The organism is Streptomyces armeniacus, assembly GCF_003355155.1.
In the GTDB taxonomy this organism is placed as follows: Bacteria; Actinomycetota; Actinomycetes; order Streptomycetales; family Streptomycetaceae; genus Streptomyces; species Streptomyces armeniacus.
The window spans coordinates 4,291,139-4,347,444 of record NZ_CP031320.1 but is presented as its reverse complement, the minus strand read 5'-3'; the positions used below and the strand labels follow the sequence as shown (position 1 = coordinate 4,347,444).

The 56,306-nt window shown below is 69.8% G+C and carries 57 protein-coding genes and 3 pseudogenes (2 of these 60 running past the window's edge); 29 read left to right on the top strand and 31 right to left on the bottom strand.

The window, feature by feature from the left end; genetic code table 11:
• A protein-coding gene (locus tag DVA86_RS18770) for a VOC family protein (protein WP_208879829.1) crosses the window boundary here: on the top strand, positions 1-61 show its final stretch. The gene continues 317 nt to the left of window position 1, outside the view; only the last 61 of its 378 coding nucleotides appear in the window; its start codon lies beyond the left edge, outside the window; the stop codon is at positions 59-61.
• Positions 62-188: 127 nt separating this feature from the next.
• On the opposite strand, the gene DVA86_RS18765 is transcribed toward DVA86_RS18770, so the two are convergent.
• Positions 189-797, bottom strand: coding sequence for a TetR/AcrR family transcriptional regulator (locus DVA86_RS18765; RefSeq protein ID WP_208879827.1), 609 nt, complete (start codon positions 795-797; stop codon positions 189-191).
• Positions 798-903: 106 nt separating this feature from the next.
• Between DVA86_RS18765 and DVA86_RS18760 the strand changes: the two genes are divergently transcribed.
• Positions 904-2,301 carry an MFS transporter gene (locus DVA86_RS18760; protein WP_208879825.1) on the top strand — a complete coding sequence of 466 codons (1,398 nt, stop codon included), beginning with the start codon at positions 904-906 and terminating at the stop codon, positions 2,299-2,301.
• A 121-nt stretch (positions 2,302-2,422) separates the two neighbouring features.
• Here the strand turns inward: DVA86_RS18760 and DVA86_RS18755 are convergent, their stop codons facing one another.
• On the bottom strand, positions 2,423-3,241 hold the full coding sequence (locus DVA86_RS18755) for an AraC family transcriptional regulator (RefSeq protein ID WP_208879823.1): 819 nt from the start codon (positions 3,239-3,241) through the stop codon (positions 2,423-2,425).
• Positions 3,242-3,325: 84 nt separating this feature from the next.
• Here DVA86_RS18755 and DVA86_RS18750 point away from each other — a divergent pair, with 84 nt between their 5' ends.
• Positions 3,326-4,759, top strand: a complete 1,434-nt coding sequence (locus tag DVA86_RS18750) for an MFS transporter (protein ID WP_208879821.1) — start codon at positions 3,326-3,328, stop codon at positions 4,757-4,759.
• 96 nt (positions 4,760-4,855) lie between these two features.
• Here the strand turns inward: DVA86_RS18750 and DVA86_RS18745 are convergent, their stop codons facing one another.
• Entirely contained in the window at positions 4,856-5,767 is a 912-nt protein-coding gene (locus DVA86_RS18745; RefSeq protein WP_342776363.1) for a F510_1955 family glycosylhydrolase, read from the bottom strand.
• A gap of 119 nt (positions 5,768-5,886) precedes the next feature.
• On the opposite strand from DVA86_RS18745, the gene DVA86_RS18740 reads away from it, so the two are divergent.
• The 3 genes from DVA86_RS18740 (at position 5,887) to DVA86_RS18730 (ending at position 9,365) form a co-directional block, all read left to right on the top strand.
• On the top strand, positions 5,887-6,357 hold the full coding sequence (locus tag DVA86_RS18740; protein ID WP_208879819.1) for a hypothetical protein: 471 nt from the start codon (positions 5,887-5,889) through the stop codon (positions 6,355-6,357).
• A gap of 618 nt (positions 6,358-6,975) precedes the next feature.
• Entirely contained in the window at positions 6,976-8,070 is a 1,095-nt protein-coding gene (locus DVA86_RS18735) for a PLP-dependent cysteine synthase family protein (RefSeq protein ID WP_208879817.1), read from the top strand.
• Complete coding sequence (locus DVA86_RS18730) at positions 8,070-9,365, top strand: MFS transporter (RefSeq protein WP_425470866.1); 1,296 nt, start codon at positions 8,070-8,072, stop codon at positions 9,363-9,365. The genes DVA86_RS18735 and DVA86_RS18730 overlap by 1 nt, the downstream gene beginning before the upstream one ends.
• 105 nt (positions 9,366-9,470) lie before the next feature.
• Here DVA86_RS18730 and DVA86_RS18725 read toward each other — a convergent pair whose 3' ends face one another.
• On the bottom strand, positions 9,471-10,511 hold the full coding sequence (locus DVA86_RS18725; protein ID WP_208879813.1) for a C40 family peptidase: 1,041 nt from the start codon (positions 10,509-10,511) through the stop codon (positions 9,471-9,473).
• A 389-nt stretch (positions 10,512-10,900) separates the two neighbouring features.
• On the opposite strand from DVA86_RS18725, the gene DVA86_RS18720 reads away from it, so the two are divergent.
• From DVA86_RS18720 to DVA86_RS18660, 13 genes are all read left to right on the top strand, one after another.
• Positions 10,901-11,269, top strand: coding sequence for a BlaI/MecI/CopY family transcriptional regulator (locus DVA86_RS18720; RefSeq protein WP_208884880.1), 369 nt, complete (start codon positions 10,901-10,903; stop codon positions 11,267-11,269).
• Entirely contained in the window at positions 11,266-12,171 is a 906-nt protein-coding gene (locus tag DVA86_RS18715) for a M56 family metallopeptidase (RefSeq protein ID WP_208879811.1), read from the top strand. Before DVA86_RS18720 ends, DVA86_RS18715 begins: the two co-directional genes overlap by 4 nt.
• 88 nt (positions 12,172-12,259) lie before the next feature.
• Entirely contained in the window at positions 12,260-12,628 is a 369-nt protein-coding gene (locus DVA86_RS18710; protein ID WP_208879809.1) for a BlaI/MecI/CopY family transcriptional regulator, read from the top strand.
• A complete protein-coding gene (locus DVA86_RS18705) occupies positions 12,625-13,614 on the top strand; it encodes a M56 family metallopeptidase (protein WP_208879808.1) in 990 nt (329 codons plus the stop codon). The genes DVA86_RS18710 and DVA86_RS18705 overlap by 4 nt, the downstream gene beginning before the upstream one ends.
• 137 nt (positions 13,615-13,751) lie before the next feature.
• Entirely contained in the window at positions 13,752-14,204 is a 453-nt protein-coding gene (locus DVA86_RS18700) for a hypothetical protein (RefSeq protein ID WP_222623332.1), read from the top strand.
• Positions 14,205-14,340: 136 nt separating this feature from the next.
• Positions 14,341-14,973, top strand: coding sequence for a thioredoxin-like domain-containing protein (locus DVA86_RS18695; RefSeq protein ID WP_208879806.1), 633 nt, complete (start codon positions 14,341-14,343; stop codon positions 14,971-14,973).
• Between the two features lie 71 nt (positions 14,974-15,044).
• Positions 15,045-15,599 carry a DUF305 domain-containing protein gene (locus DVA86_RS18690; RefSeq protein WP_245997666.1) on the top strand — a complete coding sequence of 185 codons (555 nt, stop codon included), beginning with the start codon at positions 15,045-15,047 and terminating at the stop codon, positions 15,597-15,599.
• Between the two features lie 35 nt (positions 15,600-15,634).
• Positions 15,635-16,309 (top strand): SCO family protein, encoded by a 675-nt coding sequence (locus DVA86_RS18685; protein WP_425470865.1) that lies wholly within the window; start codon positions 15,635-15,637, stop codon positions 16,307-16,309.
• A 146-nt stretch (positions 16,310-16,455) separates the two neighbouring features.
• Entirely contained in the window at positions 16,456-17,229 is a 774-nt protein-coding gene (locus DVA86_RS18680) for a cytochrome c biogenesis CcdA family protein (RefSeq protein WP_208879804.1), read from the top strand.
• The gene (locus tag DVA86_RS36290) at positions 17,207-17,770 is read left to right on the top strand and encodes a DUF6153 family protein (RefSeq protein WP_425470864.1); all 564 of its coding nucleotides are present in this window, start codon (positions 17,207-17,209) and stop codon (positions 17,768-17,770) included. Before DVA86_RS18680 ends, DVA86_RS36290 begins: the two co-directional genes overlap by 23 nt.
• An 87-nt stretch (positions 17,771-17,857) precedes the next feature.
• Entirely contained in the window at positions 17,858-18,502 is a 645-nt protein-coding gene (locus DVA86_RS18670; RefSeq protein WP_208879802.1) for a DUF305 domain-containing protein, read from the top strand.
• A gap of 142 nt (positions 18,503-18,644) precedes the next feature.
• Entirely contained in the window at positions 18,645-18,992 is a 348-nt protein-coding gene (locus DVA86_RS18665; RefSeq protein WP_245996771.1) for a BlaI/MecI/CopY family transcriptional regulator, read from the top strand.
• On the top strand, positions 18,989-19,891 hold the full coding sequence (locus DVA86_RS18660) for a M56 family metallopeptidase (RefSeq protein WP_208879798.1): 903 nt from the start codon (positions 18,989-18,991) through the stop codon (positions 19,889-19,891). The genes DVA86_RS18665 and DVA86_RS18660 overlap by 4 nt, the downstream gene beginning before the upstream one ends.
• A gap of 136 nt (positions 19,892-20,027) precedes the next feature.
• Here the strand turns inward: DVA86_RS18660 and DVA86_RS18655 are convergent, their stop codons facing one another.
• Positions 20,028-20,678: a class I SAM-dependent methyltransferase gene (locus tag DVA86_RS18655; RefSeq protein WP_208879796.1), complete on the bottom strand. Its 651-nt coding sequence runs from the start codon at positions 20,676-20,678 to the stop codon at positions 20,028-20,030.
• Between the two features lie 109 nt (positions 20,679-20,787).
• Entirely contained in the window at positions 20,788-21,762 is a 975-nt protein-coding gene (locus tag DVA86_RS18650; RefSeq protein WP_208879794.1) for a hypothetical protein, read from the bottom strand.
• A gap of 189 nt (positions 21,763-21,951) precedes the next feature.
• Here DVA86_RS18650 and DVA86_RS18645 point away from each other — a divergent pair, with 189 nt between their 5' ends.
• On the top strand, positions 21,952-22,254 hold the full coding sequence (locus tag DVA86_RS18645; RefSeq protein ID WP_208879792.1) for a heavy-metal-associated domain-containing protein: 303 nt from the start codon (positions 21,952-21,954) through the stop codon (positions 22,252-22,254).
• 70 nt (positions 22,255-22,324) lie between these two features.
• Complete coding sequence (locus tag DVA86_RS18640) at positions 22,325-24,595, top strand: heavy metal translocating P-type ATPase (RefSeq protein ID WP_208879790.1); 2,271 nt, start codon at positions 22,325-22,327, stop codon at positions 24,593-24,595.
• 1,007 nt (positions 24,596-25,602) lie between these two features.
• Here the strand turns inward: DVA86_RS18640 and DVA86_RS18635 are convergent.
• Positions 25,603-27,054: an MFS transporter gene (locus DVA86_RS18635; RefSeq protein ID WP_245997665.1), complete on the bottom strand. Its 1,452-nt coding sequence runs from the start codon at positions 27,052-27,054 to the stop codon at positions 25,603-25,605.
• A gap of 367 nt (positions 27,055-27,421) precedes the next feature.
• Between DVA86_RS18635 and DVA86_RS18630 the strand changes: the two genes are divergently transcribed.
• Positions 27,422-28,516, top strand: coding sequence for a serine hydrolase domain-containing protein (locus tag DVA86_RS18630; protein ID WP_208879787.1), 1,095 nt, complete (start codon positions 27,422-27,424; stop codon positions 28,514-28,516).
• A 357-nt stretch (positions 28,517-28,873) separates the two neighbouring features.
• On the opposite strand, the gene DVA86_RS18625 is transcribed toward DVA86_RS18630, so the two are convergent.
• From DVA86_RS18625 to DVA86_RS18585, 9 genes are all read right to left on the bottom strand, one after another.
• Positions 28,874-29,530: a class I SAM-dependent methyltransferase gene (locus DVA86_RS18625; RefSeq protein WP_208879786.1), complete on the bottom strand. Its 657-nt coding sequence runs from the start codon at positions 29,528-29,530 to the stop codon at positions 28,874-28,876.
• A 73-nt stretch (positions 29,531-29,603) separates the two neighbouring features.
• Entirely contained in the window at positions 29,604-30,035 is a 432-nt protein-coding gene (locus DVA86_RS18620; protein ID WP_208879784.1) for a hypothetical protein, read from the bottom strand.
• 167 nt (positions 30,036-30,202) lie between these two features.
• Positions 30,203-30,439, bottom strand: coding sequence for a hypothetical protein (locus DVA86_RS18615; RefSeq protein WP_208879783.1), 237 nt, complete (start codon positions 30,437-30,439; stop codon positions 30,203-30,205).
• Between the two features lie 23 nt (positions 30,440-30,462).
• Positions 30,463-30,684 carry a hypothetical protein gene (locus DVA86_RS18610; RefSeq protein WP_208879781.1) on the bottom strand — a complete coding sequence of 74 codons (222 nt, stop codon included), beginning with the start codon at positions 30,682-30,684 and terminating at the stop codon, positions 30,463-30,465.
• 2 nt (positions 30,685-30,686) lie between these two features.
• Positions 30,687-30,908, bottom strand: coding sequence for a hypothetical protein (locus DVA86_RS18605; protein ID WP_208879779.1), 222 nt, complete (start codon positions 30,906-30,908; stop codon positions 30,687-30,689).
• A gap of 94 nt (positions 30,909-31,002) precedes the next feature.
• Positions 31,003-32,235, bottom strand: a complete 1,233-nt coding sequence (locus DVA86_RS18600) for a helix-turn-helix domain-containing protein (protein WP_208884877.1) — start codon at positions 32,233-32,235, stop codon at positions 31,003-31,005.
• 497 nt (positions 32,236-32,732) lie between these two features.
• On the bottom strand, positions 32,733-34,007 hold the full coding sequence (locus DVA86_RS18595) for an MFS transporter (RefSeq protein WP_208879777.1): 1,275 nt from the start codon (positions 34,005-34,007) through the stop codon (positions 32,733-32,735).
• 81 nt (positions 34,008-34,088) lie between these two features.
• Positions 34,089-34,619 carry a carboxymuconolactone decarboxylase family protein gene (locus tag DVA86_RS18590; protein ID WP_208879776.1) on the bottom strand — a complete coding sequence of 177 codons (531 nt, stop codon included), beginning with the start codon at positions 34,617-34,619 and terminating at the stop codon, positions 34,089-34,091.
• Positions 34,620-34,682: 63 nt separating this feature from the next.
• Positions 34,683-35,534 carry a hypothetical protein gene (locus tag DVA86_RS18585; RefSeq protein ID WP_208879775.1) on the bottom strand — a complete coding sequence of 284 codons (852 nt, stop codon included), beginning with the start codon at positions 35,532-35,534 and terminating at the stop codon, positions 34,683-34,685.
• A 226-nt stretch (positions 35,535-35,760) separates the two neighbouring features.
• On the opposite strand from DVA86_RS18585, the gene DVA86_RS18580 reads away from it, so the two are divergent.
• On the top strand, positions 35,761-36,057 hold the full coding sequence (locus DVA86_RS18580) for a helix-turn-helix domain-containing protein (RefSeq protein ID WP_208879774.1): 297 nt from the start codon (positions 35,761-35,763) through the stop codon (positions 36,055-36,057).
• 492 nt (positions 36,058-36,549) lie between these two features.
• Here the strand turns inward: DVA86_RS18580 and DVA86_RS18575 are convergent, their stop codons facing one another.
• Positions 36,550-36,933 (bottom strand): ArsR/SmtB family transcription factor, encoded by a 384-nt coding sequence (locus DVA86_RS18575; RefSeq protein ID WP_208879773.1) that lies wholly within the window; start codon positions 36,931-36,933, stop codon positions 36,550-36,552.
• 121 nt (positions 36,934-37,054) lie between these two features.
• Here DVA86_RS18575 and merA point away from each other — a divergent pair, with 121 nt between their 5' ends.
• From merA to merB, 3 genes are all read left to right on the top strand, one after another.
• Positions 37,055-38,494, top strand: a complete 1,440-nt coding sequence (gene merA, locus DVA86_RS18570; protein WP_208879772.1) for a mercury(II) reductase — start codon at positions 37,055-37,057, stop codon at positions 38,492-38,494.
• Between the two features lie 28 nt (positions 38,495-38,522).
• Positions 38,523-38,960 (top strand): MerR family transcriptional regulator, encoded by a 438-nt coding sequence (locus DVA86_RS18565; RefSeq protein ID WP_245996769.1) that lies wholly within the window; start codon positions 38,523-38,525, stop codon positions 38,958-38,960.
• 79 nt (positions 38,961-39,039) lie between these two features.
• Positions 39,040-39,681, top strand: coding sequence for an organomercurial lyase MerB (gene merB / locus DVA86_RS18560; protein WP_208879771.1), 642 nt, complete (start codon positions 39,040-39,042; stop codon positions 39,679-39,681).
• A gap of 186 nt (positions 39,682-39,867) precedes the next feature.
• Here the strand turns inward: merB and DVA86_RS18555 are convergent, their stop codons facing one another.
• Positions 39,868-40,428 carry a CGNR zinc finger domain-containing protein gene (locus DVA86_RS18555; RefSeq protein ID WP_245996767.1) on the bottom strand — a complete coding sequence of 187 codons (561 nt, stop codon included), beginning with the start codon at positions 40,426-40,428 and terminating at the stop codon, positions 39,868-39,870.
• 92 nt (positions 40,429-40,520) lie between these two features.
• Between DVA86_RS18555 and DVA86_RS18550 the strand changes: the two genes are divergently transcribed.
• A complete protein-coding gene (locus DVA86_RS18550; RefSeq protein ID WP_245996766.1) occupies positions 40,521-41,768 on the top strand; it encodes an MFS transporter in 1,248 nt (415 codons plus the stop codon).
• Between the two features lie 81 nt (positions 41,769-41,849).
• Here the strand turns inward: DVA86_RS18550 and DVA86_RS35365 are convergent.
• From DVA86_RS35365 to DVA86_RS18540, 3 genes and pseudogenes are all read right to left on the bottom strand, one after another.
• Positions 41,850-42,108, bottom strand: a pseudogene (locus DVA86_RS35365) (restriction endonuclease); the annotation flags it as partial.
• A gap of 233 nt (positions 42,109-42,341) precedes the next feature.
• The gene (locus DVA86_RS18545) at positions 42,342-42,962 is read right to left on the bottom strand and encodes a restriction endonuclease (protein ID WP_208884873.1); all 621 of its coding nucleotides are present in this window, start codon (positions 42,960-42,962) and stop codon (positions 42,342-42,344) included.
• A gap of 512 nt (positions 42,963-43,474) precedes the next feature.
• Positions 43,475-43,723, bottom strand: a pseudogene (locus DVA86_RS18540) (transposase); the annotation flags it as partial.
• A 299-nt stretch (positions 43,724-44,022) separates the two neighbouring features.
• Between DVA86_RS18540 and cutA the strand changes: the two are divergent.
• Positions 44,023-44,346 carry a divalent-cation tolerance protein CutA gene (cutA, locus tag DVA86_RS18535; RefSeq protein WP_208879769.1) on the top strand — a complete coding sequence of 108 codons (324 nt, stop codon included), beginning with the start codon at positions 44,023-44,025 and terminating at the stop codon, positions 44,344-44,346.
• A gap of 99 nt (positions 44,347-44,445) precedes the next feature.
• A pseudogene (locus DVA86_RS18530) lies at positions 44,446-45,132 on the top strand (PucR family transcriptional regulator); the annotation flags it as partial.
• 54 nt (positions 45,133-45,186) lie between these two features.
• On the opposite strand, the gene adfB reads toward DVA86_RS18530, so the two are convergent.
• The 10 genes from adfB to DVA86_RS18480 form a co-directional block, all read right to left on the bottom strand.
• Positions 45,187-45,471, bottom strand: coding sequence for an actinodefensin-associated protein B (gene adfB / locus DVA86_RS18525; RefSeq protein WP_208879768.1), 285 nt, complete (start codon positions 45,469-45,471; stop codon positions 45,187-45,189).
• Positions 45,468-47,354, bottom strand: a complete 1,887-nt coding sequence (locus DVA86_RS18520) for an asparagine synthase-related protein (RefSeq protein ID WP_208879766.1) — start codon at positions 47,352-47,354, stop codon at positions 45,468-45,470. Before DVA86_RS18520 ends, adfB begins: the two co-directional genes overlap by 4 nt.
• Positions 47,345-47,917 (bottom strand): lasso peptide biosynthesis protein, encoded by a 573-nt coding sequence (locus DVA86_RS18515; RefSeq protein ID WP_208879765.1) that lies wholly within the window; start codon positions 47,915-47,917, stop codon positions 47,345-47,347. Before DVA86_RS18515 ends, DVA86_RS18520 begins: the two co-directional genes overlap by 10 nt.
• Positions 47,918-48,096: 179 nt before the next feature.
• The gene (locus tag DVA86_RS18510; protein WP_208879763.1) at positions 48,097-48,237 is read right to left on the bottom strand and encodes a hypothetical protein; all 141 of its coding nucleotides are present in this window, start codon (positions 48,235-48,237) and stop codon (positions 48,097-48,099) included.
• 195 nt (positions 48,238-48,432) lie between these two features.
• Positions 48,433-49,932 carry a DHA2 family efflux MFS transporter permease subunit gene (locus tag DVA86_RS18505; protein WP_208879761.1) on the bottom strand — a complete coding sequence of 500 codons (1,500 nt, stop codon included), beginning with the start codon at positions 49,930-49,932 and terminating at the stop codon, positions 48,433-48,435.
• Positions 49,933-50,088: 156 nt separating this feature from the next.
• Positions 50,089-50,760, bottom strand: a complete 672-nt coding sequence (locus tag DVA86_RS18500) for a TetR/AcrR family transcriptional regulator (protein WP_208879759.1) — start codon at positions 50,758-50,760, stop codon at positions 50,089-50,091.
• Between the two features lie 224 nt (positions 50,761-50,984).
• Complete coding sequence (serA, locus tag DVA86_RS18495; protein WP_208879758.1) at positions 50,985-52,574, bottom strand: phosphoglycerate dehydrogenase; 1,590 nt, start codon at positions 52,572-52,574, stop codon at positions 50,985-50,987.
• Positions 52,575-52,857: 283 nt separating this feature from the next.
• The gene (gene ilvC / locus DVA86_RS18490) at positions 52,858-53,856 is read right to left on the bottom strand and encodes a ketol-acid reductoisomerase (RefSeq protein ID WP_208879756.1); all 999 of its coding nucleotides are present in this window, start codon (positions 53,854-53,856) and stop codon (positions 52,858-52,860) included.
• Between the two features lie 74 nt (positions 53,857-53,930).
• A complete protein-coding gene (ilvN, locus tag DVA86_RS18485; protein ID WP_208879754.1) occupies positions 53,931-54,455 on the bottom strand; it encodes an acetolactate synthase small subunit in 525 nt (174 codons plus the stop codon).
• A gap of 19 nt (positions 54,456-54,474) precedes the next feature.
• Positions 54,475-56,306 carry the 3' portion of an acetolactate synthase large subunit gene (locus DVA86_RS18480; RefSeq protein WP_208879752.1) on the bottom strand. 37 nt of this gene lie beyond the right edge of the window, so the window shows 1,832 of its 1,869 coding nt (coding positions 38-1,869); its start codon lies beyond the right edge, outside the window; its stop codon occupies positions 54,475-54,477.

Here is a 56,306-nt window from a genome sequence, read left to right as displayed (position 1 = left end):
TCAGATCCTGCTCACAGACCCCGCCGGCAACCTCATCGAACTGTTCCAGCCCACCCGCTGAGCAAAGTGCATCCACCGGCTCACCGCGCCGGTGATCACGCCCGGCACGGTGCGTCAACTGACTGAGCAGTGAGCCGCTTCGAGGGAGAGGCCCGGTCGCCCAGGCACGCCGCGCCCTCGTAGTCGGCTCACACTCCCGCGTCAGGTTCCGGCACCGGGCTTCCCGGCGGGGTGAAGGAAGCCAGCACCGTGGCGGTGATGTGGCCGGCGGCGCGGTCGGAGGTGAGACGACCGGCGCGGATCTCGTCGGCGGCGCTGTGCATGATCGAGTGCAGGACATTGACCAGCCATGCGATCGGCAGGTCGGTGCGGAAGATCCCCTCGGCGCGGCCGCGGGCGACAAGCGTCTCCACCCGGGCGGCGGGGCCGCTGTGCAGCTCACGGATACGGCCCGGGGGCAGTTCCCTCTGGGCGGCGACGAGCAGAGCCCGCGCCTGGTCCACCAGATGCCAGCTGGCCTCGACATAACGTGCCAGCGCGAGGAGCGGATCACCGGTCAGGTCGACCGCGTCCAGCGCGTCGTTGCTCCGGTCGACGGCGCGGCTCATCGCCGCGTCGACGACCTCCGCCCGGGAGGCGAAGTGCGCATACAGCGTCACCCGGCCCACACCCGCGGCACGCGCGATCTCACTGAGACTCGCCTCCGGGTTTTCCCCCATGCACTCGGCCGCGGCCTTGACGATCGCGTCGATGCTCCGTAGGGCGTCGGCGCGCTTGACGGTGCTTCTACTGCCCATGCCCCACACCCTACCCACATTAGTCGAACAGTGCTGTTTGGTTTGAGCTCCGACTAGGGCTAACCTGAACAACACTGTACGGGTTATCGGATCGAGGGGTGACGTCATGAGCGACACGGAAACCACCAGCGCACACGCGCCGGGAGCAGCCCATCCGCTGCGCTGGCCGATTCTTGGTCTGTTGGGGCTGGCGCAGCTGATGTTGATCCTCGACATCACCGTGGTCGCCATCGCCCTGCCTCACATGGGTGCCGAGCTGGACCTTGACCGCGCCGCCCTGACCTGGGTGGTCAGCGGCTACGCCCTCACCTTCGGCAGCCTGATGCTGCTCGGCGGCCGAGTAGCCGACGTGTTCGGCGCCAAGCGGGTCGTCCTCACGGGCCTCGCCGTGTTCACCGCCGCCTCTCTGGTCGCCGGGCTCGCCACGGGCGCCCCCCTTCTGCTGGCGGCACGGATCGCGCAGGGTGCGGGAGCCGCGATGCTCTCGCCCGCCGCCCTCTCCGTGGTGGTGCGGCTCTTTGACGGCGAAGAACGCAATCGGGCGCTGGGCATCTGGTCGGCGCTCGGCGGTGGCGGCGCCGCCCTGGGTGTACTGCTAGGCGGACTGATCACGGCCGGGCCGGGTTGGGCCTGGGTCTTCTTCATCAACGTCCCCGTCGGCCTGATCGTCCTCGTCGCGCTCACCCGGATACTGCCGGACCTGCCTCGGGCGGGTTCTGGATCCCTCGACGTACCCGGTGCAGCCCTTGTCGCCGCGGCCACCGGCTCCCTGATCTACGCCCTGATCCGTGCCGGTGACCACGGCTGGTTCGACGCCGTCACCGTCCTCCTGTTCGCCACCGCGGCTGCCGCCTACACCGGCTTCGCCGCCTGGCAGCACCGGGCATCGGTGCCCTTGATGGACCTCCGCCTGCTCAGCCGGCGCCCCGTGGTGGCAGGCATCTTCGTGATCGCGGTGGCCACCGCTTTGATGGTGGGTGTCTTCTTCCTCGGCTCGTTCTACTTCCAGAACCACCGGCACCACGGCGCCCTGACGACCGGGCTGCTGTTCCTGCCGGTGGCACTGGTGACCATGGCCGCTGCCACCGCCTCCGGCCGCGTGATCGGCCGCCTCGGCGCCCGAGTCCTGGCCGCAGTGGCCCTGGTGGTCGCCGCCGCTGGATTCCTCGTCCCCGTGCTCTGGTCGGGCACCGCCGCGATGGTCGTAGGCGTGAGCATCGCCGCGGCCGGTCTGGGGGCTCTGTTCGTCGTCGCTTCGGCCACCGCACTCGGCGACGTCGCCCCCCACGAGGCGGGTGTGACCTCGGGAATCGTCAGCACGTTCCACGAGTTCGGCGCCTCGGCAGGCGCCGCGGCCGTCTCCAGTGCAGCTGCCGCCAGCATCACTGCCCGTACCGGTACAAGCGCTGGCTCCGGGTTCGACGACGCGTTCCTCGTCGCCACGGGCGTGGCCGCCGTCGCCGCTGGCATCGCCCTGTGGCTGATCCCGGCCAGGGGTGATTAGCCCGACTCATACGAGCCATCAAGCGGGAGATCGACGGGTTGAACAGCCTTCGCAGTGTACTTATCGAGCGGGTCGCTCGAATCTTTGCGCCACGGGGTGAAGATCCATCTCGCAAAGAAGGCTATCGATCTTCGTCCCGCCGAGGCATCCCGTTGGTGCTGCTGTCGGAGCTCGTGTTGGTATCGCCATTGAGATAGCGCTTCGGCGAGGTGCCGACAGTTCGGCGGAACGCCGCGAGGAACGCGCTGGGCGTTGCGTAGCCGATGGTGTGAGCGACCCGGGACACGGGCTGGCCTTCGGCGAGAAGGGGCAAGGCCGCCCGCAGTCGCACATGGGTGCGCCAGCGATCGAAGTTCATGCCGGTGTCGTGGACGAACAGCCGTGTCAGGGTGCGGCGGCTCACTCCGACGGCCCGGGCGTGCGCCTCAAGGCTCCGCGGGTCGGCGGGGTTGGCGAGCAGCGCGTCGGCCACGGCGGTGACGCGTTCGTCGACGGGTTGCGGCACGTCGATCGGCGTTGTGGGCAGCGGACGCAGCAGATCCAGGACGACCGCCTCGGCCCGCAGCCGTACGCCGTCGGAAAGGTCTTCGCGATGGAGGTAAGCGATCAGGTGCGCCAGGAGTCCGTCGACGGCGACCGGGGTGGGCTCGGTCCAGTCAAGGCCGCACCGGTCCGGTTCGAGGTAGAGACTGCACAGCACCGCGTCGCGGGTCGCGCCGGTCCGGTGGACGACACCTGCGGGCAGCCACAGGGCGCGCGTGGGCGGCAGCACCCAGTACGCGTCATCGACGGCGACGCCCAGGACACCGCTTCGCGTCCAGGCCAGTTGGTGCTGCGGGTGGCTGTGCGCGGAGAACCACTGCCCCGATGACAGCGGAAACCGCGCAACGACGATCGCCCCCACCCCGGCGGGGACGGCACCCACGACAGCCTCGGCCATGCGTCCCAGCGTATGTCCTCATCGCGTTATGGCGTGGCCTGGTAGCGCATCGCGGCCAACGCCACCAGTGCATAGCGTCGTTCCATGCCGACTGATCGCTCGCGCGGACTGGCCCTGGTGGTGCTGTGCTTCGTGCAGTTCATGCTCGTACTGGACGACACCGTGGTGAACGTCGCCCTTCCCCACATCCGGGATGACCTCGGCTTCAGCGCCGCCGGTCTGGCGTGGGTCGTCAACGCGTACTTCCTCGCCTTCGGCGGCCTGCTGCTGCTGTCCGGCCGTGCGGCTGACCTGCTGGGGCGTCGGCGAGTCTTCCTGTGCGGCGTAGCACTGTTCGGTGTGGCGAGCCTCGCCTGCGGGCTCGCGCAGGAACCCTGGCAGCTGGTAGCGGGACGGTTCGCCCAGGGCGCGGGCGCGGCCATGGCCAGCCCGGCCGCGCTGTCACTGATCACCCTGCTGTTCCCCGGAGCCGAGGAGCGTGCCAAGGCGCTCGGTATCTGGGGCGGCATCGCGGGGCTGGGCGGCACGATGGGCCTGGTGATATCCGGTGCACTCACCGGGCTCGCGTCCTGGCGCTGGATCTTCCTCATCAACCTGCCGGTGGCGCTCGCGGCCCTCACACTGCTCCCGCGTCTGGTCGCCGAGAGCCGGGGAAGCCGCCCGGCACGCCTGGACGTAGCCGGGGCGGTGCTGGGTACCGGCGCCCTGGTATCGCTGGTCTACGGTCTGCTGCAGAGCGCCGAGGCGGGTTGGGGCCGAGCCGGTTCGGCCGGGCCGTTGTCCCTGGCCGCTGTGCTGGCGGTCGCGTTCCTCGTGGTCGAGTCACGTACGGCCGAGCCGCTGGTGCCGCTGTCGTTCCTGTCCTTCCGGATCCGCGCCGTCGCCAACGGTGCGACTCTGCTGTTCTCCGCGGCGTTCTTCTCGATGGCCTATCTGCTGATGCTGCATCTGCAGACCGTGCTGGGCTACCCCCCGCTCACGGCAGGCGTTGCCTACCTGCCGTACGGAGGCGGCATCCTGGCGGGCATGTGGCTCTCCTCCCGTGCGGTGATCCGGCTCGGAGAGCGTCGGACTCTGGTCGCCTCCTTCCTGATCAGCGCGGCCGGACTGCTGTTGCTGTCCGGTGTGGCGCCTGGCGACGCATACGGGTCCGGGGTGCTGCCCGGCATGCTCGTGACGAGCCTGGGCTGCGGGCTGTCGCTGCCGGCCCTGACGATCGCCGCGGTAACCGGGACCACTGAGGAGAACGCCGGTCTGGGCTCGGCCGTTCTGAGTTCCGTTCAACAAGTCGGCGGCGCCGTGGGGTTGGCGGTACTGGTCTCCCTGGCCGCGCATCGCACCGATACGCTGACCGGCTCGGCCACTCCGCAGCGCGCGGCGACGGAGGGCTTCTCGTTCGCGCTCACCATCGCCGCGGCTCTCCTCGCGCTGGGCGCCGTCCTCATCGCCACGCTGCTGGAGAGCCGTCGTGCCGGACCCGTGGCTGGCGTCCGCGAAGCCCCGGCAGCGCAGAGGTAGCCGTACCGGAATGGCTGACGGGTGTATGGGTACCCGCCACGGTGGTTTTCGCCCCGGCGATGCTCGTGAGCCGCACGTGTACGAGGGGCCGCGCGCTCAGTGGCCGCCGCCACCAGCGACCGGCAGTCGCTCGGTGAACGTCTTGCCGCCGTCCCGCGACTCGTACACGCCGCTCTGCGTGGCGGCCAGCACGCGGTCCGCGTCGACCGCGGTGAGCGCCTGGGGCTGTCCGCCGGGAACGGTACCGACGCGCTTCCAGCTGCTTCCTGCGTCGGTGCTGCGCTGCAGCTCACCAGTGGGGGAGATGCCATAGAGCGCCTTGGGCTCCGGCCAGGAGAGGAACGCCAACGCGGGCTCGGCTCCCTTGTCGAAGGTCCGTCCGCCGTCGGCACTCCCCGCGATACCGCTCTGCGTGGTGGCGAGCACCACCTGCGGCTTCTCGGGGCTGACGGCCAGGTCGAGTGCGCCGAGTTCGGCACGCGTGTCCCAATCGGTGCCGTTCTCGCTGACGCGCAGCACGCCGTTGGTGCTGTCGTAGCCGTAGATGGTGTCGTGCGCGAACTCCAGGGAATGGAAGTCCACTTCACCGCCGAGCGAGAGGGTCTTCCAGCTCTTCCCGGAGTCGGTGCTGCGCAGCAGCCCACGGTTGGCGGGCTCGTCGCTGCCCTCAGGCGGGTGACCGCTGCCGAGGAACGTCTTCGCCTTGGCCACGGTGAAGCCCATGTAGTCGGCTTTGTCGCTGACCCGCGCCGCAGCGCCGTCCTTCGCCACGGAGATCACGCCTTCGTGTGTGGCGACATAGAGACGGCCATCGGCCGGATCGATGCCGAGTCCGTGGATATGGCTGACCGTCACAGCCGAGGAGGAGGACGGTTCCTGCGCGCTGTCCGAGGCGGAATCGTTGGAGCACGCGGTCAGCACGGCCGACAGCAGCAGCGCGGAAGCGGCGGAGACAACACGGAGGCGGAGATGCATCGGGACGTCCTCGGGGATCGGGAGTGCCTCCACCTTATCTCCTAAGGAAAATGGGTTTTGGTGGTGGGTGGGTACGCCGCCCGCATTCCGCAGCAACCTGCTGTTACGGCGGTTGTCGCTTCGGTAGCCGATCAAGGGGTTAGTATCACGGCATGATCACGGCCCGATCGCGTTCTCGCGTACGGCGGTCCCGTGGAGCTGCGGCTCCGCTGCGGCTGCTCGGGCTCGTCGTGCTCGTGCTGGGGCTGATGTACGCGCACGGTGTGAGCGCGGAGAGCACGGCAGGGCATCTCACCGGTGGCGCGAGTGCGGCGCCGTCCGTACACATGACCTTCGGCGAGGGTGGCTGCGCGGAGGACTCCGCAGCGTCGCTTCCCATGACTGCGCCATCGGCGCCCGGCCACGGCGGACACGAGCACAACGGTCACGAATCCGGCCACGCCGTTCCGGACTGTGTTTCCGCGCAGCCGCACGACGACGTGGAACTCGAGGTTCCCAGCACGCCGTTGCGCTGGGAGCAAACCCGCCACGATCAGCCGCCCTTGAACGCGGCCAGCGATGTGGCCGCGGAGTCCGGTGTCCTGCAGACGCTGCTCAACCGTTCCACCATCCTGCGCGTTTAGAGCCCAGCTCGCTCCTCCACTCGTTCTCTCCCCGCTGACCAACTTCCCCCGCTGCCTGCCGCTTTACTGGCGGTAGCCGGCGCGGGCACGGAGGATCTGTGCTGTCTCGCGCCCTGTCCGGGGCGGGCTGGCTCGTCGCGCTCTTGCTGGGGCTCTCGGCCCTGACCACGGTTCTCTGCCTGCCGGCCGAGCACCACGACGGCAACGTTCACGGCCCTGCCCCTGCCCCTGCGCTCACCACCGCTCTCACGCAGCCTGCTGAACCAGCCGGTCCGGATACCCCCGAACTCTCGCGCCCCGCCTCCTGCGGGCCCACCGAGCACCTGCCGGCTGGATCGTCGGAGTCGCGCCAGACGCCCCGGCAGTCTCCCGACCTGCTGGCCGTCCGCGCCCCTGCTCTCACTTCCGCCCGGCACCCGGAAGCGCCGCTCCACATCACCTTCGGAGAGCAGAGACCGCGGACCGGACGCACCACACTCACCAGCATCTGCCGGTGGCGCATATAGACCGCGGCGCACCGCGCCCGACGCCACGAGCGGGAGCCGTCAAGGAGCCCGCTTCCGCCCGAGGGCCGCGAGCCGACCATCCATCGCGCCGCCATCGAACGAGAGCAGATACATGCGAGCCCCACTCACCGATACCTTCACCGACCGCACCGCCTTGTCCGGGCTGGTCGGCAACACCCCCGTCCTGCGTGTGACGCAGCCCTTCGCTCCCGCCGGACGAGGCTTCTGGGCGAAGCTCGAAGGCTTCAACCCCGGTGGCATCAAGGACCGTCCCGGGCTGCACATGGTGGAACGCGCCCGCGCCCGCGGCGAGTTGCGGTCCGGCAGCCCGATCATCGAATCCACCAGCGGCACCCTGGGACTGGGCCTGGCGCTCGCCGGGCTCGTCTACGGCCATCCGGTCACTCTGGTCACCGACCCCGGCCTGGAACCGTCCATGGCCCGGCTGCTGTCCGTCTACGGCGCGGACGTGGAACTCGTCACTCAACCGCACCAGGACGGCGGCTGGCAGCAAGCACGCCGGGACCGCGTCGCCCAACTGCTCGCGGAGCACCCTGGTTCCTGGTGCCCGGACCAGTACAGCAACCCCGACAACGTCGCCGCGTACACCCCGCTCGCCCTGGAACTCGCCGCACAGCTCGGCCACATCGATGTACTCGTGTGCAGTGTCGGCACCGGTGGCCACTCCGCGGGCATCTCCCGGGTCCTGCGCCAGCTCTACCCCGGGCTGCGGCTCGTCGGCGTCGACACCATTGGCTCCACCATCTTCGGACAGCCCGCTCGTACCCGCCTGATGCGCGGGCTGGGCTCGAGCATCCACCCGCGCAACGTGGCGTACGAGCACTTCAGTGAGGTCCACTGGGTTGCCCCGGGCGAAGCCGTATGGACCTGCCGCCAGCTCGCCACCTCCCACTACGCCACCGGCGGCTGGAGCGTGGGGGCGGTCGCGCTGGTCGCCGGGTGGCTCGCCCGCACGCTCCCCGCCACGGCGCGTATCGCGGCGATCTTCCCGGACGGGCCGCAGCGCTATCTGGAGACGGTGTACGACGACGCGTACGGGGCCACCCACGGTTTGCTCGACACACCGCCCGCCCCGGAACCCGAGGTGACGGGACGGGCGGACGAGAAGGAGGTCACCCGCTGGACCCGCTGTACCGAAGTGGTCGACCCGCTCTCCCTGACCAGCGCGGAAGAGGTGCCCCGGTGATGGCGCTCGTCGCACAGGTACGCACGTACGAACGCAGCGTCCAGCTGTTGATGGTCAACCAGTTCACCATCAATCTCGGCTTCTACATGCTGATGCCCTACCTGGCCGCGCACCTGTCCGGTTCGCTCGGTCTGGCGGGCTGGCTGGTCGGACTGATCCTGGGCGTACGCAACTTCAGCCAGCAGGGCATGTTCCTCATCGGAGGCACACTCGCCGACCGGCTCGGCTACAAGCCGCTGATCGTCGCCGGGTGCGTGCTGCGTACCGTCGGTTTCGCGACCCTCGCTCTGGTGAGCTCACTGCCCGCGCTGCTGGCCGCGTCGGCGGCCACCGGGCTGGCCGGGGCGTTGTTCAACCCGGCCGTACGGGCCTATCTCGCAGCTGATTCCGGAGAGCGCCGGGTCGAGGCGTTCGCCCTGTTCAACGTCTTCTACCAGGCGGGCATCCTGCTCGGCCCGCTGGTGGGCATGGTATTGACCGGGGTCGACTTCCGGGTCACCTGCCTGGTGTCAGCAGCGATCTTCGCGCTGCTGAGCGTGGTCCAGATCCGTGCGCTGCCCGCTCGACGGGCGGACGAGGCGGGCGGCACACAGAAGGCGGCGCGGGAGAGTGTGCTCGCCGAGTGGCGTGGCATCGTGGCGAACCGGCCCTTCCTGCTGTTCTCGCTCGCGATGATCGGCTCGTACGTCCTCTCGTTCCAGGTCTACCTCGCGTTGCCCCTGGAAGCGCGCCGCATGGGAGGCGACGGAATGGCAGGGACCGGAGCAGTGGCACTGCTCTTCGCGGCATCCGGGCTGAGCACGATCATCTGCCAGACGCGGGTGACCGCCTGGTTCAAAGCCCGCGTCCAGCCCGGACAGGCGCTCGCCTGGGGGCTGCTGACGATGGGGGCGGCGTTCGTCCCGCTGCTGGCGGCGACCGCTCTGCCCGTTCCGGACGGCGGTGTCGGGCAGTGGCTGCTGGCTGCTCTGCCTGCATCGCTCGCGGCGCTGCTGCTCGCTCTGGGCACGATGATCGCCTACCCATTCGAGATGGACACCATCGTCCGGCTCGCCGGCAACCGCCTCGTCGCCACCCACTACGGGCTGTACAACACCATCTGCGGCATCGGCATCACGCTGGGCAATCTGCTCACGGGTGCCGCGCTGGACGCTGCACGCTCTGCGGGCATGTCTGCGCTGCCATGGATGGCGCTCCTCGGCGTTGGACTGGCGTGCGCTGCGGCCTTGTACGGTCTGCACCGCACCGGTCGGCTGACCTCGGCTGATTCCCCGGCGCGGCCCGCCACGGTCTGACGGGTGCCGAACGACGGGGGAGGGGCGGCGGTTTCCGGGCCGTCCCTCCCCCGCCTGCGGCGGGCGGCGTCCGCGCCGTGGCCAGGCGGGCCGACGCCACCCGGGTCAGCCGATGCGTACTCCCCACATGAACGGCATGCCACTGCGGCTGATCGACTCGTAGCGCACTCCGGCGCCGGGCTTCGGGGCGTGGAGGATCTGTCCGTTGCCCGCGTAGAAGCCGATGTGGCTGAGGTCGTCGCGCATGACGATGAGGTCGCCCGGCTTGAGGTCACCCTGGGAGTTGATCCGCGTGCCCACCTCCGCCTGCGCCTGCGAGGTGCGGGGTATGGAGACTCCGGCCTGCTTGAACGCCCAGGACGTCAGCCCCGAACAGTCGAAGGAGTTCGGCCCGTCCGCTCCCCAGACGTACGGCATGCCGACCTTGCTCTTGGCCGCGTTGAAGGCGGCAGCCGCCCGCTGCGAGGCGCTGGCCTCGTTGCCCAGACTGGCCCGCGCGCTGTCGCGGTTCGCCCGCTGCTCCTCGGCCTTCATCTTCGCCCGCTCCTTCGCGGACAGGGTGTTGAGGAGCCGCTGAGCCTTGGCGAGCTTGCCTTGGATCTTCTCCTTCTTGGACCTCAGCTCGCCACGGCTGTTCGCGAGTTCGTCGAGCTTGCCAGTGGCTTCGGCGCGCTGCTGGCTGAGAGTGCGCTGCTTCGCCTGGACCTTCTTGAGCGTCCCGAGCTGCTTGCCGCTCATCCGGTCGAGAGTGGCAGCCTTGTCGAGATAACCGTCGGGGTCGGAGGAGAGCATCAGCTGTACGGAGGGGTCCATTCCGCCGCTGCGGTACTGCGCGGCGGCCATCGAACCCAGGCCGTTCCGGAGGTCGTTGAGCTCGCCCTGGCCGCGGGCCACGGTGTCCTGCAGACCGGTGACCTGTTTCTGCAGCTTCTTCTGCTTCTCGTCCGCGCCGTTGTACTTCTCGGTGGCCTGGGTGGCTTGTTCGTAGAGCCGGTCGACCTGTGCCTTGACGCCCTTCTTGCTGGGGTCGGGCACGGGGTCGGCCTGGGCGGTCTGCGTGGTGACGGCGACGGCCGCGGCGGTGGTGGCGGTGAGCACGGCCGCGTACGTGTGCTTCGGCTGCTTGGGACGACGGTGGGACGCCACGGGGGCGAGCTCCTTCTTCCTCAGCCGCCTGCCGGGTGTGAGGGCTCATGCCCCGGCTCCGCGCGGGCATCGCGGGAACGGCGGAGACCTCCGCCGCCACCCCGGGTGGGCGGCCGGCCGTGCGAAGGCGTGACGCCAGATCCTAAACAGCTAAGGACTTTCGCTGCAATCGTCGGTACCGTGCTGCAGTCTGCTGGTACACGAGGTTCTTCAGGGCTAAGCGACTTAGCGAAGGGATGGGCCTGCTGCGCGGGGAGCCTGACGAAGACGGCCAACCGCCCACCGCGGCACCGAGACCCGGCACCTTCGGGGCCTGCCCACGGTCCTTGACTAGCATGAGGCCGGGTCGGTGCGGCAGAGTACCGGCATCGGACGTGGAGGGAGCGGTGGTGCGGCCGCTGGGGGAGCTCGAGGCCGAGATCATGAACCGGCTGTGGGCATGGGGCCGGGCCGCGACCGCGCGCGACGTGCTCACCGATCTCAGCAAGCAGCGGCCCGTTGCCTACAGCACGGTCAAGACGGTCGCCGAAATCCTCTACCACAAAGGCCTGTTGAAGCGGGAGAAGGCCGGGAGGGCCTGGGTCTACGAGCCGACCTGCACGCGCCAGCAGTACACCGCGGCGCTGATGCGCGAGGCGCTCGGCAGCAATCCGGACCCCGCGGGCGCGCTGGTCAGTTTCGTGGAGGGGATCTCGGCGGACGAGGCGGAAGCCCTGCGGTCGGCGCTCCGTTCATCGAAGCGGCGGGGCGGAGGGTGACCTCGGCTCTCGCGCTCGCCGCGTACGCCGTCCTGGTGGGTGTGCTCGCGCCATACGCCGTGACGCGGGCGCGCTGGCCGCATCGCACCCCGGCTGCGGCGGTCTTCGTCTGGCACGGCCTCATGGTGACGTTCGTCGTGACGACGGCGCTCGCCGCCTACCACCTGATCGTGGGAGAGCGGCATGTCCACAGCGGCGTCCAAGGCCTGCTGAATGCCTGTGGCCTGGTGCCCGCAGTCCTCCCCGGTCAGACGGCACCGCTCGGAGCCGATACGGCGCTGCTCCTCGCGGTCCTCGTCCTGCTGCTTCCGGTCGGCTGGTTTGTGCATACGGTGCGGAGCACCCGCCGTGTGCAGGGCCGCCACCGGGACATGCTCGCGCTGGTCGGTGTGCCCGCGCCCAAGTACGGTGCGACGATCGTGGAGCACGACACCCCGGTCGTGTACTGCCTGCCGGGCCGCTACCGGCAGGTCGTCGTGACGACCGGAGCCGTTGAGGTCCTGTCCCCGGAGCAGCTGTACGCGGTACTGGAACACGAGCGCGCCCACATCGCCGGGCGGCACCATTTGCTGCACGCGGTACCGGCGGCGTTCGAGCGCACTTTCCCCCGGCTGCCGCTCGCCGTGCAGGCCCGGGAACAGACGGCGCTGCTGCTGGAGATGATCGCCGACGACCGGGCGCTGCGCGCCTGCTCGCACGAGGTACTGGCTGAGGCGATCTGCGAGGTGGCGGCCGGGCAGGCGCCGCGTGCCGCGTTCGGCGCGGGCGGGTCGAACGTGTCCGTCCGGGTGCGGCGGATTCTCGACCCCCGGGCCGTGAGGCGTCCGTCGCCCGGAACGTGGTGGGGGGTCGTCAGCGGAGCCGCGGCCGTAGCCCTGGTCCCGCTGCTTCTGTCCTGCTGAGGGCCGCCCCCACGGGCGGGGCACCGTCCGGAGTGCGGGCAGGTTCTAACATGCAGGGGGGATTTCCCATGACGGAAAGGCAGGCTGGATGCGGGGCTTCGGCGAGCTTGAGCAGGCGATCATGGACACGGTATGGGCGGCGGAAGCGCCGGTCACCGTACGGGAGGTCCTGGACCGGCTCACCGTTGAGCGGCAGCTCGCGTACAACACCGTGCACACGGTGACGGAGGTCCTGCACCGCAAGGGCTGGCTGTCCCGGGCCAAGGACGGCCGGGCGTACCGCTACGAGGCGACCAGGAGCCGTGAGGAGTACGCCGCCTCCCTCATCGACCAGGTATGGGCGAGCGGCGCGGACCGTACAGCGACGCTGGTGCGGCTCTTCGACGAGCTGGACGAGTCCGAGGTCGCCGAGCTGCGAGCCGCACTCGCCGCACGTGCCAAGGAAGATCGCTCATGATCTCCGCCGCCCTGCTGCTCGGCTACGCGGTCATGCTGGCCGCACTGGCGGCTCCGGCGCTCGGGCGGGCGGCGTGGACCGTACGCGCACCTCGTCTGGGCATCTGGGTGTGGCAGGCGCTCACCGCGTCCGTGGTGCTCTCGGTGGTGCTGGCCGGGCTGGTGGTGACGGTGCCCACGGTGCGGGTCAGCGGGAGTCTGGGCGACATGTTGCACGCCTGCGCGCTGATGCTCCGCGCGCAGTACGAGACGCCTGGCGGGGCCACCGCCGCCGCGACCGGCAGCGTGCTGGCGGCGGCGGTGGCCGGGCGTATGGGCTGGTGTCTGGCTGCCGCGCTGTGGCGGGCGCGACGAGAGCGCCGGGCGCACGCCCGCGTGCTGGCTCTGGTCGGCACCCCGGACACCGCTCTCGGGGTGACGGTGCTCGAGGACGCCCGGCCCGCGGCCTACTGTCTGCCGGGCCTCGGACACCGCATCGTGCTCACCTCGGCTGCCTTGGCCGCGCTGGAGCCGAAGGCGCTGGCGGCGGTCATCGCGCACGAGCGAGCGCACATCCGGGGGCGCCACCATCTGGTGCTGGCGTACGCGGAGGCGCTGGAGCGGGCGTTTCCTCGTACGGCACTGTTCCGTACGGCCGCGACACAGACGCGGCGGCTGGTGGAGATGGCCGCGGACGATGAGGCGACAGCCCGGTCCGATGGACCGCTGCCGCTCGCCGGCGCGCTGCTGGAACTGGCCGGAGCCGGCGGCCGGTCCGGCGGTCCGGCCGCCTCGCTCGCGGCGGGGGGTGACGTGGCGCACCGCGTGCGCCGGCTGCTGGGCCCGCGCCGCCCGCTGCGCAGGGCCGTGAGCTGGGTGGGCGCAGGGACGGCAGCCGCTGTGCTGGTACTGCCGTTCGTCCTGGCGGCGCAGCCTGCCGTGGCCGCGACCAGCATGAACGCCTGCCCGCTGCTGGACGCCCCGGCGGTCTCGGAATCGGCCCACTGACCGGGTCCTGGCCGCGGCCGGCGCCTGGTAGATTCACCGGCAGCCTCTCCTAGACTGCTTAGGTGGACAGGATGTCAGCAGCCGCACGCCGACTTCGCGATCCTCGCGGTCGCGTATACGCGCGCGGCGGCGGGCCCTTGGGCGCGCTGGCCATCGTGCTGTCGACGCTCACGGCCACGGTGCTGATGTGCCTCTCCGGAACGGCGGGCCAGTTCGCCCCGGCTCCTGGGCCCGCGATGAGCGCGGCGGCGAAGCCGATGTCGATGGCCGTCTCGACGATGCAGCCGGTGCAGGCAGCCGTGCCGTACGACGGCAGCCGCACGGCTCAGGAGATCGGGCACGGTGAGGGTGCGTCGATCTGTGAGGCGTGCGTCCGTGAGGACGCCGGCGGACACTGCGGGGGCCATGTCCCGGATGCTGTCCGCTCCGCTGTTCCTCCCGGGGGGACGGGCTGCCCGGGCGTCGTCGCGGACACCGCGGGCGGCGCGCGCGTCCTGGACTCCGGGGGATCAGCTGACGTGGGCCCGCCGGGTGCCGTCGCCGCGGCTCGGCCGCCCGACCTTCATCTGCTGCAACTGCTGCGCGTGTAGGCGGGTGTGTGGCCGGAGTTCCGTGCGTGCAGGTGAGAAAACCGCCGCACCGGCGCCCGGCCGTCCGCAGCCCACCCGTCACGCAGCAGTCCCGCCCCCGACGCACAGGGGTGCCGGGCAGAAGGACAGGCACACCATGGCCAAGAACAGGAACAAAGCCGCGACCGACCGCCGCGCCCGCATAGAGGAGATGCGCCGCGCTGAGGCCGCCCGCGACCGCCGTAACAAGATCCTCGCCATCAGCGCGGCCACCGTGATACTCGCCGCCACCATCGGGGGCGGCTGGTACCTCTTCTCCGCTGCCGAAGAGGAGGAGCAGGCGAAGACCGCGCCGATGGAGGGGGAGAAGACGTGGGACAAGCTGGGCCGGGATCACGTCGAAAAGGACGTCGACTACCCGATGACGCCGGCTGTCGGCGGTGAGCACAGTCCCGTCTGGGCCAACTGCGACAGCGAGGTCTACACCAAGGAGCTCAAGGAGGAGAACGCCGTCCACTCGCTCGAGCACGGCGCGGTCTGGATCTCGTACAACGACAAGGCGTCCCGCAACGACGTGAAGGCCCTTACCGAGCGTGTCGAGAAGACCTCGTACACCTTCATCAGCCCGAACGCCCGCCAGTCCTCGCCCATCACCCTCAGCGCCTGGGGCCACCAGCTGACGGTGAAGAAGGCGTCCGACCCGCGCGTCGGCAAGTTCGTCGAGAAGTACGTGCAGGGCGAGCAGACTCCTGAGCCGGGAGCCGCCTGCACCGGTGGGACTTCGGCGTGAGCGGACTTCGACGGCGGTGGTGGCCCGCCGCGTTGTGTACGTTCGTCGCGCTCTGGCTCGCCGTCCTCACCCTGGTGGTGCTGACAACGCAGCCGTGGGAGACGGAGCGTCCCGGTACGGACTCGGCGGACGCGGGTTTCGCGCGGGACATGGCCGTGCACCATCAGCAGGCGGTGGAGATGTCGTTCCTCGTACGCGACAGCACGGATGACGAGAACGTGCGCCGCCTCGCGTACGACATCATCAACACCCAGGCCAACCAGCGCGGCATGCTCCTGGGCCGGCTCGAGACGTGGGATCTGCCCAAGACTTCCGAGAGTCCGCCGATGGCCTGGATGGGCCACGACATGGACCACAAGCCGCAGGACGGCTCCCGCATGCCCGGCATGGCCACCGACACGCAGCTGGACACCCTGCGCGAGGCCACCGGAGAAGACGCCGAAGTGCTGTATCTCCAACTGATGACCGCACACCACCGGGGCGGGGTCGACATGGCCCGCGAGGCCGCCGGGCGAGCGGAGGACCGGCAGCTCGCGAGTCTCGCCAAGGGCATGGTGCGCAGCCAGCGTTCCGAGATGACGCTCATGGCGGCCATGCTGAAAGAACGTGGTGCCAAAGCCAGTTGAGGCACCGACGACAACACGACGAACCAGGAAGAAACGTGCGCAAGACCACCGTACGCATGGCCGCGCTGACGTCGGCGGCAGCGCTGCTTCTGGCCGGCTGCGGCAGCGAGGGCGGGGAGGCGGCCGACGGCGCCGAGCCGGTCGTTTCCACGTCCGCTACCGCCAAGAGCGCCCGGGCCGCGACCGTGCTGGACCAGCCGTTCGCGAAACCGGACGTCACCCTCACCGACACCCGAGGGGAGAAGTACCACCTCGCAGAGGAGACGAAGAAGCGCCCCACCCTCCTCTACTTCGGCTACACCCACTGCCCGGACGTCTGCCCGTTGACGATGAGCAACATCGCCATCGCCAAGTCCCGGCTCCCGCAGGCCGACCAGGACAGGCTCCGCGTCGTCTTCATCACGTCCGATCCGGAACGTGACACCCCAGAACGGCTCCGCAAGTGGCTGCGGGGCCAGGACCCCGACTTCGTCGGACTGACGGGAAGCTTCGACACCATCCAGAAAGCCGCCCGCAGTGTGGGTGTGGGGATAGTCGAGCCGGCCAAGGACAAGAAGGGCAACGTCGTTTCGGCGCACGGAAAGTCCGTGCTCGCCTTCTCGCCGAAGGACGGGAAGGCCCATGTGATCTACGGCGAGGAGGCGACCGTCAAGGACTACACCCGGGACCTGCCCACGCTCATCAAGGGCAAGACGCCGGGCACCTCCTGATCGCCTGCCGGCGCCTCGGAAGAAGGCGCACCTTCACGCGTCGTCGCCGGGCCTTCCGCGGTGCTCCCGCACGGCAGTGAAAAACCTAAGCTGTATAGGAGATAGGGTGCTGTCGACCGTGCTTCCGTGAGTGAAAGGACGCCGTCGTGCCCGTCGACGTCAGTCAGGTGGTCGGATCCGGATCTCTGCTCCTGGCCGCACCCATCGCGTTGGCTGCGGGCGCCATCACCGTTGCCTCCCCGTGCTGTCTGCCGCTGGTGCCGGGCTACCTCTCGTTCACCACGGGCATGACCGCCGCAGACGCCCACGAGGCCCCTTCCTCCGGCGGCAGACCGGGGCGCCGGGCACTGCTGGGCACCGCTCTGTTCATCCTCGGCTTCGCCGCCGTGTTCACCGCCTACGGCGCACTTTTCGGCGCCCTCAGCACCGTGCTGCTGGCCCACCAGGACACGCTCATACGCGTTCTCGGCGTGCTCACACTCCTGCTGGGCCTGATGTTCATGGGCGTTCTCGACCGCCTGCCCCTGCTCTCCCGCACCCTCAAACCCCGCTACACGCCACGCGCGGGCCTCGCCAGCGCTCCCGTTCTCGGGGTGATGTTCGGCATCGGCTGGACACCGTGCATCGGGCCCACTCTCGCCGCCGTGCTCTCCCTGTCAGTCACCACCGGCACCGCCGGCCGCGGCGCGCTCCTCGCCTTCCTCTACGCCGTCGGCGTCGGCATCCCCTTCCTCCTGTTCACCCTTGCCCTCGGCAAGAGCATGCGCACCTTCGACCTGGCCCGACGCCATGCCCGTACCTTCATGCGCCTCGGCGGCGGGCTCCTGGTCGCCGTCGGCCTTGCCCAGGTGACCGGTCTGTGGAGCCGGATGATCTACGAGATGCAGATCTGGATGAGTGCCTACCAGCTCCCCTTGTGACCACGCGCGGCCTGTCACAGCGCTCATCGCGGTCGTCGACACCGCGTTCGTGCGACCAATCCGCTGCGATGTCTACGATGAGGACGTGAAGCGCGCCGTGTCCCTGCTCCGTACGCGACCCGGGTCGCAGCTGAGAACTGTGTTCGTGCTCGTCGTACTGGCCGGGGTACTGGGCATGCACGGTCTCGGCACGGTGAGTACGCCACTGGCCGAGCGCCCGACTTCACACGCCGCATCCGGGATGCCGGCATCAGGCACCGCATCGCATGGCGGCCTGTCCGGGAATGCGGCCGCAGCCACCGAGACGGCGCAGCACGCGTGCGACGACGGCCAGGGCAGCACACCCGCGCCGCACGACGACCACGCTGACGAACAGTGCCTGTCCGGTGCGGTTCCCGGCCCGCCCGCCCCGCCCGCGCTGTCGGAGACAGTGCTGTCCCCAACGGCCGCGGCATCGACCGTCTCCGCCCCCACCGCGTATGAGCCAGTGGGCGGACGCGCTCCCCCCACACTCGCGGAACTCCAACTGCTGCGGATCTAGAAGTCGCCCCAGCAGCGCAGCGCCTCACCAGGCCTGACGCCGTTACACGGGTATGCCTTGATCCGAACCAGCAACAGGAGTCCCACCATGAACACCCTTCGACGCAACACCCGTACTGCCGTGCGCCGCACCGCACTGGCCGCCGCCGTGACCGCTGCCGCGCTCGTCCTCGCCGCTTGCGGCGGCGACGACTCCGGCAGCGGTGACAAGCCGAGCCCTTCCGCGTCAGCCTCCGAGAAGACAGGGGCCCACAACAAGGCCGACGTCTCCTTCGCGACCGGCATGATCCCGCACCACCGCCAGGCGGTGGAGATGGCCGACCTGGCCGAGACCCGGGCTTCGTCCAGCAAGGTCAAGGATCTTGCCGAGAAGATCAAAAAGGCCCAGGACCCGGAGATCACGACGATGTCGGGATGGCTGAAGGCCTGGGGCGAGAAAGTGCCCGAGGACATGTCCGGCATGGACCACGGCGGCATGGACCACGGCGACGACTCCGAGATGCCCGGCATGATGGACGGGAAGGACATGGAGAAGATGAAGAAGTCCGAGGGCAAGGACTTCGACACCATGTTCCTCAACATGATGATCGAGCATCACGAGGGCGCCGTCGAAATGTCGCAGACGGAGAAGAAGAAGGGGGCGTACGGCCCCGCCACGTCCCTGGCCGACGACATCATCGCCGCCCAGAACGCTGAGATCGCCCAGATGCGGAAGCTGCTCGGTAAGGACTGACCACAGCCGACGGGTGCGGGGGCGGCGCTTGCCCGCCCCCGCACGCCCGCGGCCAGATCAGGCCGTACAGGATCGGCCCGCCCGAGGGGGTGCTGCGAGGGCGGGCAGTGCGACAACAATGGAGGGGAAGGGGAGGCTGCGCGTGGTGCTGGGTGCTCTGGAGTCCGAGGTGATGGGTGTGCTGTGGCAAGCACCCGGCGCCCTGACCGTGCGCGAGGTGCTGGATGCGTTGAACGAGGGCCGTTCCGAGGAGCTTGCCTACACCACGGTCATGACGGTCCTGACCCGGTTGACCACCAAAGGAGTGCTGAGCCGCTCCCGGCGTGGCCGCGGTTTCGCCTATACACCGCTGGCCGAGGATGAGGCGGGAGCTGCCGTGCAGGAGGTGCTGAACCGCTACGGTGACGCAGCCGTCGCGCACTTTCTCCACGCATCCGCGGCCAGCCCGACGGCCAAGGAACGGCTGCGACGGCTGCTGGAGGACGGGTGAGGACCCGAAGGCGCCCGCTCCTGGGGAACCGCGCCTTCTGGACGCTGGTCGCCACCGCGGCAGCGGTACGGGCCGCGATCGCCGTCTCTTCCTGCTGCGTGGTGGTGCTCCTGGCCCAACGGGCGGCCGGGCACGGGGCCGCGGCGCTGTGGAGCGGCACCCCCAGCCCGCTTCCTGCCACAGCGGCCGTCGCCGTTACGGCGGTCGGTCTTCTCGTCGGCGCAGTGACGGCCGTACGGCTCGCCCGCGCCTCTCTGGCGTTCCGACGCCACGTCAGCGCCATGCGTACCCAGGGGCCCGCCGCGGCTCGCGATGCGAGCAGCCGACTGCGCATGGCCGGACGGGTGACGGTCGTCCGGGACCAGCGGCCGTTCGCTCTCACCTACGGCCTGATCCGGCCCCGGGTCCTCATCAGCTGCGGGCTCCTGGAGATTCTCGATCCGGTCGAGCTCGACGCGGTGCTGGCCCACGAACGCGAGCATGTCCGCAGCCGTGATCCGCTCAAGGCCGCCCTGGTCAGGGTCCTGGTGGGCCGGTACTTCTTCCTCCCGCTCTTCCGGCACCTCGGCGAGCGTTACACCGACGGACGCGAACTGGCAGCCGACCGCCGCGCCGTGGCTGCGTACGGCGTTCCAGCGGTCGCCGGCGCTCTGCTCAAGGTCGTCGAAACGCCACGATGGGCGAGCGCGACACCCGCCGCAGCGATGGGTGCGGCCGGTCTGCTGGACGCCCGGATCGGCCAGCTGGAAACCGGGGACGCCGCACCGGTACGCAGCCTGGGGTTCTTCCGCCTGTCGGCGAGTATCGCTGGAGCGGTAGTGCTGACCTGGGCCCTCGCTGGTACGGCAGTGCTCATGGCCAGCTCGTCCCCCGTCGGCTGCGTGCTGATGGCTGGTTGATCGCGGGGTACCGCACGCCCGCGAACGCATCGCGGCCCACTCCCTGAAGAGCACATCGTTCCCGGCGTCGTTTCCGTGAGGGCCGAGTCGGATCCGGCCCCTGGGACGCGCCGCCGGGGGCCGCCGGGCGAGCCGGTCACACCTTGTGGGCAATACCGACGATGCAGGGAGAGCTGGGCGTGGTACGGCCGTTGATGAGGAAATTGAAGCGCCGCACCTGCTCGATGCTGAAGCCGGCGTCCTCGATGGCCTGCTCGCTGTCACAGGTCAGGCTGCAGCCACCGGCCAGCACAGGCCATACGGTGTTCACGATCCGCTGCTTGCGGGCGAACCGGGGGTTTGTGGAGCGGACATGCTCGTAGAAGTACAGGCGCCCTCCGGGGCGTAGCACGCGCGCCGCTTCACCGAGTGCCCGAGGGACGTCTGGGATGGTGCAGAGCACGAGGGACATCACCACTCCGTCAACTGCGCTGTCCTCAACGGGCAGTTCCTCGCCCTGGCCCGTACGGACCTCCACCGGTACGGGTGCTTCAGCAGCCGCCCGGGTGGCGAGGCCTCGCAGCCGCGGCTCGGGTTCGACTGCGATGACCTGCTCGACCTGCGGCGGGTAGTGGCGGAAGTTCGCTCCGCTGCCTGCGCCGATCTCCACGATCCGGCCTGTGGCGTCGGCCAGCAGCTCTTCGCGGTGTCCGAGGGCGCCATGGGTCTCGGCGAATGCGTTGATCCGTGGGTAGATCCGGGAGAAGAGCGGATGGCTCACCCGAGGTTTGGTGGACGTTGTGGGCATGGGTGTCGACTCCTTCCACGTAGGGGACAATCAATCTACTACGGATGCGTAGTAGTTGAGGAGCGGTACACCGCGGGAACCCGTCGCAGCCGTGTGGTGACGGACGCGGTCAGTGCTGGTGCCCGCCTGCCTCCCGTTCAGAGTCGCCCTGCTTTTCCGGCTTCGGCTGCGGTGCGGTGGATGCACCGTCAGCGCGTACGGTGAACGCGGCGGTGTGGACTCTGCCTTCGTGCTTGAAGTCGAGGAAGAGGCGGTAACTGCCCGCGCTGGGCGCGGTGGTGGTGAAGGAGATGCCGGGCCCGGACTTGGTTTCGCCGTCGCCGGGCTCGCCGTTGGGGTGGACGTGCAGGTAGGCGAGGTCTCCGCCGCGCAGGGCGACGAGGTGACCGTAGGCGCCGAGGTAGGGCTGGAGGTCGGTGACCGGCTTTCCGTTCCGTGACACGTTCAGGGTGAGTTCGCGTGGTGAGCCGGGCTTCAGTGAGCCTTCGAGCCGTACGCGGTAGTCGTCGACGACCGCGGTCCGGGATGGTTCCGGCAGCGGCTCGGGCTCGTACATGCCGGAGACGGCCAGGTCGGTGCCGAGGGTCACGTTCTCCGCGCCTCGGGCGCCGGGGGTGAAGTCGGCGAAGATCCGGTAGTCGCCGCCCTTGGGCAGTTCGACCGGTGTGCTCCAGGTGCCGTCGGCGGCACGTTCGGGGTGCAGGTGCCGGTAAGTGCCCAGATCGCGGGCGGCGACGATGAGGTGGAGTTCCTTGTCGTGTTCCTTCTCGTACGCCGTGACCGCGCGGCCTTTCGCGTCACGTACGGTGAAGCGCAGTTCGGAGCGCTTGCCTGCCTCGATGCGGGGAGTGCGCAGGTCAAAGCTGTAGCCCTGGTCGGTCACCTGCAAGCCGCCCATCGGTTTGCCGCCTCCGCTCTCCTTGCGTTCTTCGGCGCCCCCGTGTGATTGCTTCCCGTGCTTCGCATGCTGCGCGGGCTCAGGCTCGGCTGAGACGGGGTCGATGCCGCTCCCCAGTCCGTATGCGCTGCCGAACGTGGCCGTGAGCGCGGCAGCGAAGGCGGCGATCTTTGTCGCTGTGTTCATGAGAATCCCCTTCGGTTCCCCATCTGGGCGGTTACACCAGCTGAAGATACCCCTCAGGGGTATTAAGTCAAGCTGCCCTCAGAGGTTGCATCAGATACGGGGTGGGGGTATACATGACATCGACAAAGCGCATTACCCCCTGAGGGTATCTGAGCTTGAGTCGCTGGGCCGTCTCTACCAGGAGGAAACATGTCAGAGCAGACCGTCGCCCCGTCGTCCTGCTGCACCACCGACGGCAGCTGCCACAGCGACGCCGCCGCAGCGGACGCCCCGCAGGAGGCCGTCAGCACCGTCTACCAGGTGACGGGGATGACCTGCGGTCACTGCAAGTCGGCGGTGACCCGGGAGATCAGCGCGCTCGACGGCGTTCGCGCGGTCCACGTCGAGCTGTCCACCGGCCGCGTCACCGTGACTTCCGACGACGAGCCCGACGACGCCCTCGTCGCCGAGGCCGTCGACGAGGCCGGTTACGAACTGACCGGCCGGGCCTGACCGTTCCGGGGCCCGGCACCGGCCGGGCCCCGGATCCACCCGCACCAGCTCGAAGACTCCAGGAGCAGTGATGACCACCGCGGTCACGGAAACAGCAGACGTTGAACTCGCCATCGGCGGCATGACGTGCGCCTCGTGTGCGGCGCGTATCGAGAAGAAGCTGAACCGGATGGACGGCGTCGAGGCCACCGTCAACTACGCGACGGAGAAAGCCAAAGTCGCCTACGCCGGCGACGTCGACGTGTCGGATCTGATCGCGACCGTGGAGGCCACCGGCTACACCGCCACGCCCCCGGCCCCCGCACGTACGCCCGGCACGGACGCCGAAGCCACCCCCGTGGAAGGGGCGGGTGGCGGCGACGAGCTGACACCGCTGCGACAGCGGCTGATCGCCTCGGTGGTGCTCGCCGTACCGGTGATCGCGATGGCGATGGTGCCGGCCTGGCAGTTCGAGTACTGGCAGTGGCTCTCGCTCACCCTCGCCGCCCCCGTGGTCGTGTGGGGCGCCTGGCCGTTCCACAGGGCGGCGTTCACCAACGCGCGGCACGGCGCGGCGACGATGGACACCCTGATCTCGGTGGGCACTTCGGCGGCGCTGCTCTGGTCGCTGTGGGCGTTGTTCTTCGGTACGGCCGGCGAACCGGGGATGACGCACCCCTTCGAGCTGTCCATCGCCCGTACCGACGGCGCGGGCAACATCTATCTGGAAGCCGCCGCCGGGGTCACCGCGTTCATCCTCGCCGGGCGGTACTTCGAGGCACGCTCCAAGCGCAAGGCCGGAGCGGCGCTGAAGGCGCTGCTGGAGCTGGGCGCGAAGGAAGTCACCGTGCTGCGCGACGGGCAGGAGGTGCTGATCCGCACCGAGGAGCTGGCGGTCGGCGACCACTTCCTCGTACGGCCCGGGGAGAAGATCGCCACCGACGGCACCGTGGCGGAGGGCTCCTCGGCTGTGGACGCCTCCATGCTGACGGGGGAGTCCGTGCCCGTCGAGGTCGCCCCCGGGGACTCGGTGACCGGCGCGACACTGAACGCGGGCGGACGTCTGGTCGTTGAGGCCACGCGCGTGGGAGCGGACACCCAGCTGGCGCGGATGGCGAAGCTGGTGGAGGACGCGCAGAACGGGAAGGCCGCCGCGCAGCGGCTCGCCGACCGTATCTCCGCCGTGTTCGTGCCCGTGGTCATCGCGCTCGCGCTGGGCACCCTTGGCTTCTGGCTGGGCAACGGGGCAGGTCTGACCGCCGCGTTCACGGCCGCGGTCGCTGTGCTGATCATCGCGTGCCCCTGCGCGCTGGGCCTGGCCACGCCGACCGCGTTGATGGTTGGTACGGGGCGTGGCGCGCAGCTGGGCATTCTCATCAAGGGGCCGGAGGTGCTGGAGAACACCCGCCGGGCCGACACCATCGTGCTGGACAAGACCGGCACGGTGACCACCGGCACCATGACCCTCCTGCGTACCCACACGCTGGAGGGAACGGAAGAGGCCGAAGTGCTGCGGCTGGCGGGTGCGTTGGAGCATGCCTCCGAGCACCCCATCGCCCGCGCCGTCGCGAGCGGCGCGGCCGAGAAGGTCGGCACCCTGCCGGTCCCCGAGGACTTCGCCAACGTGCCCGGCCTGGGTGTCCAGGGCATCGTCGAGGGGCACGCGGTGCTGGTCGGGCGCGAGAAGCTGCTCGCCGAGTGGGCGATGGAGCTTCCCGCGGAGCTGGCCCGGGCCAAGGCGGAGGCGGAGGCCGCAGGGCGTACGGCCATCGCGGTGGCCTGGGACGGCGAGGCGCGGGCCGTACTGGAGGTCGCCGACGCGGTCAAACCCACCAGCGCGGAAGCCATCACGCGGCTGCGCGGGCTGGGGCTGACCCCGGTGCTCCTGACCGGTGACAACCAGGCAGTCGCAGAGTCCGTTGCGGCCGAGGTCGGCATTGGACCCGAGGACGTCATCGCCGAGGTCATGCCCGAGGACAAGGTCGACGTCGTCAAGCGACTGCAGGGCGAGGGCCGTTCGGTGGCCATGGTCGGCGACGGCGTCAACGACGCGGCGGCACTCGCGCAGGCGGACCTGGGCCTGGCCATGGGAACAGGCACCGACGCCGCCATCGAGGCCGGCGACCTCACGCTGGTACGCGGCGACCTGCGGGCCGCGGCCGATGCCATCCGGCTCTCCCGGCGCACGCTGGGCACCATCAAGTCCAACCTGTTCTGGGCCTTCGGCTACAACGTCGCCGCCCTGCCGCTGGCGGCCGCAGGGCTCCTCAACCCCATGATCGCCGGAGCGGCGATGGCGTTCTCTTCCGTCTTCGTCGTCGGCAACAGCCTCCGCCTCCGCCGGTTCCGCGCCGAGGCGTGAACAGCCGAACTGCGGGCGGGGACGGACCACCAGGGTCTGTCCCCGCCCTTTGGCACATTCACAGGAGAAGAGGCCGCCGGTCGGCGGGATCAGCTGTCGACCCGAGAGGCACTTGACGCCGGGGCGGCCGACGGGCCGGGACTCGCTCGGCATGCGAAGTGCGATCCGGAACTATGAGCTTGGGCACGTGAGACCGCTTGTGGATGTCGGCCCCAGCACGATGCGGTGCTGCTCACCGGACTGACCTGGAGTGCATCCCGGGTTACGGGCGAGGTTGCGTCGAACCGTCGCAGGCTTTCATGGGTTCCGGGTCGCCGGCTTGGCTGTGGCTGCAGGCGTCCCCGTCGGCACGGACCGCTGCGTGCCCGTGCCGTACGGCAGCCGCCTATCGTTCCTACGACGGCACCGCGGTCGACCGCCTGCAGTTCATCCAGGCGCAGGCACCTCCTGGGAGCCTGCGCCTGCGCGAGGTCCGTGCCCCGCTCGCGATCCGTGGCATCGGCAGGCCCCCATCGGGGGGTTGTTTCGCCTGAGTATCGGCCCGGAGTCCGGCCGCAGCGGGCCCGGTTCCGCTGAGCTGCGCGTCAACCACCTGAGCGGTGAAGCCGCCCTGCGGAAGCCCGCCGACGAACGCTACAACCTGGCCTCACCGCTTGCCCGGCGGGCGACCTCAGCGATCACTCGTTCCGCGTACAGGCTCTGCACCGGGGGAGGGCTGACGGTCGCCCGCCCCGCCCGGTGCGTTGAGGCGCCGCGCAGCGGCGCTCAGCAGGCAGGCGAGGAGGCAGCGTACGACGGGGTGTGCCAAGGTATCGCGCACGGCGGCGCGTTGGGTGGGCTTCATGGTGTGACTCCTTGCGTCGTGCGGCTGTGCCGCATGTGCCGTCCGTATCGAGGCGCTTCCGGTTGTCCACGGCGGATCGGTCCTCCTGCTCGGGAACGCCTGTGCCGACCGGAGCCGGTTAGGGCTCCGGTCGGCGGGGGAACTGGCCGACGGTGTGCGGTGGTCAGCGGACCGCCGGGGTGTCGGTTGCGCGTTCGGGCTCCCGCTCTGCGGCCGACGGGTCGACCGCTGGCTGGCTGGTGCGCAAGGTGACTGCGGCGAGCAGCGCGCCGATGGCGGCGACCGCTGCCGCGCCGGTGAAGGCGGCGGAGAAGCCGTCGGTGAGTGCCGTGGGGTTGCCGAGTTCCTCGGCGCCCTGAGTGGCGGCGAGGGCGGTCATGGCGGCGAGGCCGAGTGCGGAGCCGATCTGGTAGTTGGTGTTGACGATTCCGGAGGCGAGGCCGCCTTCTTCGGGGCGGGCGCTGGAGATCGCGGTGCCGAGGGAGGGGATGAAGGCGAGCGACATCCCGACGGCGGCGACCAGCGAGGCCGGGAGCACGTCCACCGCGTACGACCCGTCGGGGCGTACGAACGACAGCCACAGCATGCCCGCCGCCAGCAGGGCCATCCCGGTGACGATCATGACCTTGGGTCCGAAGCGTTCCATGAACCGGGGCGCCAGCAGGATCATCATGATCATGACGGCACCGGTCATCGGCAGCAGCGCTGAGCCGGAGGCGAAGGCGCCCAGCCCGAGGACCTGCTGCAGATAGAGGTTGAGGAAGAACCACATCGGGATCCATGCCCCGGCCAGCAGCAGCTGGGCGAGGTTGGCGGCCGCGAGGTTCGGGGTGCGCAGGATACTCAGCCGCATCAGCGGCTCGCGGCGCCTGGCCTGGAGGACGACGAACAGCCCCAGGAACAGCACGCCCGCGGCCAGTACGAGCCAGGTCTCGGCCGTGTCCCAGCCCACTTCCGGCGCCCGTACGACGGCGTAGACGAGGGTGCCCAGGCCGGCGGTGGCGGTGAGGGCGCCACCGATATCGACCGAGCCGCGGTTCGCGGGGGCGGAGGGCATCAGGCTCGGGGTGGCCGCGAGGGTGAGCAGCGCGACGGGAATGTTGATGTAGAACACCCAGGGCCAGCTGGCGTATTCAGTGATGACACCGCCGAGGAACACGCCCGCTGTGCCGCCCGCCGGAGCGGCGGCGCCGTACAGGGCGAACGCCTTGGTCAGCTCCTTGGGGTTGGAGCCGAAGAGCATCATCAGCAGCGTCAGCGCGGAGGGGGCGATCAGCGCCGAGCCCGCGCCCTGGACGGCGCGGCCGGACAGCTCGATCCAGACCTCGTCCGCGAGGCCCGCTACGAGAGATCCGGCGGCGAGGACGACCCAGCCGGTGCTGAACACCCGCTTGGCGCCGAAGAGATCGGACAGTCTGCCGCCGAGCAGCAGGAGGCCGCCGAGGGCGACCACGTAGGCATTGAAGACCCAGGACAGGTTGCCCGGGGTGAATCCGAGGTCAGCCTGCATCTCGGGCAGGGCCACGCCAATGATGGACGTGTCCATGATCACCATGAACTGCGCCATGGCGATGAACGCGAGCGCCATCCAGCGCCGCGGATCCGGAGTCGGTATCGCGGACAACTCACTCACCTCTCACATACTCCAGGGGGGTATCTATTTGGCGCTGTGAAAGTACCCCATGGGGGTATCCGATGCAATGGGGGTAGCGAGCGGCCTTCTGTGCGGCCCTCTGTTGCAGTAGGCGGCCGTTCGTGGTGGCGCGCGATGGTGGTGGAATACCTGCCGGGGGTATAGTCGCGGCGTCGGGAGAAAGTACCCCCCAGAGGTATGTGAGGTGAAGGGTGTCCGCGATACCGAGCAGGTTGGATCAATTGCCCGCGACGGTTGTGCCGCGGGGCGGCGGTGAAGCCGAGAGCCCGCGGCTGGGCCACCATGAGGGCTGGCGACACCGGCCTGCGGAGCGCGGGAGGGTGACACGATGAGCGCCGGGGAGTTGGTCGGGGACGGGTTCGACGCGGTGCGTCACGTCTTCCATGGCCTCGTAGGCGACGGCCGCGAGGCGGGTGCGGGTCTATCGGTCTGGCGGAACGGTCACGAGGCCGTCCAGCTGAGCGCGGGGTGGGCCGATACCGAGCGGCGCCGCCCCTGGCGCAGCGACACGCTTGTCCAGCCGTACTCGGTGTCGAAGCCCTTCGCCGCACTCGCGGCACTGGTGGCGGTCCGCAACGGCGCACTGGAGCTGGATGAGCCGGTCGCCAGGCACTGGAGCGGGTACGAGCGCCGGGGCAAGGAGCGCACCACGCTGCGTCATGTGCTCACGCATCAGGCCGGCCAGCCCCGCTTCCCGGCAGCCGCCGCAGAGCTGGATCTGCTGGATGATGCCGCACTACGGGAGAGCCTGGCTGCGGCAGCGCCGGAGTACGTTCCGGGGACGTCGCTGGGGGAACATGCGCTGACCTACGGTCACCTCATCGACGGCATCCTGCGCGCGGGCGCTGGGACGTCCCTGGGGGAGATGTTCAACGACGTGGTGCGGCCGGCGTTGGGGATAGATGCCTGGTTCGGGGTGCCGACGCACGCCCTGCACCGCGTCGCCCACCTCGAATACGGCGAGCAGGACTGGCCGCAACAGCTCCCCGCAGCGCCATGGCTGGAGACGCCCACAGGCGTCATGGACATGGAGTTGATGAACTCCGGGGCCTGGCGTCAGGCAGTCTTCGGTGGAGTCAACCTGCACGCCTCCGCGACCGCCGTCGCGAAGTTCTTCTCCCAACTCACCAGCGTTGACGGCCCGGTACGTGACCTGCTGGGACCCCAACTGCACACCGAGTACCTCGCATCCCAGGTCACCGGCCACGACGAGGTCTTCGGCACCACGGTCACCTGGACGTTGGGATTCGTACGCGACCGCGGCAAGATCGCCAAAGGCGGGCTCGGCGGTTCGGCCGCCTGGTGGTCGCTCAAGCACAACCACGCCTGTGCCTTCCTGACACGCCACCTGGACGACTTCTCCCGCGCTGCCGATATCGCATCAGCCCTGGGGGACGACCTGACCGTGGTGGGAGAGGACTGAAGCGCGGTGAGGGCCACGTGTCGTCGTACGTCCGGCGCATCCAGGCGGCCGGTGGGTGCAGCCCGTATAGCGCGGCGCGGCGGTACAGGCCAGGCCGGTGCGAACAGCGCGATCCACAGGAGTGCGGGACGCCTCGTAGCCGCGTCGGTGATCACGCGGCTGACTTCACCGCCCAGGGTGATCTTCAGCTCCGTGCCGGAATATGGCGTCGGTGAACGGCTGTTGGCTTTGGGCGATCTTGAAACGACACGGTTTCTCCTTCAAGTTGCGCGCGCGAAAGAGCTCCCGCAGCAGCGGAGACCTTTCGAAACGCAGCAAGACCCCCGATAGCCAGCTCGGAGGCCTTGCCGCGTAAGGCTACTGGTTGGGCTTACGTGCCTGGACGAGGAGGGTCGCGATGTGACCCGGATTCGGTGCCACCACCTCGCGAGCTTCAATCCTGGTGAAGCCATGGTGTTCGAGGAGAACCTTCCACGTTTCCGGGGTGTAGCACCAGCGGCGCACGTACGTCGCCTTCCCCGCGAACCCGCCCTTGTACATGCCCTGCGGCCCGTAACAGCCGGGGATCGGCGGCGGTTGAGCGAACACGAGCCGACCGCCGGGCGCCAGCCGCTCGTAGGCCGGCGGCAGGAGACGCTGCGGATCGGTGAACCACATGGCGCCGAAATACGAGATCAGCGCGTCGTACGTGTTGTCCGTATGGGCAAGAAAGTCGGATGCCTCGGCGAGGACGAAGCGTGCACTGTCCACGTCGGGCCAACGCTCGGCGGCCAGTTTCCCCGCGACGGGCGACAGGTCGACGCCTTCGGCATCCACGCCAGCACGGCAAAGCGCAGCAACGGCCGCGCCGCTGCCGAAACCGAGGTCGAGGACGCGGCGCGCACTGTCGATCAACTCCGCGCCGGGGCCATGGTTTTCGTATTGCGTCCAGTGCACCGTCGGGAGTGTCGCGTCCGCACGTTTCGCGGTGCCCTCGGCGTACGCGTCCCAGTTGTCTTGTTCCGGGCTGATCACTGTTCCTCATGCGGTTGGTCCGGTGGTACGCCCGGCCGAGAGGGGCCTCGGCCGGGCGCTGCCTACGGGTTGGTCAGTGGGAGTCGGGCGCCTTCTGGTTGCACGGTGAGCAGTCGGCGGAGTCCATGCTCCACAGCTCCTCGTCGACTTCGAAGCCGTTGTTCCGCAGGATGTCTGCCGTGCGGAATACGGTGCCGTCGCGGCGGCGAACCAGGTTCGGTTCGTGGTGCTTGTAGTTGCCGCCGTTGTACTTGTCGCAGAACTCGAAGTACACCTTCGTGTCCAGAATGAGGGTGTGCACGCCGATGTCGACGGTCTGGCCCACTCCCATATCGGTGTTCGGGTTCTCCATGGCCGTGATCAGGTAGGCGATCGCCTGGCCGAAGATGCGTTCCGCCATGTCACGCACCATGACGTTGTCCCGCATCAGGAGGATGATTTCGCGGTTCCATACCTCGGGACTCACGAACGATCGTGGATCTCGTGTTGCGGTAGCTGTGCTCATCGGCAACCTTTCCGCTTCGAGGTGATCCTTTTGGTGCCCGCCCCCGGCGTACCGGATGGACTGCGGGCTGAGGGTGGGGGTTTGGGCCCGCCCCCTGCTGGGATGAGCTGGCCGACGCCGAGGGGTCGACGGCCATACGGGGGGAGTACCAGCAAGGGGCGGGAGTTTCAGGCGGCCAGCCTGCGCCAGCCGCGGTCCTTGGTCATGGCACCCTCAAGGACCATGTCGACGAGGACCCTTATGCACCCCTCGCAGGCGAATGCCTGCGCAGCCATGCCGGGTACGTGAATGGTGCCGACGTACAGCACCTGAAGCTTGTACCCGCAGTAGAAGCAGGTGCCCTCCGCCCAGTCGTTGCCGTCTCCCTCCGAGGCGGGTTCGGGGAGTCCGGCTGTCGTTGGCATTCGCATCGTGTGCTCTTCTCCCTTCACTGGACAAGGCTCCGGGTGCGGGCGAGTTCCGCACGTCGCATGCCGTCGCGTTCGGCGGGGCTGGCTGCGCGGAGCCATTCGGCTCGGGTGCGCCAGATCAGTCCGCTCGGCCTGACGGCACGGCGATAGTCGCCTTCGACGCCGATGACTCGTCCAACCCACTGATGGGTGGTGCAGTACACGTAGGCCCCGACCGCGAACCGCTCGTCGCTGGCCACGACTAAGCCCTCTCCATGATCCAGTGCGCCAGTTTCACGACTTCGGCGGCGGGGGCGTTGCCCAGGCGGACTATGGCTGTACCTCGGACGGAGCGGCCGCCTTCGACGGAGGGCAGGACGAGCCCGGCCGTGGTCAGGGCCTGGTTAAGCGCTCTCGCAGCTTCCTGGCCGAGGAGCCGGGTCTCGTGTTCGCTCCCGGGTTCGTACTGCGTTGGCTCGTCCATGTCGATGAAGGTACGAGCGAGGAAAGTGACGAACCAGACACGCCACGTAGCAGTTTCGCCGATGGTGCGTCAGCACTGTTACGTGGCGTGGTAGTTACGCGCGGACGTCGAGGTGGGAGGCCATCTGACGCATGTCCTTCGTCAGTGTCCTTTTCCGCTGCGACACGATGTCCGTCATGATGTAGCGCGCCATCGTCTGGTGGCGAATCCACTCAGGCGACGACCGTTTGATGCCAATCAATTCGTCCATCGCATCCTGGTGTGACCCCAGCAGCGTGTGGGCTCGTGCCACATCCAACCTGTGCCTGTCCCAGTTGTTCTGGCTCGGTCGGCCGAGGCGCTTCAACGCCTTCCGTCCCACGGGCCCATCGTCCGCCCTGCGCAGGACGCCGCGAGCATCACCGACGAGCGACAAGTCCTCGATGGCTTTCGTTTCGGCTGTCACCGGACCGAAAGTCGTCCAGTGCTCACGGAAGTTGACGTGCTCCGAGTCGAGGGCGCTCGCCGCAGTCGCCGTCATCCGACGTGCCTCCTGCGTGATGTCCGGACGGTTGTTGCGCATCGCGGCAGAGGCGATGCGCTGACACAGCTCGCCCCAAACGGCCAACTGACCGGGAGAGGCAGAGGACATGCGCGGCTCGACCGCGCTGGCCGTCTCGGACGCCAGGCGCTCACATTCGTCGAAGCGATCCTGCCGCAACAGAAGCCAGCTCATGCCGACAACTCCCGTGGCAGCAGCGAGGATCTGCCCGGTCTCGCGGGCGTCCCGGATGCCTTCTTTGAGGGCGGTGTGCGCGGCGTCGTACTGCCTGACCTGTGTCAGATACTTGCCTGTGAGGAGGAGGGCCCGTGCCCTCACGATGATGGCGCGCTGCCGGGGCTCGCCTTCTTCACTCACGGCGACGGCCGCGGAGGCAGCACGCAGGATCGACGGCAGCTTCTTCGCGACCGAGTCGTACCGATCAGCCTGATACAGGCTGTGCGCGTCATCGATGTCCCGCTGAATCACGGCCAGATCGGCGGCGTCATCGGAATCGATGAACGCCTCCCCAAGGCCGACCGGCGGCATGAGGGCCCGCCGCAACTCCATGAGGCGGACGCCGTTGCCCTCCCCGCCGTGTACCGGCTCGGGGGGCCCGGACGAGAACAGGGAAGAGGTAGTGGTGCCGAGGGCCCGCGCAAGGTCGTGCAACGTCTCGACCCGGACGGAACCGCCCTGCTCGATCTTGCGTACAACCCCGACTGACAGGTTCGCGGCGGCGGCCAATTGCTCCTGGCTCATCCCAGCTCGACGGCGATGGCTGCGTACGTTCTCAGGCAAGGACATGGGATCACCTCTCACGGCAAGGGTATGCCCACGTTCTTCCGCCCGATCACGCTTCTCTCTTCCTCTCGCGTACCTCGCGCGACCCGACCAGTTCAACTCGGCATGGTTCGTGGCGGCCCCGACCCCGTCGACCAGCGCCAGCAGGTAGACGGTGACCTTCATCCCCCCAACTGCTCCCGCTCCGCTGCTTCTCCCGCCGGAAGTACCGCACCTCGTGCACCCCCACGGCGCTCGCCCACCAGCTGCCAGGAGCCGCGGTGGACGTCGAACGCGAAGCGCCGCAGCACTCACCATGGAGACGACCGTCTGCACTGTGCTCATGCTCATCGGCTGCCAACTCCCATCAGGGCGACCGGGAGGACTTCCCAGCCGGTGAAGCGCCTTGAGTCGCCGAGCGCACCCGAAGCGTCCTGGCGTCTGTCCAGCGGTACTCGCCCGCAATTCGTTGGGACTCCGCCTGCGTGAGCAGAGGCAGGCAGAGCGCTGTACGCGGCGCTTCATGCGGCCTTGGACAGGGTGGACCGGTCCTTGCTGGGGGCGTGCCGGGCGGGTGTCACGGTTCTGGTCATGGCTCCTCGTCCGTCGTGGCGCGGCCACAGGAGGAGGGCACCGATCGCTCCCGCCCCGGCAAGGGCCGCGAGGACGGACCAGGCAAGGGTGAAGCCGGTGTTCGTGCCGAGCCATCCCGCGACGGGATAGGTGATGAGCCAGGCCAGGTGCGACAGAGAGAACTGGGCCGCGAACGCCTCGGGGACCGCGTTCCGGCTGACGGAAGTACGCAGGACCATGCCGGTCGGTGTGATGATCAGTGCCATGCCGATGCCGATCACGGTCCAGACGATCGCCGTACCGGTCCATGTGGTGAGGTCGGCCGCGATGAGCGTCACCGCGGCGATCGTGCCGCCGACGAGCACTCCGGCGCCGGCCATCATGACGGTGCGGGCAGTGATCCGGTCGAGAACGCGGGGCAGTACGAGGGCGGCCAGGAGGGTTCCGGTGCCGGAGGCGGCGAGCATCCAGGCGACCTCCGACTGCGCGCCGCCGAGCTCGTCACGGACGTAGTTGACGGTGTTGACGACGACGATCGACCCTGCCGCCGCGACCACGAGGTTGAGCGCCATGACACCACGCAGCCGCGGTGTCCTGAGGAAGGTCCTGATCCCCGCCGCGGCCTTGTCCCATGCCTTGGCGTGGGTACTGGGGCGGGCGTCGGGGATGCGCGTCGACAGGACGAGCAGGGCGGAGACGAGGAACCCGGCGGAGGTGCCCAGGAACAGCCAGTTGAAGCTCATGAACGTCAGGGCGACGGCTGCCAGCACGGGGCTGAGCAGGCTCTCCATGGTGGAGGCGACCTGGGAGGCGGACAGGGCACGCGTGTAGTCGGACTCGTCGGTGACGATGTCGGGGATGACGGCCTGGAACGTCGGGGTGAACGCAGCGGAGCCGGCCTGGAGCAGGCCGATCAGGACGTAGATGTGCCAGACCTCGGTGACCAGCGGCAGTGCCAGGACCACCGCACCGCGGACCACGTCGAGGAGGACCAGGAGAGATCTCCTGGGGAGCCGGTCGACGTACGCGGCAGCCAGCGGGGCTATGACCACGTACATGACCATCTTGATGGTCAGGGCGGTGCCGAGGACCATGCCGGCGCGCGGGCCGGCGAGTTCGTAGGCGAGCAGTCCGAGGGCCACGGTGGTCAGCCCGGTACCGAACAGGGCGATGACCTGGGCGCTGAACAGGTGGCGGTAGTCGCGGATGGCGAACAGACGCATGGCGTGTTCCTTCCGTGTCCATGCGGCGGGGCGCGGCCCCGGGGTGGAGGCCGTGCCCCGCGAGTACAGGCGGGGGTGTCTCTACGCACCGGTGTCGCTCCCGGGCGTGAGGCCGGCGAGCAGGTTGAAGGCACCGGTGAGGATGTTGAGTGCGACGACGCCGACGACGTCGGCTATCGCGCGGTCGCTGTAGCCGTGCGCACGCAGCGCGCTGACCTGTTCGTCGGTGATCGACGTCGGCTCGCGGTAGATCTGGAGGGCGAGGGTGATGACCGCCGCGATCGCGGGATCGGCGGAGGTGCCCGCGTGGGCACGCGCGATCTCTTCCTCGTCCACTCCCGTCGCGCGGGCGGCACTGACGTGCGCGTCGAGGCACAGCCTGCATCCCTGCAGCGCCTGGACGGCGATCGAGATCCGTTCGCTGGTCCGGCGATCGAGCTTGGCTCGTCCCATGGCGCGGCTGAGCTGGAGGTAGCCGCCCAGTACGGCGGGCGAGTGCGCCATCGTGGAGACCATCGCACCGGCTTGGCCATGGCGGGAGACCAGGTCGGCGAGGAGGTCGCGAGAGGCGCCGACCGCCGTGTCGGGCGTGAGTCGCGTCAGGCGGGGCATGACGGTCCTTCCGTGGTGGGGGTGTGCTGGGGCGGTGCGGCGGCTGGTCGGTGACCTGCGTGCTCAGTGGTGGGCGTGGCCGCCGTGGTGGTGGTGCTGGTGGCCCCTGTGTTCGGCTGCGACCTGGGATGCCGCGTCCGACTGGCGGGTGGTCGAGGTGGTCCGGACCGTGAACTCGGCTGTCCGTACGACGTCTTGGTGCTGGAAGTCCAGGTACAGGCGGTAGGTACCGGCGGAAGGCGCGGTCGCCACGAAGGCGATCTCGGGTCCCGGTGCGGTGGTGCCGTCACCGGGTTCGCCCTCGGGGTGGACGTGGAGGTAGCCCAGGTCGCCGACCCGCAGTGCCACCAGGTGCCCGTACGCGGCCAGGTAGGGCTGCAGGTCGGTGACGGGGCGGTCGTTCCGGCTGACGGTGAGGGTCAGCTTTCGTGCCTCACCGGGCACGAGCTCGCCGTCGAGCGCGACGGTGTACTCGCCGATCTGTGCGGTCCCGGTGGCCTCGGGGAGCGGCCGTGGGTCGTACGGCCCGGCGACCGCGAGATCGGCCCCCAGTGTCACGGTCCCGTCGTGTCCGGCCGGGTGGACGTCGGCGAAGATCCGCCAGTCTCCCGGTTCCAGGGCCAGTTCGACGCTCCAGGTGCCCTTCTCGTCCCTCACCGGGTGTACGTGCTGGAACCCGGCCGTGTCGCGCCGGACGGCGATGAAGTGCAGTTCTTTCTCGTGCTCGGGCGTGAACTCGGTCACCGCCTGGCCGTCGGGGCCGATCACCCGGAAGCTGACCGGCTGCACACCGGCGGTGACGATCGTCGAGTCGAGCTCGAGGGTGTACCCGTTCTCGGAGACTGACAGCCCGCCGGGCTGGGCTCCGCCGTGGCCGCTGTGGTTGGTCTGGTCGTGGCCGGAGTGATTCTGCATGACAGCTCCATAGGTGTGATGCGTCTGCTGGCGTTGCCCCGTTCAGGACGACGATCACAACCATATACCCCTGGGGGGTATTCCGCTATCTCGATGGAGGGCTGGTTGATGCCGGCCGGCCGGGGCGTCCGAAGTCCGGGGGTGGTCCTGACCGGAGTCGAGCGCGAGCAACTGACGTGTTGGGCACGTCGGGCGAAGACCTCGCAGGCCCTGGCCTTGCGGGATCATGCTGGCGTGCGCGGAGGGGACGTCGAATAGGCACGTCGCCGCCCGGCTGGGAACGTCCGTTTCCACGGTGACCCGTTGGCGGCGCCGGTTCGTGGAGTCATGGCTGGAAGGGCCGACTGACGGACTGCGGCCGGGACGGCCACTGCCGGTCCTCAACGACCGGGTTGAGGCGGTCGTCGTTGCGACGCTGGAGACATCTCCGCCCAACGCCACGCACTGCTCTCGGGCCTCGATGGCCCTTGCGCCGGTCTGTCGAGGTCGACGATCGGACGGACCTGGCAGAAGTTCGAGCTGAAGCCGAATATCCAGGACCGTTCAAACTTTCCACGGACCCGCAGTTCGTGGAGAAGGTCGTTGATGTCGTCGGGCTCTACCACCACCCGCCCGAGAAGGCAGTGGTCCGCTGCGTGGACGAGAAATCCCAGGTGCGGGCCCTGGGTCGGGTGTTGGCCGAACCGGTCCAGCCCGAGGCAGGCAGCCGGGCTTCACCCTGCAGAACCTTCTGAGGCGCGACGGGGAAAGGGCCGACCGGGACTGACCCGGGCTGAATCCCTGTCGCGATCACCCGCGGTGCCGGGGACGTGAACGCTGTTGCCGGGGAGGCCTGTTCGAATTCCCGGAGTTGCTCCCATGGGAGGCGATCTGCCTGCGTTCGTCCTACCGGTACTCGGCGAGCGGCTGCGCAGGGCTCATTGGATCCCGGCGGCCGCCGTACCGGCACGGGAAGACTCCTTGTTGCGACGAGGAGGCCGGTGGATGGCAGCCATGACGGGGTGCGCCTTGCCGGTTATCCCGGGCCGTCGGGGATGCGGGTGCAACAGGTCAGCGCGGTGGCGTTGTCTGCGGCGAGCGAGCGGGCAAGGACAAGCAGGTCCGCGACGCGCGGGTCGCCGACGGAGTAGCGCAGTTTCTTGCCGTCCCGGCGGGCGGTGACGTAGCCGCAGTCCACAAGGCAGGACAGGTGGACCGAGACGCGGGGCTGGGAGATGCCGGCGTGCTCGACGCACTCAGCACTGGTGCGCTCGCCTCGAAGGATGAACTCCAGGAGCTTCAGCCGGGTCGGGTCCGCCAGGGCACGGAAGAATTTCGCCACCGTGTCCAGATGGGTGCACGGCACCTCATCAGCAGCCGGGCTGGCGACCCCGGTGGGAGTGCTGAGGCGTTGCGGCATACGGATGGCCTCCACGGCTGAATCTATTCGCTTACCCAAATAGTATGGTGAAGGTGAGCTATCCGGCAAGGCGCATAGCAGTGAGTCTGGAGGCCTGGACTCTGCACGAGGAGGCAACACCGTGACCACAACGCACTCCGGCTTCGACCTGGCCGTCATCGGCTCCGGCTCAGCGGCCTTCGCCGCCGCTATCGCCGCCACCAACCAGGGCAAGCGCGTGGCGATGATCGAGCGTGGCACTACCGGAGGCACCTGCGTGAACGTGGGCTGTATACCCTCCAAGGCGCTGCTGGCCGCAGCCGAGGCCCGCCACGGTTGCGGAGCGGCCGGGCGATTCCCCGGGCTTGCCGCCGCGGAACTGCCCGTCGAATTCCGGCAGTTGATCGACGGCAAGGATGCCCTGGTCGAGCAGCTGCGGGCGGAGAAGTACACCGAACTCGCCGCCGACTACGGCTGGGAGATCGTGCATGGAACGGCCACCTTCTCCGGCACCAGCGACGCCCCGGCCCTCGAGGTCTCGTTGCGCGACGGCGGCACCCGGCGCATCGAAGCCGCTCACTACCTTGTCGCCACCGGCTCCGCGCCCTGGGCACCGCCCGTAGAGGGCCTGGCCGAAGCGGGGTACCTGACATCGACCACGGCGATGGAACTCGACGCGCTGCCGGAGTCGATGATCGTCGTGGGCGGCAACGCCGTTGGCCTGGAGCAGGCCCAGCTCTTCGCCCGCCTCGGTACCCAGGTCACTGTGATCGAGGCTCTGGAGCAGCTGGCCCCGTTCGAAGAGCCTGAGGTTTCCTCCGTCATTGAGGACGTCTTCGCCGAGGAGGGCGTCACCGTCCACACCGGCGCCACCCTCGCCAGTGTCCGCACCGAGGACGGCGCCAAGATCGCCGCCGTGCGCACGCGCAGCGGCAGGGAGACCGAGCTGCGCACCGAAACGCTACTGGTCGCCACCGGCCGGCGCCCCGTCATCTCCGGCCTCGGTCTCGACGCGGTCGGCGTCAAGACGGGCGAGCGCGGCGATGTGGTTGTCGACGACCACCAGCGCACCACCAACGAGCGGATCTGGGCCGCGGGGGATGTCGCCGGAGGCCCGCAGTTCGTCTACGTCGCCGCCGCCCAGGGCACTCTGGCCGCCGACAACGCCTTCGCCGACGCGGAGCGCACGCTGGACTACACCGCGCTGCCCCGCGTCACCTTCACCAGCCCGGCGATGGCCGCGGTGGGGATGACCGACGCCCAGGCGGCCGATGCCGGAATCCCCTGCGACTGCCGCGTTCTGCCGCTTGAGTACGTGCCGCGCGCTCTCGCCAACCGCGATACTCGTGGGCTGGTCAAGCTCGTAGCCAACGCCGAGACCGGCCGCGTGCTGGGCGTCCACGTGATCGCGGACGGCGCGGGCGACATCATCACCGCTGCCACCTACGCCATCACCGCGGGCATGACCGTCGATCAGCTCGCCCACACCTGGGCCCCGTACCTGACCATGGCCGAGGCCCTCAAGCTCGCTGCTCAGACCTACACCGCGGATGTCGCCAGGCTCTCCTGCTGCGCAGGCTGAGCAGTGAGCGACCGGAACAGACGCACCCATGAACACGCACCGGCCTGGGCGCCGTACGCGCGCGATGACCGTCGGGGACCTGTCCCGCCAGACCGGCGTGACCGTCAAGGCCCTGCGCGAGTACACCGACCTCGGATTGATCTACACCCTCGGCCGCAGCCCGGCGAACTACCGCCTGTACGACACCGACGCCCTGTGGTGCGTGCGGTTCATCGGCGAACTGCGCGGACTGGGCCTGACCGTCGCTGAGATCCGCGACTTGACCACCGCGTATCTCGACAGCCCGGACAGACCGGTCGGCTCGCATCTGGCCGAGCTGCTGCACCGCTCCCGCGAACGCCTGCGGCAGCGCATCACCGCTCAGCAGCAGATCCTCGACCGGATCGACGAGTTCGAGACCGAGCACCAGCACCACCTGGAGGAGGGCGACCTGTGCTGGGCCGGAGATCCGCGCTGCGAGGCGTGACCTTGACCCTCACCCCGGGGGCAGACCCTACGGTCGGCGGCATCGGACCCAGCCACCCGGAGGGAAGGGAAGTACCACCGTGAACACCGATACCGAAGAGCTCGCCACCCGCTTCTCCGACACGGTCAACCGCGCCCCTGGCGTCAAACTCTGGCTCCTGCGCCCCCTGCTCAGGCTGCTGGCCACCGGTGAACCCGTCACCCTCGACCAGCTCGCCGCCCAAGCCGACCGCACCACCGAGGAGATCCGCGCGGCGCTGGCCGACATGCCCGACACCGAGTACGACACCGCTGGCCACATCATCGGAGACGGCCTTACGCACAACCCCACACCGCACCGCTACCAGACCGACAGCCACACCCTCTACGCCTGGTGCGCCATGGACACCCTGGTCTTCCCGGCCGTCATCGGCCACATCGCCCAGGTCGCATCCCCCTGCGCGGTCACCGGAGAACCGGTCCACCTGACCGTGACGCCCGATGGGCCCACCGATGTGGAGCCGGCCACCGCGGTTGTCTCCCTGGTCGCTCCCGACGCTCCGACCTCGGTCCGCGCCGCCTTCTGCAACAAGGTCCACTTCTTCGCCAGCGCCGACGCCGCCACGGACTGGCTCACCCACCATCCCGACGCCCAGGTCGTGCCCGTCGCCGATGCCTACGAGATCGGGCGCCCGATCGTCGAGCAGATGCTCTCCGGCAACACCTCGTCAGGCTGCTGCTGAGCACCCAGGGAACTGAGCCCGCTCCGCGGCATGCGGAGCGGGCACGTCAGGCGAGCACATCCGCCCATCCCAACCGACAGGGAGAAACTCGCCGGCCCCGCATCCACCGCGCACTGAGGACGCTGCCGATGCCGCGTTGGGGGCACGCCCGATCGCGGCGGAACAGCCGCGGGGATTCGCTGTCACTCAGCGCTGTTCGGCCTTGCGTGCGCGGAAGGTGGCGGCTTTGACGCGGCTTTGGCAGGGGCTGGAGCAGAACTGCCGTACGGCATTGCGTGAGTTGTCGATGTAGACCCGGTCGCACTCGGGCGCCCGGCAAACGCCGAGACGACCCGCGAGGTCGCTCCCGGTGGCGAGGGCGAGTGCGGTGGCACATCCGGCGCTCCAGCCCACGGCGAGGGAATCGTCAGCGCCGTGGAAGTGGACCTGCCAGGGCTCGTCGGCCACCCGGTCCAGCTGCGGGCGAGCGCCCGTGGAGCGCAGCAGGGAGTTGATGACGGCAGCAGCGTCATCAATACGGTCCTCGTCGACGGCTTCGAAAACGCTCTTCATCTGCCGGGCCGTACCGGCGAGGTGAGCGGCCTCCTCGGGGTCGATTTCCTCGGGGCCAGGGCTCGTGGGGGGCAGGGCGGCGGCGACGGCGCCGGGGAGGTCCGTGCCGCGCGGCGCCGTGTACGGCCTGCCCCGCTGCCTGCCGTCGGTCAACGTGTTCACAAGCGAGACCGTCACCTCCAGCAGAGTCACCACGTGACTATCGAACAACACTTGACCGGTCACTCCTCACAAGCTAGCTTTCATCACTGACCATACTAAATTCGTCGGTGACAACGGGGGCTGGCATGCGATTCTCACCGACCGGACCACGGCTGCCACGCGCCGTATGGCTGCTCATCGTGGCACGGGCAGTCAACCGCCTCGGGGCGTTCTCGCTGCCCTTCCTCGCGGTGCTGATCACCACGCGGTTCGGCGCGAGCGCCGCCACCGCCGGTCTTGTCGCCGCCGCGTTCGGACTCGCGACGATCCCATCGCGCCTGGCCGGCGGGCGCCTCGCGGACACCCTGGGGCGGCGCCGCACGATGGTCGTGGGTCTGTCCGGCTGCGCCCTGGCGCAGTTGGGGATCGCCGCCGCCGACAGTCTGGCGGCGGCCGCCTGCTTCGCGGTGCTACTCGGGCTCGTCTTCGAGCTGTACGAGCCGCCGAGCCAGGCGATGATCGCCGACGCCGTGGGCCCCGGGGAACGCATACGCGCCTACAGCCTGCTCAACGCCGCCCTGGCGGTGGCGGGCCTGGGTGCGGGACTGATCGCGGCCGGGCTGGGACGGTGGGATCTGCGCTGGCTGTTCGTGGCCGACGCCGTTACGTGCCTGATCTGCGCGGCCGTGGTGCCCGTCGTCCTGCCCGCAGACCGGCCGGACGCTGCGGGCCCCGCCCGGGAGGGGGCCAAGCAGGTCAGGCCGTGGCGCGACGGGGCACTGCTGGCGCTGCTCGCCTCGGGAACCCTGTTCGCTCTGGTCTACCTCCAGATCATGATCACGCTTCCGCTGTCCCTGGCGCACCGTGACCTGCAACCGGCCGACGCCGGGCTCCTCCTGGCCGCGTCCGCTGGAGTCATCGTGCTTGGCCAGCCACTCCTGCGCCTGAAACGGCTGGCTGCCCTTTCGGCCCCCGTCGCCTTCACCGCGGGCTACTCCTTGCTCGCGCTCGGCCTGTCCGGCTACGCCCTCGCGCACACCCTGGGAGCCTTCCTCGCGGCAACCCTCGTATGGAGCCTGGGCGACCTGCTGCTGGTGGGACGGATGTACGCGGTCGTCGCGGAGCTGGCGCCGGGCGGCGGCACCGGGCGGTACATGGCCGTCTACGGCACGAGTTGGGGGATCGCCGGTATCGCCGCGCCCGTCACCGGCACCCAACTCCTTCAGCATTCCGGGGCGACCGTCTTGTGGGGGACTATGGCGGGCGTCTGCCTCGCTCTGGCGGCCGTTCAGCCCGTCCTCGCCCGTACGGCGACCCACCGCACACGGTTGGCCTCCGAGGTGGCGGGACCCGAGGCCGGTGCGCAGGGCCACAGGGCCACTCGTTCCCCGTGACGCGGTCATCGGCACGTCGGCCGGGCTGAGTTGACCGATCCCCTGTGCTTCGGATGCGAGGAGGCTTGCCGGACAGCCAGCCCGTAGCTGCGATCCGTTAGTGACGACGACTGCGAAGTCCGCTCTATGGACGGGCTCGGCGGTTCATTTGAGCTGATACATCACGTGGGAGCCGACCTCGTCCACGACACCTTGGTGTGTTTGGCCTGGACGATTACGCGTCCCGGCCGTCCTGCCCGACGACGTCAGCGGCTTGATCACCTTGCTGCCCTACCCTGCGCGCCATCCAGCCATCGCGGACGAGTAGATCCCGTAAGGCGTACTCGAAGTCCCGGTCGTCTGACCGCACAACCGTGCTCCCGCGGCCACGGCCGCGATCGTCCAGCCGCTAGGGCAACAGCGACCTGTGGTGCCTAAACCAGCCCTGGAGCACGGCGTGTTCACCCCCCTCAGGGCAGGTGCGAGTCGTCAACCCCGAGAGAAGTTACGGATGTCCGCATACAGCAGGTGTTCGATCGCAAGTACAGGTAGTCCAGCCGCCTCCAGCGGGCCTCAATACGGGGGGTGGAGGACTCACTTGCCGTAGGCCTGTTTCCAGCGCGCTCTATGACGGGCGTCGCCTTGCCCGGAGCCGTTGACGCTGATCAACGACGACAAGGAGGCGCCGTTGTTCCAGAGCCCCAGATGGTCGCGGTGCACCGCGAGGATGCCGTGTTCCACTGCGAACGCCTCGGAGGGGCGGCTGAACCGGGTCGTCGTCGCGAAGACGGCCACCTCGGCCCCGAAGTGCACCTTGGCGCCCAGTAGGTCACGGAGCTCGCGGCTCGCGATCGTGCTGCTCGGTGCATATCGCTTGCACTGGATGACCATGGCACGGCCGTCCGGAAGGCGCCCCACGACATCGGCGCCGTTGTCGTGCGAACCGCCCACCCGGCGGACCTCCGTGCACCCGTCGCGACGGCACAGGCCGGCCACCAGATCCTCGAACTCCGTGCCGCTCATCCCGTCCACTTCAGCCAGAGTGCGGTGGCCCTCCCGCACCGCCTCCTCCTGACGCCAGCGACGGTCACCGCCGCGCAGCATGCGGTCCGTACGCCACAGCCACCAGCCCGTCGCACCGACGCCAACGGCCAGAACAGTCCCCACGACGTACGGCCAGACCGCAGACCAGAGCAGCACAAGGACGAGCACCATCGCGATCCCGGCAACTGACACCGCCCTGATGCGAGTATCCCGTCGCCTTCGCGCGACCGATCGCCGTCCCCTTCGAGATGCCATCCCAGCCCCCTTCGCCCACCGCGCCTCCGAAGCAGTCTGGGCACCCGGAGAAGGGCTCGGAAAGAGCGCCTCTCAGCCACGTATGAAAGGCCTGTGACCAGGCAGCCCCATGGGGCCCCTGGTCTCATCCGTGGTCGAGTTCGCCTTTCTCCAGGCCCGTACATGGCCCCGGACTCACGGCTGCTTCCTGGCAGACCAGGACACCCGACCGATCGACAAAGCTGTTACCCCGCTGACACGCACGGCCGTCACTGGCACATGGTCGGTGTCCAGAATCCACTGACCAGAGCTGGTCGGGGCGACCAGCACGCCGAACACCAGCATGATGACGACGGTCAGTTGCTCATCGGAGCGGCTTCGGGCCTACGTGCGGCGGCGTAGCGGCAGGAAGATGATGATGTGCGCCTCAATGCCTGGCACCGGGTGTGTCAACTTGACGGCTGATCTTGGTTGTTGAGGTGCCAGTGGCTGGTGGGGGCCAGGCGGCCTTCGGAGGCGATCTGGAAGGCATTCGGCGGTGTTTTCCCGTGCATCGTCCAGCGGTGTCGGCCCGTGCCGGTCGCGTCCAGGCTCATCAACGCCGTGTAGATGCACCTCAGCGCGGCTGCCTCCGAGGGGGAGTGGCCGCGGGCACGAACCGCCTTGCGGATACGGGCGTTTACGCTCTCGATCGCGTTCCCACCCCCGCGCCACTCGATCAGGGCGGGGTCGTCCAGCCGCACGGCGCCGGTCGAGGCCGACCCGGCGCAGCAACTCTTGTGGGCGACGCCGATGGCCTGCCCGCCGTCCTCGACGGACGGCCGTGGTCGGGGACGGCAGGCAGACGACGATGCGGGCGCGCTCCATGCGGCCAGGGTGCGACGGGACGACCGGCCGCGCATGGCGACGGCCCTCCACTCGGCGAGGTGAGGGCCAACCGGTACTGACTAGGGCCCGGCTGGCGACGATCTCTGCTCCCCCGAATAGCATCTTCGCCATGACTGACTTTGTGCAGGTGTCGACAGCCACTGAAACCCGGCAGCAGGCGGTCGAGTTGGCACGGTCCGCTGTACGTGATCGCCTCGCCGCCGGAGCTCAGATCATCGGGCCTGTCACCTCGGTCTTCTGGCATCTGGGCGAGTTCGGCGAGAGCGAGGAGTGGCAGCTTCTCCTGAAGACCAGCCTCACGCGGTACCCGGCCCTGGAGGAGCATCTGCTTGAGCATCATCCGTGGGACAACCCCGAGCTGTCCGCCGTGCCGATCGCGGCGGGAGCGGAGAGGTGCCTTCAGTGGGTGCGTGAATCGGTCGAACCCGCCTAGATGAATGAGTCCGATGTCGGTGCTGGTCGCGACCATGGCGAAGGGCGCCCGTTGGTCAGTGTGTGAAGACAAACCTGGACGCCCTTCTGGCGGCACTGTACGTGTTCATCGACGACCACGTGGGCCGCGGCGCGGGGGCGGCGGCCGGCGCTGGCTGCGCTCGTACGGCTGCGGGCGGGCGACAACCTCGGGCCCGCCCGTACGGCCGCGGACCGGCTGCTGCACGCACCGGACGAGGGGCCCGCGGGGGCGGGCGCGCGTACCGGCGGGGGCGTGGGTGCGGGCGGGAGCGGGGGCGCCCGCGCGGGGATCAGCGCGCCGGCGCGCGGCCTGGACGGACTGCCCGCGGCCTGGCACGAGGCGCTGGCCTCGGCGTACGCCGCCGCGGCGGAGCCGCGGTACGGTCCGGTCGCCGAGTGGGCGGCCGTCGGACCGTACCGGCTGCTGACCGGCCTCACGTCCCTGACCGGCCTGACCGCCCCGCCGCCCGGCGGCGACGCCGCGGAGGCACCCGTACGGGACGGCGCGGCGGCACCCGACCCGGCCGTCCGCCGCCTGCTGGAGCCCGCGCACCGTGAACTTGCGGGCACCGCCGAGGTGTTCCTCGACCGCGCGGGCCAGGCGGGGCGTACGGCCGCGGAGTTGGGCATCCACCGGCAGACGCTCTACTACCGGCTGTCCCGTGTCGAGCAGCTCACGGGCCTCGACATCCACGACGGCGCCGACCGCCTGCTCCTCCACATGTCCCTGAAGGCGGCCCGCCTCACCCACAGCTGGCCGCCGTGAGCCGGCGCGCGCCGGCCCGCGCGCGCCGGCCCACATCTGGTGGACGGAGCCGGCTCACGCCCGGTGGACGAAGCCCGCCCGTTCGAGCGCCGTGACGATGGCCTCCGCGGTCCGCTCGTCGGCGGGCTCGTCCGTGATCAGGGACGCGTACGGGCCGGTGCTGCCCGCGCCGTACAAGCGCTCGCGCAGCACCCGCGCGGCGCGCGGGGAGAGCCGGTGCACCTGCGACTTCTCGGTGTCCAGCAGCACTCCGCAGAACGGCAGTTCCCGGAATCGCACGTGCCCGGCCAGCCGCAGTTCCCGGTCCCGTGGCTCCCGCACACCCCGTGTCTCGCTCATTCCGGCAGCCTCCGCAGCCACTTCTCGATGACGGCGAGCCGTACGAAGTGCTCACCGTCGCGGTGGGCAGTCGTACGGTTCAGCCGCTCCGGATAGGTCTTGTCGACGATGCCGAGCCGGCACAGCAGCGCGTCGGGGCTCAGGAGTTCCCGGATCCGCTCGAAGTTCTGATGCGTGTAGACGGCAGGCACCGCGTCGATGCGGGCCTGATGCATCCGCAGTCCCGTGTCAAGCAGCCCGGCCCGGCGCCCGTACGCCAGGCGCAGCACCAGCTTGTCGAGCCGGCGCCCGTACGCGACGCCCGTACGGTGCCGGCTCGGCAGGCTCAGCACGAACTCGATCACGTCCCGGTCCAGGAAGGGTGTGGTGAGCATGCAGCGGCGCGGCATGCAGTGGTTGATCCAGCCGGCCTGCGTGGTAACGGCGTTCAGGGATTCCTGCAGGGAGTAGCGGGCGAGGAAGTCGCGGCGCCCGTCGTCGCCGCGGACGGCCGCCAGCGAGCGCTCGGCGTTGTCGCGCGCCGCCCGCTGGAACGCGTCGGCGGCGTCCGCGGACAGCCAGGGCGCGGGCGGCAGTTCGCCGAATGTGGACAGCAGCGCGTCGCCGCGCCCGCTCGCCCGCCCGGCGAGATACCGCAGCACCGCGAACCGGCGCTTCTCACCGCCGCCGAACGAGGCACCCGCCGCGCGCGACAGCAACTGCCATACGGGTTCGCCCGCGACGGTGGGGTTCAGCGCCCCGAGGCCGCGGGCCGCGAAGACGGCGGTGCTGTGGTCGGCGGAGAACACCTGGTCCGCGTACAGGCCGGAGAGGAGCATCCGCGCCCCGATGCCCTCCGCGTGCTCCGCCGCGGCGGGAAGCCCCGGCAGCGGCACCTGTGTGACGGGGAACCCCGTGCTGTCGGCGGCGTCGAGATAGCCGCCGCCGCGCCGGGCGTGCTCCGTCATATCGAACGGCAGGTAGCGCACGTTGCCGGCCTCCGCGACCGACTTGGCGGCGGCGACGTCCTCCGCGAACCCGGGGAAGCCGTCGAGCGTGAAGTGCATGCCGGTGACCCGTACGGACAGGTCCGCCGTCTCGTGCGCCACGACGGCCGAGTCGAGCCCACCGCTGAGCAGCAGCATCGCCGTACGCTCGCCCGCGACCAGGCGGGAGCAGGCTGTCGCGAGACGCTCCCGCAGCGCCTCGGCCGCGGTGTCCAGGTCGGACGGCACGTCGGTGGCCGCGACTTGGTCGTAGCGGCGGACGACGGGCCGGCGGCCGGCCCCGGGGGACACCTCCAGCAAGTGGCCTGGTGCCAGCCGGTGCACGCCCCGGAACCAGGACCGGTCACCGGCCATGCCGACCCCGGCGATGATGAACGGAAGCGCGTCCACGTCCACATCGCCCAGCGTCGGCCCGGCGGCCGGCAGCAGGTCGACCGGGTCGGTCGACCACCGCAGGCGGTCGCCGTCGGCCCGCCAGAAGAGCGGGGTGACGGCGTTCGCGGGGCGGCAGAGGACGACGCGGCGGCGGTCGGCGGCGACATGGGCGGCGACGTAGTCGCCCGGCACCGCGCGCAACGATTCGGGGCCCCGCTCGTCCAGCGCGCGCTGCAGCGCGGCGAAGGGCTGGTCCGGTGGTCCGCTGTGGTCACGCGGTACGGCGGCCCAGCCGGTGAGCGCCACACGGGGCGGTGCCGCGGTATCGGGCGGCGACGGATCGGGCTGCACCCCCGTAACGTCGGCGTCGTGCACCGGCCCCTGCATGAGGACGATTCCAGCGCTGTCGTGGTCTCGGCGGGGGTCGGTGCCGTATGTGCCGGAGAAGCGGTAGTCGGACTCCCTTCCGTCCGCTCCCGCAAGGGAGATGCTGCCGGACATGCCGAACGCGGTCAGGGGCATACCGCGCCCGCATCCGCACTCGTGACCGCGCCCGCACTCGTGACCACCCCCGCCGGTTCCGGATAACGGATGAGTTCCACGTGGCTCGCTTCGAACCCGCTGGAGCGCTCGATCACCGGCTCGTCACCGATGGCGGGCCAGGCGTGCAACTCACCCTCGGTGTGCTCGGACTCGACGGTGGGATAGCCGATGACGATGTCGACGGCGAAGCCAAGCCCGCGCAGCGCGGCGCAGACCCCGATGGCCTCGTGCAGGCAGAGATGCCGGCCGGCGAGCGACCGGGCGAGCCCCTGGGCCCGCCAGGCCGCGTCACGCGCCCAGAACACCGTGGCGGGACCGGAACCGCCGCGTGCCCGCTTGCGCACGTTCGGCCCGGGCAGCGCGGCGAGGACACGCGGAAGACCGCCGGACGTGAACGCGCGCCCGAACCGCAGGTAGTCGCGTACGGCGGCGGGCAACTCCGCCGACCGCACGGACAGTTCCGGATGGGGCTCCCGGTCGCCCAGGACGATCGACCTGACCGCCTGTTCGTTGCGCCGACGCGTGCGTACCGCGTGTCGCAACTCCGCGAGGACACCGTCGTGAGGCCCGCTGAAATGTTTCACTTCGCTCGACTCTCCGGGACGGGGAAACAGTGGAAGAGGAGACGGGGAGAGGGCCGGCGCCGGCCGACGGCTCGGGGCACCGGCACCGGCCCGTTCAGCGGCGTCTCAGAGTGGGGACGACCGCCGGAGCGGCTGGGTCAGCACCAGCACAGCCCCGCGATGGACTCGAAGTTGGGGGCGAGGGCCGCGCCGTGTGTGACGTCCTCGAGGCTCCCCACGAACTCGATGTCGGCCGATTCCACCGCTTCCAGAGTGGCGTCTTCGAGCTGCTTGTCCATGTTCACACCTTTCCCCGTCGGGGACTTGAAATCGATGCCATCCGGCATCGGACGATCAACGTAACAGCGGGGCCCTAGTGCATCCCCTAGAGCGGGCCAACGGGCGCTGCCCCCGCGACCGTTGAGCCGGCAGGGCAGCCGAAGGCCCCGCCGCCGGCGGCAACCGGCGGCGGGGCCCGGGGGTCTGCGACCCTCTCAGCCCAGGTGCACCGCCGCGGGCGCGTCCTGCGCCGGGCCGGACTCGCGCCGCGGCCGCGGGGTGTTCATCAGCAGGCCGACGGCGATCGCCGCGGCCACCAGGATGGCGGTCGCCACCGCGTACGCCGCCGAGAACCCCTCGACCAGCCCGTCCCGCAGCACGGGCGGCGCCTTGGGTCGGTCCGCGAGGTAGTCGCTGGTCGTGCTGGTGGCGATGGTGTTGAGCAGCGCCGTGCCGATCGAACCGCCGATCTGCTGCGAGGTGTTGACGGTGGCGGACGCGATGCCGGCGTCCTCCGGGCGCACGCCGTGGGTGGCGTAGTTCATCGCCGGCGCCATCACCAGGCCCATCCCGAGGCCGACCAGGATCTCGGCGGGCAGCACCCCGGTGGCGTACGACGTGTCCGCCTCCAGGAAGACGAGCCACAGGGTGCCGCTGGCGGTGGTCAGCAGCCCCGGCACCACCAGCAGCCGCGGTGCGACCCTCGGCAGCAGCCGGGAGGCGATGCCGCCAGCGGAGAGCAGTACGCCCGCGGTGAGGGGCAGGAACGCGACGCCGGTGAGCACCGCCGAGTAGTCCTTGACGACCTGCATGTAGTAGGTGAGGAACAGGAACATGCCGAACATGGCGACGACCGACAGCGCCACCGCCAGATAGGCGCTGCCCCGCGCCCGGTCGGCGATGACGCGCAGCGGCAGCAGGGGGCGTTCGGCGCGGCGGCCCTCGTAGAGCACGAACGAGACGAGCAGCACGATGCCCACCGACAGCAGCCCGACGACGAGTTGGGAGTCCCAGCCCTCGGACTCGGCCTCGCTGCAGCCGTAGACGACGGCGACCAGGCCGGTGACGGCGAGCAGTACGCCGGGTACGTCGATGCGGTGCCGGGTGGCGGAGCGCTGGTCGGCGGGGAGCGCGGTCCAGCCGAGTGCGGCGATGACGGCGATCGGCACGTTCACGTACAGGCACCAGCGCCAGTCCAGGTACTCGGTGAGCAGCCCGCCGACGACCAGCCCCACCGCGCCGCCGCCGGCGGCAATGGCGCCGAACACGCCGAACGCCTTGGCGCGTTCGCGTGCCTCGGTGAAGCTGACGGTGAGCAGGGAGAGCGCGGCCGGGGCGAGCAGGGCGGCGAAGACGCCCTGCAGCGTACGGGCGGCGAGCAGCATGCCGAAGTTGGCCGCGGCTCCGCCGAGCGCGCTCGCGCCCGCGAAGCCGAGCAGCCCGATGAGGAAGGCGCGGCGGCGCCCCGTGTAGTCGGCGATACGGCCGCCGAGGAGCAGCAGGCTGCCGAACGACAGGGTGTACGCGGTGATGACCCACTGGCGGTCGCCGCTGGAGATGCCCAGGTCCTGCTGGGCCGAGGGCAGCGCGATGTTCACGATCGTGATGTCGAGCACGATCATCAGCTGCGCGAGCCCGATGAAGACGAGCGCGAGCCAGCGGCGCGGGTTGCTCTCCGCGGCACTGGGGATGGGCGCCGGAGTTGTTGTGGCCATGACAGTTACTCCCTCTTGCGGTCTTGCGGTTCGAGCCGCCGCCGTAAGCGGTGGCGTCAGCGGCAGCCGGCGGCGCGGGCGCGGAACGCGCGAGTGGCGCGGGCGCGGGTGGCGCGGAGTGCGCAGCGGGCGGGGGCACTACGAGGGGGTGGTGCGCTACGAGGGACTGTCGCGCTCGCCACCCTCCACCCCGGCCATCCCCTTCGCCATCCGTGCGCGGATGCGCCGGAACCAGGGGACGCCGATCGCCGGCCCCGGCAGCCGTTCCTCGCGCGGCCAGGCGGCGGACGGGCGCAGTCCGTCGATGTAGATCTCGAGCTGGCGGTGCGCGAGGGCGCCGTCCTCGGGGAAGCCGCCGCCGGGCAGCGGCCGGGTCAGCCGGATGATCATAAAGATGACATCGCCGGGAGCCGCGTCCGCGCGCAGCAGCGCCGCCTCCTGGGCCCTGGACATCAGGTCGTGCAGCGGATCGACGGCGTCGCGCACCTCGCTGAGGACGCGGTCCGCCTCGAACCGGCCGAACAGCGACGGCATCACCGCGCCGATGTTGAGGTCGAGGGCCGCGTGCATGAAGCGCCGCAGCGCCTCGAACGGGTCGCCCTCCTCCGCCGCGGCCCGGGTGACCCCCTCGTACAGCAGCTCCAGCGTGTCGGCCGCGACGGCCCGGATCAGGTCGTCCCGGGTCGGGAAGCGGCGGTAGAGCGTGGCGACGCCGACGCCCGCGCGCCGGGCGATCACGTCGAGCGGCGCGTCCGGGCCCTCGTGGACGAAGATCTGTCGGGCGGCCCGCAGGATCTGTTCGCGGTTGTGCTGGGCGTCCGCGCGCATTCCACACCTCCGGTCAGTCCCACACGGTTGTGCAGGTGGATGAATTTCCTCCGTCTACATACGACGCTAAGGGCTAAGCGGAGAGATTTCATCCATCTGAAGGGAAGTGATAGCGAAGTCGCGCCGCTCCCCCACATGCGGGTCCGGGCACGCGAAAGGGCCCGGACCAGGCGACGAAGCGCCGGTCCGGGCCCGTACGACAGCGGCCGCGGCCGCCGCCGCAGTCAGCCCTCCAGGTTCACGCTGCGGGCTGAGGTCGCGCCGATCTCGCCCGCGATCTCCGTCAGCACCGCCGCCGGAATCGTGTCGTCCACGGTGAGCGCCACCAGGGCCTCGCCGCCCACCGTCGCCCGGGAGACCTGCATGCCCGCGATGTTGATGCCCGTCTCGCCGAGGATGCGGCCGACCTGGCCGACCACGCCGGGGCGGTCGGCGTAGCGCAGGAAGGCCATGTGGTCCGCGAGCGCCAGGTCCACGTCGTGCTCGCCGACGGCAACGATCTTCTGCTGGTGCCGCGGGCCGCTCAGGGTGCCGGACACCGACACCTCCTCGCCGGTGCCGAGGGTGCCGCGCACGATCACGACGTTGCGGTGCTCGGGCGACTCGCTGGAGGTCGTCAGCCGCACCTCGACGCCGCGCTCCTGGGCGAACAGCGGCGCGTTGACGTACGACACCGTGTCGTCCACGACGTCCTCGAACACGCCCTTGAGCGCGGAGAGTTCGAGCACCTTCACGTCGTACTGGGTGATCTCGCCGTACACCTCGACATCGAGCCGCACCGCGACCTCGCCCGCCAGCGCGGTGAAGATACGGCCCAGCCTCTCCGCGAGCGGCAGCGCAGGCCGTACGTCCTCGGCGATCACGCCGCCCTGTACGTTCACCGCGTCCGGCACCAGCTCGCCCGCCAGCGCGAGGCGGACGGACTTGGCCACCGAGATGCCGGCCTTCTCCTGCGCCTCGCCGGTCGAGGCACCCAGGTGCGGGGTGCACACGACCTGGTCGAACTCGAACAGCGGGGAGTCCGTGCACGGTTCGGTGGCGTAGACGTCCAGGCCCGCGCCCGCGACACGGCCCTCCTTGAGCGCCGCAGCCAGCGCCTCCTCGTCCACGATGCCGCCACGGGCCGCGTTCACGATCCGGACGCTCGGCTTCACCTTGTGCAGCGCCTCGTCACCGATCAGCCCCAGCGTCTCGGGCGTCTTCGGCAGGTGCACGGTGATGAAGTCCGAGACCTCCAGCAGCTCGTCCAGCGACAGCAGCTTCACGCCCATCTGGGCGGCACGGGCGGGCTGTACGAACGGGTCGTACGCCACCACCTTCATGCCGAACGCCGACATCCGCTGCGCGACCAGCACCCCGATGCGGCCGAGGCCGACGACGCCGAGCGTCTTCTCGGACAGCTCGACGCCCGTGTACTTGCTGCGCTTCCACTCGCCGTTCTTCAGCGCCGAGTTGGCCTGCGGGATGTTCCGGGCCGAGGCGACCAGCAGGCCGCAGGCGAGCTCGGCGGCGGTCACGATGTTGGACGTGGGCGCGTTGACGACCATGACGCCCGCCTTGGTGGCCGCGGGCACGTCGACGTTGTCGAGGCCGACGCCCGCGCGGGCGACGACCTTGAGCTTGCGGGCAGCCGCCACGGCCTCGGCGTCCACCTTGGTCGCGCTGCGCACGAGGATGGCGTCGACGTCCGCGATGGCGGCGAGGAGCTCTGCCCGGTCGGCGCCATTGCACTGGCGGATCTCGAAGTCCGGACCGAGCGCGTCCACCGTGGCGGGCGACAGCTCTTCGGCGATGAGTACTACGGGCTTGCTCACTTGGGTCTCAGTCCTCACTTGTCCTGGGGGCGCCGCCCGTGCTGGCAGAGCTACGGGGAGAAACGGCCGCGTCCCGACGGCCGAAGGCGGTGGACGGTTGGCAGCCGCGTGGAGACGCACGACGCTGTGAGCCTGTGACGCGTATGTCCTGCAGTGTATCCACCAGCGGAAGGGCGCACCGGCGGTCCGGCGGATCCGCCGAGCGGGCGTGGCATGGTCCCGGCGCGGGCCGCACCCGGGCCGTCGGTGATCCGAGTGCGGCCCGCGCCGGGCGTGCCACCGCCTACTTGTCCTCGTCGACCCAGCTCATCAGCTTCCGCAGCTTCCTGCCGGTGGTCTCCAGCAGGTGGTCCTCGTCGGCCTTCTTGTACTCGTTGTACTTCGGCAGACCGGCGTTGTACTCCTTCATCCAGTTGTTCGCGAACGAACCGTCCTGGATCTCCGCGAGCACCTGCCGCATCTCGGCCTTGGTCTGGTCGTTCACGATCCGCGGGCCGGTGACGTAGTCGCCCCACTCCGCGGTCTCCGACACGGACCAGCGCATCTTCTCCAGGCCGCCCTCGTACATCAGGTCCACGATGAGCTTCAGCTCGTGCAGGCACTCGAAGTACGCGATCTCCGGCTGGTAGCCCGCCTCGACCAGCGTCTCGAAGGCCGCCTTCACCAGCGCCGTCGTGCCGCCGCACAGCACCGCCTGCTCACCGAACAGGTCGGTCTCGGTCTCCTCGGTGAACGTCGTCTTGATGACGCCCGCCCGGGTGCCGCCGATCGCCTTCGCGTACGAGAGGGCCAGCGCGAACGCCTTGCCCGTCGCGTCCTGCTCGACCGCGGCGATGCACGGCACGCCGCGCCCCTCCTCGTACTGCCGCCGCACCAGGTGCCCCGGGCCCTTCGGCGCCACCATGCACACGTCCACGCCCGCCGAGGGCGCGATGAAGCCGAAGCGGATGTTCAGCCCGTGCCCGAAGAACAGCGCGTCGCCGTCCTTGAGGTGCGGCGCGATCGACTCCTCGTACACCTTCGCCTGGATCGGGTCCGGCACCAGCACCATGATCACGTCGGCTTCCGTGACCGCTTCGGCGGGCGTGACCACGCGCAGGCCCTGCTCCTCGGCCTTCACCCGCGACTTGGAGCCCTCGTGCAGGCCCACCCGCACATCGACGCCCGAGTCGCGCAGCGACAGCGCGTGCGCGTGACCCTGGCTGCCGTACCCCAGGACGGCCACCTTGCGGCCCTGGATGATCGACAGGTCGGCGTCATTGTCATAGAACAGCTCGGCCACTTCGCAAATCTCCTTGTTTCAGATGTGGTGCTGCCCACCGTATGGCGAGCGGTGTTCGGAATGAGCCGGGAGTCTCAGGCGCTCCGGTCGAGCGCCCGCAGGGACCGGTCGGTGATGGAACGGGCCCCGCGCCCTATGGCGATCGTGCCGGACTGGACCAGTTCCTTGATCCCGTACGGCTCGAGCATCTTCAGCATCGCCTCGAGCTTGTCACTGCCGCCCGTGGCCTCGATGGTCACGGCCTCCGGCGACACGTCGACGGTCTTGGCGCGGAAGAGCTGGACGATCTCGACGATCTGGGAGCGGGTCGCGTTGTCCGCCCGGACTTTCACCAGAACGAGTTCACGCTGGACGGCGCCGCCGGGCTCCAGCTCGACGATCTTCAGCACGTTGACAAGCTTGTTGAGCTGCTTCGTGACCTGCTCCAGCGGCAGGTCCTCGACGTTCACCACGATGGTGATGCGCGAGATGTCGGGGTGCTCGGTGACGCCGACGGCCAGCGAGTCGATGTTGAACCCGCGCCGGGAGAACAGCGCCGCGATCCTGGCCAGGATCCCCGGCGTGTTCTCCACCAGGACGGAGAGTGTGTGCTTGGACATCTGACGGTGTCTCCGTTCCTCAGTCGTCGCTGTCGCCGAAGTCCGGCCGGACGCCGCGCGCCGCCATGACCTCGTCGTTGGAGGTGCCTGCCGCGACCATCGGCCAGACCATCGCGTCCTCGTGCACGATGAAGTCGACGACGACGGGGCGGTCGTTGATCGAGTTCGCCTTCTCGATCACCGCGTCCAGCTGCTCCGGGTCCTCGCAGCGGATGCCGACGCAGCCCATGGCCTCGGCCAGCTTCACGAAGTCGGGGACGCGGGTGCCGTGGGACGGGGTCTTGCCGTCCGCCTCCGGGCCGGCGTGCAGCACGGTGTTGGAGTACCGCTGGTTGTAGAAGAGCGTCTGCCACTGGCGGACCATGCCGAGGGCGCCGTTGTTGATGATCCCGACCTTGATGGGGATGTTGTTCAGCGCGGCGGTCACCAGCTCCTGGTTGGTCATCTGGAAGCAGCCGTCGCCGTCGATCGCCCAGACCGTACGGTCCGGCACGCCCACCTTCGCGCCCAGCGCGGCCGGCACCGCGTAGCCCATGGTGCCGAGACCGCCGGAGTTGAGCCACGTGGCGGGTTGCTCGTAGCGGATGTAGTGCGCCGCCCACATCTGGTGTTGGCCGACGCCCGCCGCGTACACGGTGCCCTCCGGGGCGAGCTGGCCGATGCGCTCGATGACCTGCTGGGGCGAGAGGGAGCCGTCGTCGGGCAGGTCGTAGCCCAGGGGGTACGTCTCCCGCCAGCGGTTCAGCTGGTTCCACCACTCCTGGTACCCGTCGGGTGCGCCCTCTTCGCCGCGGCGCGCCTCGTACTCCGCCTGCACCGCGACCACCAGGTCCGCGATGACCTCGCGGGCGTCACCGACGATCGGCACGTCGGCGGCCCGGTTCTTGCCGATCTCGGCCGGGTCGACGTCGGCGTGCACGATCTTCGCGTACGGCGCGAACGAGTCCAGCTTCCCGGTCACCCGGTCGTCGAAGCGGGCGCCCAGCGCCACGATCAGGTCGGCCTTCTGGAGCGCGGTGACGGCGGCGACCGTGCCGTGCATGCCGGGCATGCCCAGATGCTGCGGGTGGCTGTCGGGGAACGCGCCGATGCCCATCAGGGTCGTCGTCACGGGCGCGCGGGTCAGCTCGGCGAGGACCTTCAACTCGGCGGTGGACCGCGCCTTGAGCACGCCGCCGCCGACGTAGAGCACGGGGCGCTCGGCCGCGGCGATCAGCTTCGCGGCCTCCCGGATCTGCTTGGCGTGCGGCTTGGTGACCGGGCGGTAGCCGGGGAGGTCCTGCTGCGGCGGCCAGGAGAAGGCCGTACGGGTCTGGAGCGCGTCCTTGGCGATGTCCACGAGGACCGGGCCCGGACGTCCGGTGGAGGCGATGTGGAACGCCTCGGCGATCGTACGGGGGATCTCCGCCGCGTCCGTGACCAGGAAGTTGTGCTTGGTGATGGGCATGGAGATGCCGCAGATGTCGGCTTCCTGGAACGCGTCGGTGCCGATCGCGGCCGACGCCACCTGGCCGGTGATGGCGACGAGGGGCACGGAGTCCATGTGCGCGTCGGCGATGGGGGTGACGAGGTTGGTCGCACCGGGGCCCGAAGTGGCCATGCACACCCCGACCTTGCCGGTGGCCTGCGCGTAACCGGTCGCCGCGTGGCCCGCACCCTGCTCGTGCCGCACGAGGACGTGGCGGACCGTCGTGGAGTCCATCATGGGGTCGTACGCGGGCAGGATCGCGCCGCCCGGAATGCCGAATACGGTGTCGGCGCCGACTTCCTCGAGAGAACGGATGAGGGACTGGGCGCCCGTCATGTGTTCGACAGTGGCGGGCTGCTGATGCCCGCCGTTTCGGGCCCGCG

Excerpts from the sequence above, each read along its gene's own strand:
- DVA86_RS18765 (WP_208879827.1), bottom strand. The coding sequence starts at position 797 with ATGGGCAGTAGAAGCACCGTCAAGCGCGCCGACGCCCTACGGAGCATC.
- DVA86_RS18760 (WP_208879825.1), top strand. The coding sequence starts at position 904 with ATGAGCGACACGGAAACCACCAGCGCACACGCGCCGGGAGCAGCCCAT.
- DVA86_RS18755 (WP_208879823.1), bottom strand. The coding sequence starts at position 3,241 with ATGGCCGAGGCTGTCGTGGGTGCCGTCCCCGCCGGGGTGGGGGCGATC.
- DVA86_RS18750 (WP_208879821.1), top strand. The coding sequence starts at position 3,326 with ATGCCGACTGATCGCTCGCGCGGACTGGCCCTGGTGGTGCTGTGCTTC.
- DVA86_RS18740 (WP_208879819.1), top strand. The coding sequence starts at position 5,887 with ATGATCACGGCCCGATCGCGTTCTCGCGTACGGCGGTCCCGTGGAGCT.
- DVA86_RS18735 (WP_208879817.1), top strand. The coding sequence starts at position 6,976 with ATGCGAGCCCCACTCACCGATACCTTCACCGACCGCACCGCCTTGTCC.
- DVA86_RS18730 (WP_425470866.1), top strand. The coding sequence starts at position 8,070 with ATGGCGCTCGTCGCACAGGTACGCACGTACGAACGCAGCGTCCAGCTG.
- DVA86_RS18710 (WP_208879809.1), top strand. The coding sequence starts at position 12,260 with ATGCGGGGCTTCGGCGAGCTTGAGCAGGCGATCATGGACACGGTATGG.
- DVA86_RS18705 (WP_208879808.1), top strand. The coding sequence starts at position 12,625 with ATGATCTCCGCCGCCCTGCTGCTCGGCTACGCGGTCATGCTGGCCGCA.
- DVA86_RS18695 (WP_208879806.1), top strand. The coding sequence starts at position 14,341 with ATGGCCAAGAACAGGAACAAAGCCGCGACCGACCGCCGCGCCCGCATA.
- DVA86_RS18670 (WP_208879802.1), top strand. The coding sequence starts at position 17,858 with ATGAACACCCTTCGACGCAACACCCGTACTGCCGTGCGCCGCACCGCA.
- DVA86_RS18655 (WP_208879796.1), bottom strand. The coding sequence starts at position 20,678 with ATGCCCACAACGTCCACCAAACCTCGGGTGAGCCATCCGCTCTTCTCC.
- DVA86_RS18650 (WP_208879794.1), bottom strand. The coding sequence starts at position 21,762 with ATGAACACAGCGACAAAGATCGCCGCCTTCGCTGCCGCGCTCACGGCC.
- DVA86_RS18645 (WP_208879792.1), top strand. The coding sequence starts at position 21,952 with ATGTCAGAGCAGACCGTCGCCCCGTCGTCCTGCTGCACCACCGACGGC.
- DVA86_RS18640 (WP_208879790.1), top strand. The coding sequence starts at position 22,325 with ATGACCACCGCGGTCACGGAAACAGCAGACGTTGAACTCGCCATCGGC.
- DVA86_RS18630 (WP_208879787.1), top strand. The coding sequence starts at position 27,422 with ATGAGCGCCGGGGAGTTGGTCGGGGACGGGTTCGACGCGGTGCGTCAC.
- DVA86_RS18620 (WP_208879784.1), bottom strand. The coding sequence starts at position 30,035 with ATGAGCACAGCTACCGCAACACGAGATCCACGATCGTTCGTGAGTCCC.
- DVA86_RS18615 (WP_208879783.1), bottom strand. The coding sequence starts at position 30,439 with ATGCCAACGACAGCCGGACTCCCCGAACCCGCCTCGGAGGGAGACGGC.
- DVA86_RS18605 (WP_208879779.1), bottom strand. The coding sequence starts at position 30,908 with ATGGACGAGCCAACGCAGTACGAACCCGGGAGCGAACACGAGACCCGG.
- DVA86_RS18600 (WP_208884877.1), bottom strand. The coding sequence starts at position 32,235 with ATGTCCTTGCCTGAGAACGTACGCAGCCATCGCCGTCGAGCTGGGATG.
- DVA86_RS18595 (WP_208879777.1), bottom strand. The coding sequence starts at position 34,007 with ATGCGTCTGTTCGCCATCCGCGACTACCGCCACCTGTTCAGCGCCCAG.
- DVA86_RS18590 (WP_208879776.1), bottom strand. The coding sequence starts at position 34,619 with ATGCCCCGCCTGACGCGACTCACGCCCGACACGGCGGTCGGCGCCTCT.
- DVA86_RS18585 (WP_208879775.1), bottom strand. The coding sequence starts at position 35,534 with ATGCAGAATCACTCCGGCCACGACCAGACCAACCACAGCGGCCACGGC.
- DVA86_RS18580 (WP_208879774.1), top strand. The coding sequence starts at position 35,761 with ATGCTGGCGTGCGCGGAGGGGACGTCGAATAGGCACGTCGCCGCCCGG.
- DVA86_RS18575 (WP_208879773.1), bottom strand. The coding sequence starts at position 36,933 with ATGCCGCAACGCCTCAGCACTCCCACCGGGGTCGCCAGCCCGGCTGCT.
- DVA86_RS18565 (WP_245996769.1), top strand. The coding sequence starts at position 38,523 with ATGAACACGCACCGGCCTGGGCGCCGTACGCGCGCGATGACCGTCGGG.
- DVA86_RS18550 (WP_245996766.1), top strand. The coding sequence starts at position 40,521 with ATGCGATTCTCACCGACCGGACCACGGCTGCCACGCGCCGTATGGCTG.
- DVA86_RS18545 (WP_208884873.1), bottom strand. The coding sequence starts at position 42,962 with ATGGTGCTCGTCCTTGTGCTGCTCTGGTCTGCGGTCTGGCCGTACGTC.
- cutA (WP_208879769.1), top strand. The coding sequence starts at position 44,023 with ATGACTGACTTTGTGCAGGTGTCGACAGCCACTGAAACCCGGCAGCAG.
- adfB (WP_208879768.1), bottom strand. The coding sequence starts at position 45,471 with ATGAGCGAGACACGGGGTGTGCGGGAGCCACGGGACCGGGAACTGCGG.
- DVA86_RS18520 (WP_208879766.1), bottom strand. The coding sequence starts at position 47,354 with ATGCCCCTGACCGCGTTCGGCATGTCCGGCAGCATCTCCCTTGCGGGA.
- DVA86_RS18510 (WP_208879763.1), bottom strand. The coding sequence starts at position 48,237 with ATGGACAAGCAGCTCGAAGACGCCACTCTGGAAGCGGTGGAATCGGCC.
- DVA86_RS18505 (WP_208879761.1), bottom strand. The coding sequence starts at position 49,932 with ATGGCCACAACAACTCCGGCGCCCATCCCCAGTGCCGCGGAGAGCAAC.
- DVA86_RS18500 (WP_208879759.1), bottom strand. The coding sequence starts at position 50,760 with ATGCGCGCGGACGCCCAGCACAACCGCGAACAGATCCTGCGGGCCGCC.
- ilvN (WP_208879754.1), bottom strand. The coding sequence starts at position 54,455 with ATGTCCAAGCACACACTCTCCGTCCTGGTGGAGAACACGCCGGGGATC.